Here is a 55,865-nt window from a genome sequence, read left to right as displayed (position 1 = left end):
GTGGAGTTACCGCGAACTGGTGGACCGGATCCGCCGGGCCGCGGGATCGTTCGCCGAATCCGGGATCGGCACGGGCGACCGGGTGGCCGTCTGGGCGCCCAATTCGGCGGAATGGATCGTCGCCGCCCTCGGTGTGATGACCGCGGGCGGTGTACTCGTCCCGGTCAACACCCGGTTCAAAGCCGAGGAAGCCGCCGATGTCATCCGCCGCAGCGGCGCCCGGGCGCTGCTGGTGCAGAAGGGCTTTCTCGGCGCGGACTATCCGGCACCACCGGGCGTGCCGGTCTACGACCTGAAGTCCGATTTCCTCACCGGCGGGACACCTTTCGAACGCGAGGTCGCGGGCACCGATATCGCCGACATCATCTACACCTCGGGGACCACCGGGCGCCCCAAGGGCGTGATGATGAACCACCGGCAGACGCTGCGGTTGTACTCGGAATGGTGCGATCTGGCCGATCTGCGCCGCGGCGACCGCTATCTGATGGTCAACCCGTTCTTCCACACCTTCGGGCTGAAGGCGGGCATCGTGTCCTCGCTGGTCCGGGGCGCGACCATGCTGCCGGTGCCGGTCTTCGACGTGGACCGGGTGATCGAACTCGTGGAGACCGAACGGATCACCATGCTGCCCGGGCCGCCGACGCTGTACCACTCGCTGCTGGAGTACCGGGGTAGGCGCGATATCTCCTCGCTGCGCGCAGCGGTGACCGGGGCGGCCGATATCCCGGTCGACCTGATCCGCCGGATCCGGGAGGAACTACCGTTCCGGTCGATCATGACCGGTTACGGCCTCACCGAAGCCGGTACGGCGACCGCCTCCCGGCCCGGGGACACCTTCGAGCAGATCGCGACCACCGCGGGTAGCGCCTGCGACGGAATCGAACTGCGCATCGCCGACGACGGCGAAGTACTCATCCGCGGTTACAGCGTGATGCAGGGCTACCTCGACGACCCGGAGGCCACCGCCGCGGCCGTCGATGCCGACGGCTGGCTACACACCGGTGATCTGGGGAGTTTGGACGATGGCGGCCGGCTGAAGGTGATCGGCCGGAAGAAGGATATGTACATTGTCGGCGGGTTCAACGCCTATCCCGCCGAGATCGAAGGGTTCCTGCTGGAACATCCGGCGGTCGCGCAGGCCGCGGTGATCGGTGTCCCCGACGAGCGGATGGGTCAGGTCGGCAAGGCGTTCGTGGTGGCGCGCGGACAACTCGGCGCAGCGGAGCTCATCGCCTGGGCCAAGGAACGCATGGCGGGATACAAGGTGCCGCGGTCGGTGGTCTTCCTCGACGAGCTACCACTCAACGCCACCGGAAAGGTCGTGAAGGATCAGCTGCGCTGAGATCAGCGGCGCGGCATCGGATCGACCGATAGCCCGGCCGAGGAATCGGTGCGGCGAGATGCCACTCCGACCCGCACGGTAGTGGATCGGGCCCGGTTCCCGAGGCAGTAGCTCCCGGCGGGTGCGCCGGGCTCCTCCGCGGAGTCCGGCGCGTCGGCATGCCCGACGGTGGCCGGGTTTTCGGCGGGATCCAACCGCGAACGATCTCGACCAGGACAACGCCCACGGTGTATCGTCGAACACAATCGAGAGTGAGATTCTCATCTGAAGAGATGCTCGATCTCCTGGTCCGGGCCGCGCCCGGCGTCGACCACGAACAGCGAGGAGTCCGGTGAATATCGACGACATGATTCTGGTGAGCATCGACGACCACGTGGTCGAGCCGCGCAATATGTTCGACAACCACGCGCCGAAGAAGTACGCCGAGTACGTTCCCAAGGTCGTCGTCGACGACTCGGGCATCGATCGCTGGATCTACCGGGACCGGCCCACCGGTGTCACCGGGCTCAACGCGGTCGTCTCCTGGCCGGCCGAGGAATGGGGTTACGACCCCGCCGGATACGCCGAGATGCGGCCCGCCGTCTACGACATCCACGACCGGGTACGCGATATGGACGCCAACGGCGTCCTCGGCTCCATGTGCTTTCCCACCTTCACCGGTTTCAGCGCCGGGCATCTGAGCCGCGGTGGCATGGACGAGATCACTGTCGCGATGATCTCCGCCTACAACGACTGGCATATCGAGGAGTGGGCGGGCGCCTACCCGGGCCGCTTCATCCCGATCGCCATCCTGCCGCTGTGGGAGCCGCAACTGGCCGTCGACGAGATCAACCGCGTCGCCGCCAAGGGCTGCCATTCGGTGACCATGCCGGAGTTGCCGCATATCGACGGCCTGCCCAGCTACCACGACATCGACTACTGGTCCCCGGTGTTCCAGGCACTCACCGATAACGACACCGTCATGAATCTGCACATCGGACAGGGCTTCGGCGTCCTCAAGCTGGCACCGGACGCACCGATCGACAATCTCATGGTCCTCGCGCCCAGTATCTCGCTCATCGGCACCCAGGATCTGCTGTGGGGACCGGCCTTCCGCAGTTTCCCGAAACTCAAGGTCGCCCTGTCCGAGGGCGGCGTGGGCTGGATCCCGTTCTTCCTGGACCGTTCCGACCGGCACTACACCAACCAGCGCTGGTTGCGCCGCGATTTCGGCGGCAAGATGCCCAGCGAGGTGTTCCGGGAGCACGTCCTCGCCTGCTACGTGACGGACCCGACCTCACTGAAACTGCGGCACGAGATCGGCATCGACAACATCGCGTGGGAGTGCGACTACCCACATTCCGATTCGCTGTGGCCGGGCGCCCCGGAATTCGTGCTCGACGAGCTCCAGCGGGCGGGCGCCGACGACTCCGATATCGACAAGATCACCTGGCAGAACGCCTGCCGCTTCCTGAACTGGGACCCGTTCGCACACACCCCCCGCGAGCAGGCGACGGTCGGCGCGCTGCGCGCGAAGGCCACCGACGTGGACCTGTCGACCACGACCCGCGCCGAGTACGCGGAGCGCTTCGCGGCCAAGCACGCGAGCTGAGCCCCGGTCGGGGCCGGGCGTTCCCTCATGAGCCCGCCCCGATCGCCGGTACACCGCCTCCCGGACTCCGCGGAGTCCGGGAGGCGGTCGGCGTTCACCGCGCACCTTTCCGGACCGCCGTCACGCTGAGCCGTGGCAACGGCCCGGTCCGGTCACGCCTCCCGGCCGGCGATCACGCCGGGTTCGCGGGCACCCACGGTCGCGGATCACCCTCCCCGGCCCCGCGGTAGCAGGCGCCGTCGTGGATGTGCAGGATCGCGTCGGCACCGTCGACCGAGGCGCGGTCGAGCGGGAAGTAGCCGTGCGCCTGGGTGTGGTCGTCGCGGGTGCGGGCGGTGGGGATCTCGGTGGGTGCGATCAGGCCCCGATCCGGGATGCGGGTCTGCAGGAACCCCTCGTAGGTGTCGGGTTCGGGTTCGAGCAGGTCGAAGGTCTCATCGCGACCCAGGCTGCCGAGGATCAGGGCGTAGTCCGTACCCACCAGGGAGTGCACGACGGCGCCGGCGCTGTGCCAATCGAGTTCCATGGGCCCCATGGTCATATGGCTCGGATTCCGTTGCAGATGCGCGTTCTGGGCGCATACCAGCGTCGGGCCCCGGTCGGCCTCGAAGCGGCGGATATCGAGGAGGTTCTGTGCCATCAGCGCGTCCCGGGCGGCACACATACGGGTCCAGCGGGCAGCCTGTTCGACGGGCCGGGCCGCCAGCCTGTGGTACCGCAGCAGACCGAGTCCGGCGGTGAGATACGTTTCGGCCCGGAACCATTCTGCGCGTGAGGTCTTCTCCATCAGCTCCGGCGCCCGCAGATAGAGCTCGGTGAGCATATCGTCGGCGTGCACACGGAGGGCGCCGGCCGCCTCGGTCGCACCGATCGATTCCTCCGGGTCCATGACCGCCGCCGTGCGGTGCCACCGTTCGTCCGCACCGAGCAGGCCGGCCAGATCGAGGTCGAGGCCCAGGTAGTCGCGGGCGTATTCGAGGTAGCGACGCGGACTGAACGCACTCATCGTCTCCGCGGAGATATCGAAGCCGTGGAACGACAGCCGCTCGGCGGTGGGCCGCCCCTCGTTGTATTCCCGCATCCAGGCAACCAGCTGCCGGTTCGCGGCGAGACCACCGAACCCGTGCGAGAAACCCTCGGCCATGGCCGTGTCGAGGGTGCCCACCCCTTGCTGGACATAGTCGTGCACGGTGAGGGCGGCCACCCGATCGGTCTCCAGGGCGATCGAGCGATAGCCGCGGCCGGCCAGTTCGGCGAAGAGCTCGTTGCGGGTCCAGGCGAAGGCGGGTTCGAGATGGGTCGGCTCGCCGAATGCCAGCAGCTTCGGGGAGGTGGCGAGCACGGTATCGATGTCGAAGTTCATTTCTTCGATCGTATCTTTGAAGGCTCGGTTGATACTTTCCGCACATCTAAGCCTTGATTGGGCGGTAAAGTCTCAAACCGATGATCACCCTGCGACCAGCCGACCTCGCGCGCGAGCACGGACTCTCGACCCAGGCGGTCCGCAACTACGAACGCGACGGGTACCTCCCGGCCGCCGAACGCACGGCGAGCGGCTACCGGATCTACACCGAGGTCCACGCGGCGGCCCTACGCGCTTTTCTCGCCCTGGTCGCCGCATACGGGCACGCGCTCGCCGGCCGGATCATGACCGAACTCCACACCGGCGGCCTGGACAACGCCCTGAAACTCATCGACCGCGGCCACCGGCAACTGTCGCGGGACCGCGAAACCCTGGAGACAGTCCGCCGGGCCATCGCGCACCTGCCCACCGGGTACGACCCCGACCCCGGACGTTCACGTGCGACCGCCGACCGCACTGTGGGCGAGCTGGCCCACCACCTCCGCATCACCCCGGCCACGCTGCGCGCGTGGGAAGCCGCGGGAATTCTCGTCCCTGAGCGCGACCCGGGCACCGGCTACCGGACCTACCGCGCGCCCGATATTCGCGACGCCGAACTGGCCCACCTGCTCCGACGCGGAGGCTACGGGCTGGACCATATCGCCATTGTGGTCGACCAGGTCCGGACGGCCGGCGGCACCGAGGCCTTGACCACCTCGCTCGCCGCCTGGCAGCGCCGGCTCACCACCCAGGGGCTCGCCATGCTGCAGGCGGCGGGCCGGCTCGGCGACTACCTCCACCGTCTCCCGCCCGAAAGCCGGGGGCAGCACGGGTGATCACGTCTTGTCCGCTACTGTGCGGCCGGGCGCCCGGAGGCAGGGGGGCATCCCTTGGTACTGGGAGGTGACACTCCGGCCGGAACGCAGCGAGATCGCGATGATCCGGGCTTTCGCCGGGGAGACCACGCACGAGCTTCCGGCCGGCGTCCGCCCGCTCTACCCGGCCGACTCTCGGCTGATCGGCAGATGGACGCCGACCGATTCCGAGGGAATCGAGATCGACTTCCCGTTCCCGACCCGGATTCCCTGGTCGGACCTGGAGTTCTGATCGGGTCAGAAGCCGCGCACGCGGTCGGGCACCACGCGGAAGGGCACCGAGTACTCGGCGCGGAACTGATCTCCGGTCATGGACAGCCCGGCCAGTCCCGACTCGTACTTGTCCAGATAGGCCGCGATCTCATCCGCCTCGATGGAGGGCTCGAGCTGGGCCGCACCGCCGAAGACCACCACTTCTCCCCCGCTCTCGGTGCTGTTGAAGTGCAGCGCCACCCGCGGGTTACGGGCGATATTGCGAAGCTTGGGACGGTCGGGCCGACTGAATATCAGGAAGCCGCTCCCGTCCCAGCGGAACCACACCGGGTTGGGCTGCGGGGTGCCGGTGGGTCCCACGGTGGTCAACCAGACGATCTGCTCGCGGTCCAGCCGCTCGGCCACACGGGCACCGAATTCCGTTGCGGGGTCGATTAGTTCATGCGCGCGCGGTGTCGTCATGAGCGGCCTCCGGGGGGATGGGCGGACGGGATGCGCCCGGAACAACATCCGGGCCCACGCGAGGATTCCCGCCCGAGAACGCGGTTTCCCTGCGTTCCGGTAAGTATCCGGTAACTATTTTTATAGGTCACTTTTCCATCAAATCCGGGCTCGCCCGGCCGGGGCCGTGCAAAACTTCAGCGAATCATCCTTCCCGCTGAAAGAAGCCTTGATGAAAACCCTGTCCATCCTGGGCACCGCCGCCCTCGCCGCCGCGTCGTTCGGCCTGATGGCAGCCGCGCCGGCCGGCGCCGCACCGGCCGGATGCCACGCCTCCTACGACCCCTGCGTGCCCATCACCAGTGATGTCGACTGCGCCGGCGGCAGCGGTAACGGGCCCGCCTACACCGGGCGAGTGCGGGTGATCGGCCCCGACGAGTACGACCTGGATCGCGACGGCAACGGAATCGGCTGCGAGAGTAGCTGACCGTTGGGGACCGGGAGACACGAGCCACCGGCCTCGGTCAGCCAGGTGTTCCACGCTGCCCGGTCCCACCCTGTGGGGTACGTGACGTCCCTGATCGCCGCCACCTCGACAAGCGAATATGCTCGAACCCGTGAAGCCATCCCGTCTGGTCGAACTGCGCCTAACCGCCTTCAAGTCGTTCCACGGCGAAATCTTGCCGCTGGGTGGGACAACCATATTGATCGGACGTAACAGCGTAGGCAAATCCAATGCCTTCGATGGCTTGGAAGTTTTGGCTCGGCTCGCGGAGGGCGAAGACCTTGCCGATGCCCTCGACGGTCGCCGAAGAGAAGGAGGGACTGTACGAGGCGGGTCGGCCGGTTGTCCTCCACACGGAAAGTCCAGGTTCGAACTCGGCTGCTCCGTAGAGGTGGAGGAGGACCGGTACGACTACGACCTCACTGTCGAAGTTCGTCCGGACCTACGCGTGGTTTCCGAACGGCTCTATGGTCCAGGCCAAGCCGTCAAGAGCGGCAGAGTCAGTTTTGGCCCCCTGATCGAAACACGCGAGCCAGGTGCGCCCGGGACGGGAATCGTGGCCGATATCCACAACGGCAAGCGCGGCTCCAACACACCGTATACATTCCGCGACAGCCGTTTGATCATCAGCCAGGTGCCGCTCGCCCTGGGCGGTGTCAACCGCGCCGAAACATCGGTGATAAGAGGCGCATCGGCTGTCCTTCTCGCGCTCCGGGGAATCTTCCACCTCGATCCGGTGCCGCACCTGATGCGCGGTTTCGTCCCGCACCGCGATGCCGAGCTACGTCGGACGGGTGAAAACGTCTCCGCAGCGCTGCAAAGGCTACAGAAGAACGATCTGCGCGCCTTCGACAGAGTTCAGCAACTCGTTCGATCGGTGGCGGACGACCGCGTGCGGAATATCGGGTTCGTGTCCTCCGATCTCGGTGATGTGATGCTGGCGCTGGAAGAGACGCACGGCCGGGACGAAGAAGTCGAACGGACTCCCGCGCGGGAAATGAGCGATGGCCTCCTGCGGTTCACCGCCATAGCCACAGCTCTGCTTTCCTCTCAATACGGCTTGGATGTGGACGCATCAGTAGGCGCCCGCATCGAGAGAGACGAAGAAGAGGACGTCAGAGGGGGTGTGCTCATCGTTATCGAAGAACTCGAGAACGGTTTGCATCCTTCACAAGCCCGTCAGGTATTGGACCTTGTCCGTACAAGCAGCGAGACACCGGGCACCAGTGTGCTCGTCACAACCCACAGTCCTGCCATTCTCAATGCGGCCGAAGGATCCTTGAACAGGAACGTCATTGTCTGCCACCGTAGCCAGGAGACCGGCTACAGCGTGCTGACGCCGCTGATGAAGGTCCCGGGATACAGCACCGCTCTCGCGGAAGGTTCACTCGGGGACGCGGTTATCGCGGGAAAGCTATCTGGCACGGAAAGTGAAGCACCGCCCGACTACAGCGAATTCGAACGACTGCTGGGGCTCCGTTGATGCGTGCTGTCGCCTTCATAGACACAAGCGTTCTCTGCAACCTCGTCCCTGTACCCGGCCGAGATCAGCAGCGGGACGACGTCCAAGAAGAGATGCGGCATCGTCTCTCAAAGGACGAGCAGTTCATACTGCCGATCACCGCGGTAGTCGAGACCGGCAACTTCATCGCCCAGCTGGACGACGGCGGCCTGCGTCGAACTACTGCGCAGAAGCTGCAAGCCATCCTCCGTTTCATCTGCGAGGGGCGGTCTCCCTGGGTATTACACGACGTCCCGTGGAACCGGCACTTCCTCGAGAAGCTACTCGAGGGTGCCGGAACATACGTCGATTACGTGGAGCATGCGCAGAACCGGGTGGGCACTGGCGATCTCTGCGTACTAACCGAACGCCATCTTTACCACACTCGCACAGGAATACCTGCGACGATATGGACACTCGACGCGGGCTTGATGGCGTACTCGACACCGGTATGAGAACGAAGTCAGCGGGTACGCGAAGCCGAAAAGACCGATCGCGGTTTCATCCCGGTGGTCACCACAAACAGTACGAATGATACCGGAGAGCAAATTCTCCGGCACCATCCCCCTGTTGACCTCAGGCCACCGCGCCGCTGGTCTTCAATTCGATGATCCGCTCCCAATCCCAGCCGAGTTCGAGCAGCACCTCCTCGGTCTGTGCCGCGAACTCCGGCCCGGGCCGCAACTCGGGAGCCGTGACATCGAATTGCACCGGACTGGAGACCAGCTCCAGCTCTCCGGCCGGGAGGATGTATTCGTTGGACCTGATCTGATCGTCCTGCCCTACCTGGTGCGAGTCCTGGACCGGGGCCCAGGGGCCCCTGAGTGTCGCGAATTTCTTCGTCCACTCGGCCAGCGTGCGCTGCGCGATGGCCGCGCGCAGGATCTCGACCCCGGCCGCGGTATTGGCGGCGATCTGCGCCGCGTCGGCGAAGCGCGGATCCCCGGCCAGCTCGGGGCGGTCGATGTGGTGGCAGACGTCGGCCCAGAACTTACCGGGCTGCAGCATCACGAACGAGAGATAGCGGTTGTCGGCCGTACGGTAGAGGCCCGACAGCGGGTTCGCCATCGCGCCGTGGGTCCCGGGCGGGGGCGCCAGCATGGGTTCACCCTGATACGCCGACAGCGCGACCGTATGCCCCAGCGACCAGAGTCCGCTGCCCAGCAGTGAGACATCGACGACGGACGGTTCCCCGGTGCGCTCCCGCTTCAGCAACGCCGCGGCGATCCCGCCGGCCAGGTTCGTCCCGGAGATGGTGTCGCCGAAAGCCGGGCCGGGCGGCTGGATCATCCCGTCGGTACCCTCCGGGGTGATGGTGGCGGCCACGCCGCCGCGACACCAGAAGGCGGTCATGTCGTAGCCGCCGCGATCGGACTCCTGGCCCCGCGGCCCCAGCGCGCTACCCCGGGCGTAGACGATCTTCGGGTTCACCGCGCGGATATCGTCGACATCGATCCCGAACTTCGTCCGGGCCGAGGGCAGGAAACTGGTGAGGAACACATCCGCGCGCCGCGCCAGTTCGTGGATGACCTCGCGGCCCGCCGGGTTCGACATATCGACGCCGATACTGCGTTTCCCGCGGTTGGCGTGCTCGATGTTCGGGTTCGGGTCGCCCTCCACCTTGAACTTGCCGATCTGGCGCAGCCCCCGCTGCGGATCGCCGGTGACCGCGTGCTCGACCTTGATCACGTTGGCGCCCCAGTCGGCGAGCACCGCGCCCGCCGAGGGGACGAACCCGTACATGGCGACCTCGAGGACCGTGATCCCCTCGAGCGGTTTACTCACGAGACCACCTCGGCGAGGGTCTTGCGCTCCATGAATTCCTCCATGCCCACGACGCCCATCTCCCGCCCGACACCGGACTGTTTGTAGCCACCGAAAGGCGCGTCCGGATGGAAGTAGTTGCCGCCGTTGATGCTGAAGGTCCCGGTGCGGATCCGGCGGGCCACGGCCCGCGCCCGCTCCGCGTCGGCGCCGAAGACGCCGCCGGACAGGCCGTAGATGGAGTTGTTGGCGATCCGCACGGCGTCGTCGATATCGTCGTAGGGGATCAGCGCGAGCACCGGGCCGAACACCTCCTCCTGCGCGATCTCGCTGTCGGGGTCGACATTCGCCAGCAGAGTCGGCGTGTAGAAGTACCCCGGATCGACCTTCTCGCCGCCGGCCACCAGGGTGGCGCCCGCGGCGACCGCCCGCTCCACCAGGCCGTGCACCTTGTCGCGCTGGCGTTCACTGATCAGCGGGCCCATGTAATTCTTCGGGTCGGCCGGGTCGCCGTAGGTGATGTTGGCGAGGTTGGCGGCCACCAGTTCGGCGACCTTGTCGTGGTCGGCGCGGGGTACCAGCAGTCGGGTGGTGATCGCACAGCCCTGGCCGGCATGTGAGCAGATGCTGAAGGCGGCGAACATGGCGCCCAGGTTGTAGTCGGCGTCGTCGAGCAGGATGGCCGCGGATTTTCCGCCGAGCTCGAGGAAGACCTTCTTGAGGGTGGCGCTGGCGGCGGCCATGATCTTGCGACCGACCGGGGTGGAGCCGGTGAAGGACACCACGTCGACGTCGGGGTGCGTGGTCATCCGTTCCCCGACGGCCACCTCGGAACTCGCGAGGATGTTCACCACCCCGGCGGGGATATCGGTGTGGTTCGCGATGAGCTCGCCCAGCGCCAGCGTGATGAGCGGGGTGTCGGGGGCGCCCTTGAGCACCACCGTGCAACCCGCGGCCAGCGCCGGCGCGAGTTTGGCGAACGCCAGCTGGAAGGGATAGTTGTACGCGGCGATGGCGGCGACGACGCCCGCGCCCTCCTTTTCCACCCAGCGCTGGTGCTGCGCACCGCGGATCTCGACCGGGCCGAGGTCCTCGGTCCAGGTGTAGTTCTTCAGCACGCCCGCGTAGTACTTGACGATCTCGAACGGGGTCTCGAGCTGATTGCCCTTGGTGAGGATGTAGCTCGCACCGACCTCGGCGATCATCAGGGCGCGCAGGTCCTCCACATTGTCCTGCAGCGCCTGGTAGAGCTGTTCCAGGCAGCGCGCGCGGAATTCGTGGTTCGTCGACCAGTCGGTGGTGTCGAACGCACGACGGGCAGCGGCCACCGCGGCGTCGACCTCGGCGATACCGGCCTCGGGCGCGTGGCCGACCACTTCCCCGTTCGCGGGATTGAGTGAGGCCAGGGTCGCCCCGGTCTCGACCAGCTGCCCGTCGATGAGCAACCGCTGCGTGGCAGTCACCGCCTCTTCCTGCGTTGACATCCCGCCTCCTCGAAAGTTATGAAAATTGCATTCTCGTTTCAGGAGAATAGTACATTTGGCAAGGGTGGTCCGGCTGGTGATTCGGCGAGCTGGAGCAATCCGAAACATCCGCAGGTCGACCGCCCGCACGCGGCTCCGGCCGATCTTGCGGACACGAACTGCACGAGAGTACGGTTCTCCATAATCGGAATGCATATTCTTGCGTCGGTGGGCGCGGGAGAGGAGAGGCAGGCGTGAAAACCGCAGTTGTCACCGGCGGCGCCTCGGGCATCGGACTGGCCATCGCGCAGCGGTTGCGCAGCGACGGATTCCATGTCGCCGCCCTGGACCGCAACTCCGCCGCGGCGGACGATTCCGCTTACCGGGCCGATGTGACCGATCCGGACAGCCTCGCCGAAGCACTCGGGGCCGTTCGCGAGAAGCTCGGCCCGGTCACCGTGCTGGTGAACGCGGCCGGAGTCGACGGATTCAAACGGTTCCAGAACATCGACTTCGCGGAATGGCAGCGGGTCATCGAGGTGAACCTGCACGGCGTCTTCCACACCATCCAGGCGGTACTGCCGGATATGATCGAGGCCGGCTGGGGCCGCATCGTGAACATCTCGTCGTCGAGCGCACAGTCGGGCCAGCCGTTCATGTCCCACTATGTATCGTCGAAATCCGCGGTCAACGGACTCACCAAATCCCTTGCGCTGGAACTGGGCCCCTCGGGGATCACGGTGAACGCGGTGCCCCCGGGCTTCATCGACACCCCCATGCTGCGCCGCTCCGAGGAACGCCGGCTGCTCGGCGGCACCGTCGAAGACCATATTCAGCGCACCCCCGTGCGGCGCGTCGGTAAACCCGAGGACATCGCCGCCACCTGCGCTTTCCTGATCTCCGAGGAGGCCGGTTACATCACCGGCCAGATCATCGGCGTCAACGGCGGACGCAACACCTGAGCCACCGGATTCCGCCCACCGCATCCGAAGGGAAGTGACAACCGTGAAGGTCCATGTCGATCAGGAACGCTGCCAGGGGCACACCCTGTGCTCGATGATCGCGCCGAAAGCGTTCGAACTCAGTGAAATCGACGGGCATTCCTCGCCGGTCGACGAAAATGTCGCCCACGACCAAGAGGACCAGGTGCGCGAAGCGGTGCACTCCTGCCCCGAGCGCGCCATTTCGCTCACCGAGTAGTACGAGGGGCACCCGATGTCCGCCACCGAACCCACCGACCGCCTGCATCCCCGGCTCGATTTCGACCGCTACGGGCCCGCCTACCGGGAATCGTTCCAGGCGATCACCGAGCATATGCACCGGCAGTGCCCGATCGCCTGGACCGACCGCCACGACGGTTACTGGGTGGCCGCGGGAAACCGGGAGGTCTTCGAACTCGCCCGGTGCCCCTACGTCTCCAACGACCGTGATGTCGACGGTGTGCGGCGCGGATATCAGGGCATCACCATCCCCTCCACGAACCAGGCTGCCATCCGCAACGGCATCCTGGAGATGGACGACCCCGAGCACCGTGAACTGCGGGCCGTGCTCAACCCGTATCTGTCCCCCGCCGCAGTGCAGCGGTGGATACCGTTCGTCGACGAACTGGTCCGCGCCGCGCTCGACGAGAAGATCGCCACGGGCCGCATCGATTTCGTCGACGACCTGGCCAATATCGTGCCGGCGGTCCTGACCCTCGCCATGCTGGGCGTACCGCTTCGCAACTGGGCGGTCTACAGCGAGCCCGCGCACGCGACGGTGTACACCCCGCCCGACTCGCCGGAGTTCGAGCGGGTACACCGGATGCACCAGGAGATGGGCCTGGACCTCTACACCAATCTCACCGAGATCCGGGCGAATCCCCGGCCCGGTCTCATCCACGCGCTCGCGACCGAGGCGACGCTGGGCGGGGCGCCCCTGTCCGATATCGAGATCCTCGGCATGCTCGGCCTGTTGATCGGCGGAGGTTTCGACACCACCACCGCACTCACCGCGCATTCACTGGAGTGGCTGTCCGAGCATCCGGGCGAACGGGAAACGCTCAGCCGGGAACGGGACCAGCTGCTGGACTCGGCGACCGAGGAATTCCTGCGCTACTTCACGCCGGCGCCCGGCGACGGCCGCACCGTGAACACCGATGTCGAACTGGCCGGCGCGCGGTTCGCCGAAGGCGAACGACTGTGGTTGTCCTGGGCCATGGCCAATCGTGACCCGGCCGTGTTCGACCGGCCCGATACGGTCGTGCTGGACCGTAAAGGTAACCGGCACTTCAGTTTCGGCCTGGGGATCCACCGGTGTATCGGTTCGAATGTGGCCCGCGCGGTGTACAAGCGGATGCTGGTCGCGGTGCTGGATCGGCTACCGGACTTCCGGTGTATCCCGGAGGAAGCCGTGCACTACGAGACCATCGCGGTGATCCAGGGCATGCGGCACCTGCCGGCCACATTCACCCCCGGGGAACCGCTCGGTCCCGGGCTCACCGAGACACTCACGAGACTGCAGACCGTCTGCGATGAACAGCGGCTCGCCGAGCCGGTGACCGTCCGCAAGGACGCGGCGCAGATCTGACGCCCCGGCACCGACGCCACGAGGAGGCGATATGTCATCGACGACCGGCGACGAACCGGCACCCCGATCGGGGCGACCGCTACCGCTGCTTTCCCTGGACACCGAGTTCTTCTGGACGTCGGGCGCCGACGGGAACCTCCGCATCCAGGAGTGCCGGGCGTGTGCGGCACTGATCCATCCGCCGCAGCCGATCTGCCGCTACTGCCGGGGGCGCGAGCTGGCGCCCCGGATCGTGTCGGGCACCGCGATCCTCGCGTCGTTCACCGTCAACCACCGCTTCGCGCTACCGGGCCTCCCGCCGCCGTACGTGGTGGCGACGGTGGCGCTGGAAGACGATCCGCGGGTGCGGCTGACCACCAATATCGTCGACTGCGATCCCGGCGAACTCACCCTGGGTATGCGGCTGGAGGTGGTGTTCCGGCAGGACGACGATGTGTGGCTGCCGCTGTTCCGGCCCGCCGCGCAACAGTCCGGCCCGGCGCCGCTGCCGGTGGACGAGATACCCGCGGATCAGTTCGGGCGGCACGTGCGGACGATGCGACGCCGCGACAAGTTCGAGGACAGCGTCGCGCTCACCGGGATCGGGATGTCGCGGATCGGGCGACGGCTCATGCGGCCGCCCCTGGAACTCACCGTCGACGCCTGCCAGCAGGCGATCGCCGACGCGGGCCTGGGCCTCGACGATATCGACGGACTGTCCTCGTATCCGGGCGGCGGTAATCTCGGCGGATTCGGCGAGGGCGGCGTCACCGCGCTGGAGTCCGCGCTCGGTATCCGGCCCACCTGGCACAACGGCGGAATAGAGACCTTCGGGCCCGGCGGGTCGGTGATCGCGGCCATGCTCGCGGTGCACGCGGGTCTGGCCACCCATGTGCTGTGTTTCCGCACGGTCTGGGAAGCCACGTTCAACGAGTTGATGAAGCGGGGCACGATCCCCGCGGGTGGCGGCGGCCGCACCGCGAGCTGGATGCATCCGTTCGGTTCCACCTCGGCCGCGCATACGCTGGCGCAGAAGGCGCAGCGGCATTTCCACGACTACGGCACCACCCGCGAAACCCTCGGCTGGATAGCGCTGAACCAGCGCGCGAACGCCGCGCTGAATCCGAGCGCGGTGTACCGGGAACCGCTGACGATGGACGACTATCTGAACGCGCGCCCGATCACCACACCGTTCGGCCTCTACGACTGCGATGTCCCGTGCGACGGCGCCGTCGCGGTGATCGTCTCGGCCCGGGAGACCGCCGCCGATCTGCCCGGGACCGCCATCCGGGTGGAGGCGGTGGGTACCCAGATCGTCGAACGGATCGAATGGGACCAGAGCACGCTCACCCATGAACCCCAGGTCCTCGGCCCCGCCGCCCATCTGTGGACCCGCACCGAGTTGCGGCCCGAGGATGTGGACGTCGCCGAGCTGTACGACGGGTTCACCATCAACTGCCTGTCTTGGATCGAAGCGCTCGGCTTCTGCAAGATCGGCGAGGCCAGGGATTTCCTGGACGGCGGAAGGAACATCGCCCGCGACGGCCTGCTGCCGCTGAACACCCACGGCGGCCAGCTCTCGCACGGCCGCACCCACGGGATGGGGCTGATGCACGAGGCGATCGTCCAATTGCGCGGGACCGCCGGGGCACGGCAGGTGCCCGGCGCGAAAGTGGCGGTGGTGTCCAGCGGGGGCCTCACCCCGGGCGGCGCGGTCCTGCTGCGGAGCGAATCCTGATGCCCCGGGGTGCGTGGTGACGCTGACCGGATCCGATCTGGCGCCTACCGATTCCACCGGCCCGTTGCCGGTGGTCGCCGAGGTGCCCGAAGTCGACGGGGTCCCGGTTTCCGGACTGCTGGCCGAGGTGGCCGACCCGCGGGCGGTCGTGGTCGCCCTGCACGGCGGCGCCGTGGACTCCCGGTATTTCGACTGTCCCGGACATCCCGAGTACTCGCTGCTGCGCACCGGGCAGCGGCTCGGTTACACCGTGCTCGCGCTGGACCGCCCCGGGTTCGGCAGTTCGGCTCCGCACGCCGCGCTCCTGGACCCGCCACAGCGCCGGGTGGACCTCGTCTACGGCGCCGTCGACGCGCTCCTGGACGGCCTGCCGCGCGGCGCGGGCGTCTTCCTGCTCGCGCATTCGGCGGGTTGCGAACTCGCGGTCCGGATGGCGGCCGCCGAGCGCGGCGCCGACCTGCTCGGACTCGAACTCGCCGGCACCGGGCGCCGGCACCAGCAGGCCGCCCAGGACCTGCTCTGGGGCGCCGACCGGATCGCCGGCCGGCGGCCGCGTGGGGTGGGGCGGCTGATCTGGGAACCGTCCCGGCTGTATCCCGACGACGTCCTGGGCGGTAGTACCGTGTCCGCGCAGGGCTCGCACCTGGAGTCGCGGGCGCTGCACGACTGGGCCGCGCGGGAATTCCTCGGCCTGGCCCCCGATATCGGGGTTCCGGTGCGGTACAGCCTGGGCGAATACGAGCGGGTGTGGCGCAACGATCCCGCGGAGATGGTCGCGGTGGGTGGTCTGTTCACCCGGTCGCCGCGGGTCGTGCTGAACCGGATACCCAACACCGGTCACAACGTCGGCCTCGGCCGGACCGCACGGGCCTACCACCTCACCGTGCTGGCCTTCGCCGAGGAGTGCATCATCGCCCGCGGGACCGGAGAATTCTCCGGCCCGGCCCTGCAATTCGACGGCGGCGCGGCCGCGCGGCCGGAAAGGTAGCCGAATGGACGTCACCGATATCGCACTGCTGCTGCTCCGCCTGGTCGTGGGCGGCACCATGATCGCCCACGGGATCAACCACTGGATCGGCGGCGGCAAGATCGCCGGCACCGCCGGCTGGTTCAGCGGCCTCGGGTTACGCCACGGCGTCCTGCAGGCCTGGTTCAGCGTGATCACCGAGATCGGCGCGGGGGCACTGCTGGTCGTCGGGCTGCTCACCCCGCTGGCCGCCGCGGCGGTGATCTCGGTGATGCTGGTCGCCGCGCTGCTGGCACACCGGAAGAACGGCTTCTTCGTGTTCAAGGACGGCTACGAGTACGTCCTGGTTCTCGCGGTCGTCTCGCTGGCGCTCGGAATCCTGGGACCCGGATGGCTGTCCGTGGACCACGCCGCCGGGATCGAGCTCACCGGCTGGGGTGGCGGCGCCGTCGCGCTGGGGATCGGTGTCGTCGCCACCGCCGGTCTGCTGGCGGTGTTCTGGCGGCCGGCCACCCCGGAACCGGATTCGGCGGACGCCGGATCCTGAGCTGCGCGAGAGAGGAACTTCATGCGCGTCGGATTCATCGGACTGGGCAGTCAGGGCGGGCCCATGGCCCGCCGTATCGTCGAGGCCGGATACCGGACCACCCTGTGGGCACGCCGCCCCGCCACCACCGAACCGTATACCGATACCGCGGCGAACGTCGCCGGCACGCCCGCGGATCTCGCCGCCGACAGCGATCTGGTGTGTCTGTGTGTGGTCGGCGACGCCGATGTGCGCGAAGTCCTCGACCGCGCGGACGGTGTCCTGGCGGGATTCGCCGCCTCCGCGGCCGGACGTACGGCGGCACCGGTGATCGCGATCCACAGCACGGTCCATCCCGACACCTGCCGGGAATTGGCCGAAATTGCCGCCACCCAAGGCGTTTCGCTCATCGACGCACCGGTCAGCGGTGGGGCTCCCGCCGTCGCGGCCGGGCGGCTGCTGGTGATGGCCGGGGGTGACGAGGACACCCTCGCGCGCTGCCGGCCGGTATTCGAGACCTACGCGAACCCGATTGTGCATCTGGGCGGTGTCGGTGCCGGGCAGACCACCAAACTGCTCAACAATCTCCTGTTCACCGCGCATATGGCCACCGCGGTCAGCACCTTGGAACTGGGCGCCCGGCTGGGCGTGAGCCCCGAGCGGCTCGGCGAGGTGATCGGCAACGGCAGCGGGAACAGTTTCGCGCTGGGACGGATCCTGGCCGGCGGTGGAACTCTCGACCAGATCGCCGCACATGCCGGTGAGCTACTGCGCAAGGACGTCCGGCTGATCAGCGAACTGGCCGATGCCGCACAGATCGCCCCCGGAGTGGTGCTCGATACCGCCGACGCGACGCTCGCCCTGATGGGCCGCCCCCGCTGACCCTCGGCACCACACCCTTGCCGACCCGGCCGGAACCAGGCGACCCCGGCGCCGCCCAGTTCCGCGTGACTCCCGACCCCACCGCGGAGCGGCAGGCACGGCAGGCCGGACTTTTCGAACGAAGGAGAACCGAGTGCGTATCGGATTCATCGGCGCCGGCCGCATGGGAACCCCCATGATCCGGCGCCTGACGGCCGCCGGGCACAGTGTCCGCGCGCTCGGGCGCAATCCCGGCACCCGAGCCGCGATCACCGCGACCGGCGCCACCGCGCTCGGCTCGGCGATCGAGACCGGACAGGACGCCGAGGCGGTGGTGGTCTGTGTTTTCACCGATCAGCAGGTCCACGAGGTGTGCCTGAACAGCGGACTGCTCGAGACGATGCCGCCCGGCTCGGTCCTGATCCTGCACACCACCGGCAGCCCCGACACCGCGACGACGATCGCTGCCGCCCCGACCGCCGCCGGACGCCATGTGGTCGACGCCCCGGTGAGCGGGGGTCCGCACAATATCGCCGACGGTTCGCTCACCGTCTTCCTGGGCGGCTCGGCCGACGCGACCGCGCGGGCGCGCCCCGTGCTGGCCGCGTACGCCGATCCGGTCTTGGCGGTCGGGGAACTCGGTAACGGGCAGCGCGTGAAACTCGTCAACAATTCGCTGTTCGCCGCCCAGATCGGCCTGGTCACCGAAGCCGTGCGGCTGGCCGGCGAACTGGGCCTCACCGAAGCCGAGGTCCTTTCCGCACTGCCGCATGCCAGTAGCTCGGGCCGCGCGGTGCTGAGTGTGGCGGCCAAGGGTTCGGTGGCGGCGTTCGCGGACTCGGTGGGCGATTTCCTGCGCAAGGATGTCACCGTGGTCCGCGAACTCGCCGACCGGCTGGGCAGCGATCTCGGCCTGCTCGACCCCGCCATCCGCGCGGCGGTCGGCTCCGGCTGACTCCGGCAGCCCGCTGGTGCCGGACAGTGCCCGCTGCTGCGCCGTCCTGTTGTCGCGGAGGGGTTTCCGGGTGCCGCGACTTCGGGGGCGGTCGATGGGACGAGCGATCGTGTCACCGGACCGCCGTGGCGCACACCGCTGCGACTATCTGCTCGCTATCCTTGGCGCGCCGCCCATGCGATGAGATCTCGATGACCCGTGACCAGTGGAGAGGGCACCGATGAGCTTCGACCCTTTTGATTTGCTCTGGCAGGCCGTCTGGTCGTTCCTCACCGGCCAGTCCGCTGCCGCTCCGCCATTTCCCCCGCAGACGCAGAGCGGCTGACGCCGAGGGGCCGGCCCGGAGTTCTGCTACTCGTTTTTCGGCCAGGCGGGCGAACGACCGAGCAGGCGGAGGATCCGGTCCAGCGGCGCGCCCGGGTCGCCACCCGGCAGCGCATGGGCGAAGGGGGACCCGGGCTGCTCGCGTTCCGGGCCGTCGGGGACGGATTCGGCGATACGCAGCACCGGCTCGGCCGTGGCGGCGTCCAGTTCATAGCCCACGCCGAGGGCTCGCGCGAGATCCCAGCCGTGGACGACGTAGTCGACCAGGTGGAATCCGAGGGCCTGCCGGCCCGGGACCGTGACGTCGGGCCCGAATTCGGGCAGCGCGAAGAGACGTTCCGTCGTGCCCGGCTCGGCGAAGGCCCGTAGGACCTCGGCCGCGGATTCGGTGTACTCGGCCGGGGTGTGCGGTCCCGGCGGCCGCACCTGCCAGTGGGCGAGGTCGGCGCCGTCACCACGCGCACTGGCGGCGAAGCCGCGATGCTGAGCGGCCATATGCGCCAGCAGGTCGCCCACTGTCCATCCCGCGCACGGGGTCGGCAGGCCGAGTCGGTCAGAGGTGACGAGTTCTGCGGTGGTCACCGTGGTGAGCACCGCGCGGCGGTCGAGTTCGACGAGGTCTGTGGTCATACCGCAAACAGTACGTATCCGCTTATCATACGTCAACGCTTACTGTTTCTGGGTGGGTAGGTTCTACTCATGGGAACCACGGACCGTCCGGATCTGGCCGCGATGCTCGCGCCGCTGACCCGCACTCTCATCGCCCTGGAACGCCCGATCCTCGAAGCCCACGGGCTGACCATGTGGGCCTACACGGTCCTGATCGCGCTGAGCCGGGGCTCCGCCCGCGGGCAGGGCGTACTCGCCCAGGAGATCGGCGCGGACAAGACCCGGATCATCGCGGTCCTCGACGACCTCCAGGAGCGCGGCCTAATCGAACGCACCCCCGATCCCGCCGACCGCCGGGCCCGGCTGCTCGAGCTGACGCCGGAGGGTCACCGGATCGCGGCTGCGGTACAGGCGGAGATCCAGGCACGCGAGAACGACCAGGTCTTGGAACAGCTCTCCGCCGCCGACCGCCGCGGTTTCCTGAACGCCCTACGCATTTTGACCGAACTCCCCCGGGATCCGGCACCGGACGGCAACGGCTGACAACGACCCTCCCCAGCCGGTCGCGAGTGGCCGATTGCCCTGTCGACGGGGACGCTGTCGCGGTGGGCGGCCGGGCCGGACGATATGGATCAGCGTCCCGCGGGCGATGACGTCGACGAACCGGTCCACTGGTTCGGCGCCGCGCGGTACGGCGGGCGATATGTCTTGCCGGGACGGCACGAACCACCGGACGGTAGGCGGCATCATCGCCGACGCCCCGAACATTCACGCCGGGCTCTCTGCGGGAACACCGGAACGGGCTCGACTACGACCCACCGGGCAGGCGCGCCGATCCGTTCACTGCCCGCCTTCGCTCGCCCGCAGCACCCGCAGCGGTGCGTGATTCGCCCAGCCCTCCGCCGGCCAGTTGAACCACCCCGCGGACGCCCAGGTACCTCCATCGGGGTGCAGGGTGGTGCCGGTGAGGTAGGACGACAGGCGGGAGGCCAGGAACACCGCGCAACTCGAGATATCGGTGAGGTGACCGGCCCGGCCCATGGGGATGGCCACTTTCACGCCTGCCGGATCGGTCATGGCGTTGTCGCCGGTCCCGATACGCTCCAGATTCGGCGTGGGCACGAAATCGGGGGCGATGTTGTTGACCCGGATCCCGTCCGGGGCCACTTCCACGGCCAGCGTGCGGGCGAACTGCTCCACCGCCGCCTTCGCCGCGGCGTACACCGCGAAACCCGGTGCGGCCCGGTGGGCTTCGATGGTCGTGATATTGATGATGCTGCCCCCGCGACCCCCCGCGCGCATCCGGGGTACGGCCAGATGGCAGGCGTGCAGGACATGGGTCAGGTTGGTGCGCAACAGCGCGTCCCAGCCCTTCGGGCCGGTCTCGGAGAAGGGGGCGCGGAAGGTGCCGCCGACCACGTTCACCAGGGTGTCGAGTCGGCCCCACCGGGCGTCGGCGGACTCGAACAGCGCCGCCAGTACCGCCGGGTCGCGGGCATCACCGTGGTGTACGACGGCCTCCTGCCCGGCCGGTGACTCCCGCAGCTCCGCGAGCGCCGCGGGATCGAGATCCAGTACCGCCGGACGCACTCCGTTGGCGACGAGGTCCGCGACGATCGCCCGGCCCAGACCGCCCGCCCCGCCGGTCACCACCGCCAGACTGCCGGCGAGACCGCCACGCTCCTCGAACCAGCCCATCCGTTCCGCCTCCCTAGCCGATGTAGTGCGCGCCGAAAGACATCAGGAAATCGAAGGTGGCCGCCGGGTCGAGGAGATCGTGCACACCGCCCCGGGTGGAGACGGTGATCCAGTCGACCCCGGCCCGCGCCAATTCGGCGAACGCTTCCCGGTGTGGGCCCGGATCGGCGCCTGGACCGGTGAGCCCGGTATGGCTGTAGGAGTACACCAGGTCGATATGGCCGGTGCGGCCGGCAGCCGCGGCCGACGCTCGCACGTCGGTGATCTTGCGGGCCAGGTCCGCGATGGTGCCCAGTTCCGGTGTCCGGGCGGTGGTGCTGAGTTCGGCGCCCCCGGACATCGGAATCCAGCCCTGGGCGGCCCGGGCCACCCGGCGCCGGCTCAGCGCCGAATTACCCCCGATCCAGATGGGGATGGGCTGCTGGACCGGGATCGGCCGGGCCTGTACCTCGCGGGCGCTGAAATGTTTCCCGGTATAGCTGAACGGCTCGCCTTTCCAGTGCAGCGGCAGCACGTCCAAGGCTTCGTCGAACAGAGTGTTGCGCTCCTCGAAATCCACCCCGACCGCGTGGAATTCACCCCTCAGATATCCGGTCCCGATACCCAGGACGGCCCGCCCGCCGGACAGTTTGTCCAGGGTGGCCGCCGCTTTGGCCAGCAGCATCGGGTTCCGATAGGGCGCCACCGACAGATAGGTGATCAGGCGGATCCGTTCGGTCAGCGCCGCCGCATACCCCAGTGACACGAAGGGGTCCAGGGTCTGATGGCCGCCGGCCCCCAGCCACCGGGCGCCCGGCGCCGGATGCTCGCTGAGCGAGAATCCGGCGAAACCGGCCCGTTCCGCCGCGCGCGCGACCTCTCCCAGCGGCCCCGCGTCGAGCACATCGCCTGCCGCGCCGCCGGTTTCGGGATAGTGGAAGATGAACCGCATCGTTACCTCCGTGCCCTCGCTCCGACTCCGGCGTTACCGTCCACGCTTCACCTCGTTGAACGGCACGTCCCGGTCGGCGGCGTACTCCCGGGGCATCCCGAGTACACGTTCGCTGATCACATTGCGCGCGATCTCGGTACTGCCGCCCGCCAGACTCCAGGCGGCGCGGAACAGGAAATCGGTGCCGATACGCGCGGTGTCGACCGGATCTCCGGGGGTGTGCGTCGCGGCGGCCGCGCCGGCGACCTTGACGGCCAGATCGGTTTGCAGCCAGGAATTCTCGGCACTGAACAGGCGTGTGATGGAGCCGGCGGCCGGCGGGAGCTCCCCGGCGAGCACACTGCGGGTGATGTGGTCGATGAGCTGATCGCGCACCACCTGCATGGCCCGCGCCTCGCCGACATCCTCGCGGACCCGGATATCGTCGAGCCGGCCGCCGGCGCGGGCGATTTCCAAGAGCGGGGACTCCTCGCCGCCGATATGCGGCCGGGCGCCGCTGAGATAGGGCGAGGTCCCGCCGATGGCCGAACGCTCGTGATAGAGCAGCCGGGACGCGGCCTCCCAGCCGTCGTCGACCCGGCCGATCACGGCTTCGTCGCCCAGCACCACATCGTCGAAGAACTCCTGGCAGAACTCGGTGGATCCGGTGACCTGTTTGATCCGCTGCACGGTCACTCCCGCGGCGTCGATGGGCACCAGGAACATGGTGAGACCACGATGTTTGGGGACCTCCCAGTTGGTGCGGGCCAGGCACAACCCGTAGTCCGCCGCGTAGGCGCCCGAACTCCAGATCTTGGAGCCGTTGAGGAGCCAGCGGTCGCCGTCCCGTTCGGCCCGGGTGGTGAGCCCGGCCAGATCCGACCCGCCGCGCGGCTCGGACAGCAACTGCACCAGCACCTCGTCCCCGCGCAGCACCGCGGCCAGATGCTCCCGCTTCTGCTCCTCGGTACCCAGATCGAGCAGGGTGGCCGCGCAGATGGCCAGGGTCGGCACATTCAGGATCACCGGCATCTCGTAGGCGTAGGACTCCTTGGTGAACGCCTGCTGATGCGCGAGGGTCAGGCCGAGGCCGCCGTACTCCTTCGGAAAGCAGATGCCCGCGAATCCGCCGTCGTGGAGCATCCGCTGCAGTTCCCGCGCCCGGTCCCACTCCTCTTTGCTGTCGGGCGGGCCCTGGTCCGGCGGCGCGGGGGGAAGGTTGGCGCGCAACCAGTCCCGGGCGCGGGCGCGGAACTCGGCTACGGGTTCGGGTTCGGTGGTCATAGCGGTACTGCCTTCCGGAGAGTTCTGCGGCGCTACGCGGCGGTGAGGAGGTCGGTGATCCGGCGACGATGCTCCTCGGGAGTGCCGTAGAGCGCGCGGCCCAGTCCGATCCGCCGCAGATACAGATGCAGATCGTGTTCCCAGGTGACCCCGATGCCGCCGTGCAACTGCACACAATCCTGACCGATCACCGGGGCTTTCGCGCCCACATAGGATTTCGCGACGCTCACCGCTTCCGCGGCGGACCCCGGATCGTCGTCACAGGCCACCGCGGCCGCGGTGGCGGTCGCCCGGCACGCCTCGTACCAGGTCTTGTTATCGGCCATCCGATGTTTGAGCGCCTGATACGAGGCCAGCGGGCGACCGAAGGTGAAGCGGTCGGTGAGCCAGGCCAGGGTCCCCTCCATCGCCTTGCCGGTGGCACCCACCGTCTCCGCCGCCGTCAGTACCGCGGCGGTGTGCAATTGGGCGCGGACGGCGTCGGCCGCGGCGGCTCCGGCGTGCACCACGGCATCCGCGGGCACCGCGACCTCGGCGAATTCGATCCGGGCGGTGCGGCGGACCAGGTCCAGGGTCCAGGTCGGGGTGACGGTGACGCCCGGTGCGTCGGTGGGCACCAGCAGTTGTACCGGGCCGTCCGCGCTCTGCGCGGTGACCAGCAGGATATCGGCGCGGTCCCCGGCTTCGACGCGGTCCTTCACTCCGGTCAGCCGGTAGCCGCCGCCGTCACGGACCGCGCGGGCCCATTCCCCGTCGGTGGGGGCTTCGTGATCGGCGAGCGCGTCGACGATATCGAGACCACGTCCGGGTTCGTAGACGGCCCAGGAGGCGATCAGGGTGCCCGCCGCGATTCCGGTGACCGTATCGTCGAGCGCCGCGCGCGCGGTCGCCAGCCCGGCGAGGACCGCGTTGGTGGTGACGAACGGCCCCGGCGCGCAGGCCCGGCCGAGTTCGGTTGCGATCAAGGCCAATTCGGTCATCGGGCGCCCGGATACGCTGCCGCCGCCGTGCTCCTCCGCGACCAGCATGGCGGTCCAGCCCAGTTCGGCGGCCGAGCGCCACCACCGATCGTCGAATCCGGTCCCGGCCTCGCCGAGCGCGCGTACTGTCGGCACCGGAACGGTGTCGGCCAGGAATTCCCGGGCTGTCTGCTGGAACAGCCGCTGGTCAGCGGTGAGATCAAGGGTCATGTTCGCCGGTCCTCCGGTTGACGCACGGCACACCGTGTGGAAATCTCATATTCACAGATGAGAGTTATATTCTCAAATGCGGAAGTCAACCGGCGGAGCTGCTCGTGGTGGTGGGTGCCGGCCGAGCGAAGGGAACCCGTCACGTGAAAAACTTCGAGGATCTGGACTTCTTCCTCGGGCAGGAGCTGGTCGCCGATCCCTACCCTTACTTCGACGCCCTGCGCGAGAAGTGCCCGGTGACCCGCGAGAAGCACCACAACGTCATGATGGTGACCGGCTACGACGAGGCACTGGAAGTCCTCAACGACGCCGAGCGCTTCTCCTCCTGCATCTCGGTGACCGGACCGTTCCCCGGTTTCCCCGTCCCCCTCGACGACAACTCCGATGCCGATGCCCTCATCGCCGAACACCGCGAGTCACTGCCGTTCAGCGATCAGCTCCCGGCCCTGGACCCGCCGACCCATACCGCGCACCGCGGGCTGCTCATGCGGCTGATCACTCCCAAACGCCTCAAGGAGAACGAAGAGGCGATGTGGGATCTGGCCGACAAGATGCTCGACGAGTACCTGGCGCCCGGAAAAGGGGAACTCATCCGCGATTTCGCGGGCCCCTTCACCCTCTACGTGATCGCGGACCTGCTCGGTGTGCCGCCGGAGGACCAGGAGGAGTTCCTCAACGCGTTGCAGCGCGATCCGCACCGCACCGGCACGGTCGGCAGCACCAGCTCCGATCACGCCATGGAGCACAACCCGATCGAATTCCTGTACGAGAAGTTCTCCGCCTATATCGAGGACCGGCGCCGGAATCCGCGCGGTGACGTGCTGACCAGTCTGGCGGAAGCCACCTTCCCCGACGGCAGCCGACCGGAGGTGATCGATGTGGTCCGGGTCGCCGCCAACCTCTTCTCGGCCGGCCAGGAAACCACCGTGCGGTTGCTGTCCTCGGGGCTGAAACTGATCGCCGAGGATCCGGAACTGCAGGCCTGGCTGCGCGGCGATCCGGAGCGCATCAACAACTTCATCGAAGAGATGCTGCGGATGGAGAGCCCGGTGAAAGGCGATTTCCGGCTGGCGAAGACCACCACCACGGTCGGCGGTGTGGAGGTCCCGGCGGGTACGGTCCTCATGCTCGCCAACGGCGGTGCCAACCGCGACCCGCGGCGCTTCGAGAACCCGACCGTTTTCGACGCCAAGCGGTCCAATGCCCGCTCCCATATCGCCTTCGGCCGCGGTATCCACACCTGCCCCGGCGCCCCGCTGGCCCGGACCGAGGCAAAGGTGGCGTTCAAACGCCTGCTCGAGCGCACCACCGATATCCGTATCGACGAGAGCGCCCACGGCCCGGCCGACGCGCGCAGATACCAGTATCTGCCGACCTTCATCCTGCGCGGGATCACCGCACTGCACCTGGAATTCGACCGGACGGAAGGGTAGGCCAGATGAAGGTCATCGTCGACGAGGACTCCTGCAAGGGGCACGGTATCTGCACCACACTGTGCTCGGAAGTGTTCGCGCTCAACGACTACGGCTACGCCGAGGCGGTCGCCGAGGACATCCCCGAAGATCTGCACGAGGCGGTGCTGACCGCCAAGGACGCCTGCCCCGAGTGGGCGATCAAAATCGTCGACGAGACGGAGGGCTGACCAGCGCGCGGGCCTCAGACCGTCAGCAACACCTTGGTGGCGCGACGCTCGTCCATCGCGCGGTAGCCGGCCGCGGCCTGCTCCAGCGGCAGGGTGAGATCGAAGACCTCGCCGGGGTCGATATCGCCGCGCACGATGAGGTCGATCAGTTCCGGGAGGAATCGGCGCACCGGTGCTGGACCGCCGTGCAGGTGGACGCTGGAGAAGAACAGCCGCATACCGTCGAGTTCGACACCATGGGCCACCCCGACGTAGCCGACATGGCCGCCGGGACGGGCGGCGCGAATCGCCTGCATCATCGATTCCTGGGTGCCGACCGCCTCGACCACCGAATGCGCGCCGAGCCCACCGGTGAGTTCCTTGATCCGGGCCACCCCGGCCTTACCGCGTTCTTCGACGATCGCGTCGGCGCCGAACTCGAGGGCCAGCGCCTGCCGGTCGGCGTGACGGCTCATGGCGATCACCCGGTCGGCGCCGAGTTGTTTCGCGGCCAGGACGGCGTGCAGACCCACCGCGCCGTCGCCGACGACCACCACCGTCTTCCCGGGGCCCGCCTCGGCGGCGACAGCGGCGAACCAGCCGGTTCCCAGTACATCGGAGGCCGCGAGCAGACTCGGATACAGCGCCGGATCCGGAGATCCGGGGACGGCGACCAGCGTTCCGTCGGCGAGCGGGACACGGGCCCGCTCGGCCTGGGTGCCGATCGAACCCATCGGGACGTTGTGCACGCACCGGCTCTGGTATCCGGCCCGGCAGATCTCGCAGGTGTTGTCGGAGGCGAAGAACGACCCGACCACGAAATCGCCGACCGCGATATCGGCCACCTCCGGGCCGATCTCCTCTACGACGCCGATGTACTCGTGCCCCATCGGGGCGGGGCCCTCGACCGGTTCCACGCCGCGATAGGGCCACAGGTCCGACCCGCAGATACAGGTGGCGGCGATGCGGATGACCGCGTCGGTGGGCTCGACTATCTCGGGGTCGGGCCGGTCCTCGACCCGGATGTCGCCGGGGGCGTACATGATGACTCCACGCATGTTCACCGTCTCCTGTTTTTTCGCTCAGGTTTCGACTTTTCCGGAGCACGTCGCGGGTATTCCTGCACGCGGGATCATTCGGCCGAGCGGATAATTCGCGTCAGGCGAGCACCTCGCGAACTTTTTCGGCGAGCGGCCCGGAGGAAGCCGGGTTCTGGCCGGTGAATAGATTCCGGTCGACGACGGTGTACGGCTTCCAGATTTCACCGCGTGTGAAATCGACACCGAGCTTGACCAGTTCGTCCTCGGCCGTCCAAAACGCCTTCTCCCGCAATCCGACGGCATCTTCTTCGTCATTGGTGTACGCGGTCAGGCGATACCCGGCGAAGGGCGACACACCGTTGCGTCTGGTCGCCAGGATCGCCACCGGTGCGTGGCAGACGATGGCCAGCGGCTTGCCCGAAGCGAGAGCCGCGGTCAGCAACCTGCCGGAATCAGCGTCCCGCCACAGGTCCTCCATGGGGCCGTGCCCACCGGGGTAGTAGACGGCGTCGTAGTCGGCCGGTCGGGCATGGGCCAGCTCGATCGGTCGCCGTAACTCTTCGGCCGAGCGCAGGGTCTCTTCCAGATCCTGGGCGATCTGTTCGCTACCGGCCATCGAAGGTCGCAGACTCATCACATCGACATGGGGCACGACCCCGCCGGGAGTGGCCACCACGATTCGATGACCGGCACCGGTCAGTACCCGATAGGGGGCGGCGAACTCTTCGGCCCAATACCCGGTGGGGTGCCGGGTGCCGTCGTTCAGTGTCCAATAACTCGCCCCGGTCACCACGAAAAGAATATCGGCCATAACAGCTTACTCCCCGATCGGTTGTAGAGCTGTGAGCGGGTGAAGTCGATTTCACGCAACCCGAATTCGCATCCACTATAAAGGGGCCGCGCGGGGGCGGGCAACAGTCCCGGCGTTCGAGCGCACACGACGGCAGTGGCGTGATAAATGGATCATCGGTGAACGTACATGCGATTCGCACGAGAACCGACGAATACGATGCGGCCCGCTCCGCGCCCGAGGTCATTGCCGCGAAGGAGCGGCCGGACGCCTCTCGACCCGGCCGTCACACTGCGGTAAGCGCGCGGCGGCCGGCATGTCCCCGAGCTCCCCGCCCGCGCATACTCCTGAGCGGCGACCTACCTCGGCGTCCCGGTGCCGCGCCGGCCCGGGCCGTGCTCACTCACCTGTCCACCGCGGCGCCCGTTTCTCCGCGAACGCCGCCGGCCCCTCCTGCGCGTCCGCGCTGTGATAGGCCCGCGCCGCGGCGTGCCCGGCCGCCCGCAGCGCGGCCGACCGGCCCATTTCCGTGGCCAGCATGACGGTTTCGCGAGCCGCGCGCACCGACAGCGGGGCACCGGCGAGCACGGTGGTGGCCAGATCGAGCGCCACCGGTAACAGCTCGTCCGGTTCGGCCAGCCGGTTCACCAGGCCGATCTCGTACGCGCGGTGCGCGCTGATCGGGCTACCGGTGAGCAGGATCTCCATCATGATGCGCTGCGGGATCATATGGATCAGCGGTGCGGCCCACGGCGAGCTGCGGCCCACCTTCACCTCGCTCACCGCGAAGGTGGCCGTCGTACTGGCCACGCACAGATCGCAGGCCTGGGCGATCATCCAGCCGCCGGCGAAGGCGGCGCCGTTGACCGCGGCGATGGTCGGTTTGGACAGTTCGATCGTGTCGTAGGGGACGGGGAACATCTCGCGGGGCGGTTCGGCCATCCCGGTGTCCACCATCTCCCGCAGATCCCCGCCCGCGCAGAACGCCTTCGGGCCGGCGCCGGTGAGGATCGCGATCCGCAGTGCCGGGTCGTGTTCGAAACGGTCCCAGGCCGCGAACAACCCGGCCCGGACCTCCGCGGACAGGCAGTTGCGGGTCTGCGGCCGGTTGAGGGTGATCACCGCGATGCCGTCGGCGCGGGCGTCGAAGAGTACGGCGTCCTCCATCTAGAATCCTCGTCTCTCGATGCGGCGGGCGGTCCGGGCCAGTTCGTCGCGGAAGCCGGGATGCGCGATACCGATGAGGCGCCGGGCGCGTTCGGCCAGCGATTTCCCGGCCAGTTCGGCGGCGCCGTATTCGGTGACGACGAGGTCGACTTCGGTGCGTGCGGTGGTGACCGGCCCGGACAGTGCGGCGGTGATCCGGCTGACGGTGCCGTTCCGGGCGGTGGCGGGCAGCGCGATGATCGACCGGCCACCGGGCGAGCGCAGCCCGGCCCGGACGAAATCCACCTGACCGCCGGTGCCGCCGATATAGCTCTCGCCGGACTGTTCGGCGTTCACCTGCCCGGTCAGGTCCACCTCGAGCGCGGAGTTGAGCGTGACGAGGTTGTCGAGCTGCGCGAGGACGGCGGCGTCGTGGGTGTAGGAGGTCGGGCACATGCGCAGGGCCGGATTGCGGTGGGCGAAATCGTAGAGCCGCCGGGTGCCGATGAGCGCGCCGGTGATCGACACACCCGGGTCGATCCGTTTGCGCGCGTTGGTGATCACACCGGCTTCCACGAGGTCGACGAGGCCGTCCCCCATCATGCCCGAGTGGACGCCGAGGTCGCGGCGATCGCGCAGCAGCCGCACCACCGCGTCGGGGACGGCACCGATACCGATCTGCAGTACCGCGCCGTCACCGATGTAGCCGGTGATGTGGCGGGCGACGGCCTCGTCCACCGCACCGATCGCCGCGGGGGCCACCTCCACCGGCGGGGCCGATACGGTGACCGCGCAGTCGATCTCGGTGGCGGCCAGCGATTCACCGAGGGTGTAGGGCACCTGCTCGTTGACCTCCGCGATCACCACCCGGGCCCGCGCGACCGCCGCCCGGACATAGTCGCTGACCAGTCCGAAACTGTGCCGGCCCGCGGAATCGGCGGGGCTGACCTGGATGAGCGCCACATCGCAGCCGAGCTCACCGGATTCGATCATCGGGGCCACCCTGCCCACATGGCACGGCACGATCCCGAGCTCGTGGGTCCTGGTGAGACTGCGCAGCGCGCCGATGGCGCCCATACTCGACAGCGCGAAAGAGCGGCCGACCCCGGGCGCGAACCGGCCGGAGAAGCTGGTCGCGGTGAAGGCGGATAGATCTCCGATCCCGGGTCCCTGGTCGATGAGGGCCTCGAGGAGAATGGTGGGCTCACCGCAGGCCTGCCCGATGACGATCCGGTCGCCGGGGCACAGCCACCGCCCCAGGTCGATATCGGTCTCGCTCATCCTCGGGTTCTCCTGCCGTGGCCGGCCGGCCCAGAGGGTTCCGGTTCGCGTACGGCCGCCGCCTCCAGTACTTCCCGGGTGTGGGCGCCGAGCCGGGGCGCCGGCCCGGATACGCGTCCGGGGGTGCGGGAGAACCAGGTCGGCGGGCCGGGGAAGCGCAGCGGGCCGTCGGGGCTGTCGACGGTTTCGAAGAAACCGGCCTCGTTCAGGTGCGGGTTGTCGAAGAGATCGTCCAGGCTGCGCACCGGCGCGGCCGGAATATCGAGGGAATTGAGCAGTTCGAGCCAGGCGTCGGTGGTGCGGGTCGCGAAGGTCTCCCGCAGGTGGGCGTAGACGGTGTCGATCCGGCGCGCACGCTGCGCGAGGGTCGCGAATTCCGGGCGGTTCCAAGGCGGGCGGACCGCGGTCACGAAGGCCGTCCACTGTTTGTCGTTGTAGACGAGTGCGGAGAGATAGCCGTCGGCGGTGCGGTACGGCGTGCGCTCGGGTGTCACCGCGCGCGGGTAGGCGGCGGACCCCAGCGGCGGATCGAACAGCGCGCCGTTGGCGTGCTCGACCAGCATGAAGGCGGCCATGGTTTCGAACATGGCGACTTCCACCTCCTGCCCTTCCCCGGTCCGCTCGCGATGGAACAGGGCCATCGTGGTGGCGTAGACGGCGGTCATCCCGGCGATCTTGTCGGCCATGATCGTGCCTACGTAACCCGGTGTGCCGGTGAGGAGTTCCTGCACGTGCGGAAGTCCGCATTCGGCCTGGATCGTGTCGTCGTAGGCGGTGCGGTCGGCATCGGGGCCGCGGCGGCCGTAGCCGTAGCAGTTGGTGTAGACGATCCCCGGATTGATCGCGGCGACCTGCTCGTAGCCGAACCCGAGCGCGGCGACGGCCTTACCGCGCATGGAGTGGATGAACACATCGGCGCCGGTGATCAGTTCGCGCAGTGCGGTTTTGCCCGCCGGCTCGCGCAGATCGAGGACCACACTGCGTTTCCCGCGGTTGACGTTGACGAACACCCCGGCCATGCCCGGTTCCGGGCCCACCGAGATATGGCGGGTGTTGTCCCCGGCCGGCGGCTCCACCTTGATCACATCCGCGCCCATATCGGCCATGATCTGGGTGCAGTAGGGACCCATCACCATCGCGGTCAGATCGATCACCCGCACCCCGGCCAGCGGCCCTGTGTGCTGCATACGCCCTACCTTCACCGGGCCGGCCGAACAAATCGGCGGCTATCTGATGAATCTTTGCAAGGATAGTGATATCAAGTATGAGTGCCCAGTTTCAATGGCGAGAACGCCGGACCCGGCAGCGGCGCCGGCGTGCCCGTAATTCCGGCGTCCGTCGCCGAGGTACTCCGACCCGCGCTCGCGGCGAACCCCGAAGCGGTCGCCATCGAGGCGGCATCGGGTTCCTGGACCTACCGGGAACTCGACGAACGAGCCCACGCGGCCGCCGGGGCGCTGTGGTCGCTCGGCGTCCGCCCCGGCGACCGGGTCGCCGCCTGCCTGCCCAACGATCTACCGATCGTGGCCGCCTTCCACGGCGCGCAGCGCATCGGGGCGGTCTGGGCGGGTATCGGCGAAGCGCTCGCCCCGGCCGAACAGCGGTATCTGCACGATCTGATCGAGCCGCGCGTGGTCCTCGCGGGCCCCCGCTGCACGCTCGATACCCCCACGCGGGTCGAGCCGGCACGCTGGGCCGCCGCGCTGCGAGCCCCGGCGGCACCCGAGATCGAGCACGATCCGGACGCACCGGCCGCGATCGCCTTCACCAGCGGCACCTCGGGGCGACCGAAAGCGGTCGTACACAGTCAGCGCAATCTGCTACTGCCCGGGGCCGTACTGGTCGCCACCCGCGGGTGGGGACCAGAATTGCGCAAAGGGGACAGCTTTCCGCTGACCATCCTCAACCTCATGGTGCTGTCCACCCTGCTCACCGCCCAGGCCCGCGGGTGCGCGGTGATCATGGACCGCCGCGATGTCGCGGGGGTCGCGGAATGGATCGCCACCCGGAAGGTGACGGTCTGGAACGGCGCCCCGGCCCAGCTCTACGATCTGGCCGCCCGTACCGAACTCGACCTGGGTTCGCTCCAGGAGGTGTGGAGCGGCGGCAGCGACACCCCGGACACCCTCCGGGCGACATTCGCGGAGGCGCACGGCCCGGTCCCGCGGGTGACCTACGGTCTCACCGAAGCGCCCACCGTGGTCGCCATCGATCCACCCGGTACCCAGTGGCGGCCGCGGGCCGGCGGCCGGGTGCTGCCTCACTACGATGTCGCGGCCTACGATGACGAGGGACACCGGCTTCCGCCCGGCGAACTCGGCGAGTTGCGCTTGGCGGGCCGCACGGACGGGCCGTGGGCCGGACTGTGGCGGCCGATGCTCGGGTACTGGTCGGGCGGGGAAGTACGGCCCGCTCCGGACGGGCCGATCGCCACCGGGGATATCGGCACCGTCGACGCGGACGGTTGGCTCACGGTGCTCGACCGCAAGAAGATGGTCATCCTCCGCGGGAGCGCGAATATCTACCCGCTCGAGGTGGAGCGGGTGCTGGCGGCCCATCCGGCCGTCGGCAGGGTGGCGGTGTGCGGCGTGCCGCACGAACGGCTCGGCCAGCAGGTGGCCGCCGTGATCGAAACGAACGGGCGGCCGGTGGATTTCGCGGAACTGGCCGAACACTGCCGCGCGGAACTCGCCGGGTACAAGGTTCCCGAGGTGTGGGCCGCGGTCGAGGCGCTACCCCTGAACGCCATGGGCAAGGTGGTGCGCACCGAACTCGCCGGTCTGCTCGCGCGGCGGGATCCGGCGTGAGCGGCGACCGCGCGGCGGCCGTACGCCCCTTCGAACTCGACGGCAGGGTGGCCGTCGTGACCGGCGCGTCGTCCGGTTTGGGCGCGGCGGTGAGCCGGGCTCTGGCCGGACTCGGCGCACGGGTCGCGGTGGTGGCGCGGCGCCGGGGCCGGCTGGAATCCTTGGCCGATGAGATCGACGGCCTGGCCGTGGGGTGCGATCTGGGCGATCCCGAGCGGATCGCCGAGATCGTCCCGGTGGTCACCGACGCGCTGGGCCCGCCGGAGATCCTGGTCAACGCGGCCGGTAACCGCTTCGGCACCGCGAGCGCGGAAGCGGAGTCGCTGACCGATATCCGGCGCACCCTGGAGCTGAATCTGCTGGCACCGCTGCTGCTCGCCCAACAGGTCTTCCCCGCCATGCGCGCACTCGGCCGAGGATCGATCGTGAACGTTTCCTCGATCAGCGGACGGGTGGGTATCCCCGGCATACCGCAGGCCTCCTATGCCGCGAGCAAGGCCGGATTGTCCGGGCTCACCACCGAACTCGCCGTGCAATGGGCCCGGCATTCGATCCGCGTGAACACCGTCGCGCCGGGCTTCTTCCGCAGCGAGATCACCGACAGCCTCTACGACAGCGAACGCGGCGCCGGCTATCTGCGCCGCAATATCCCGCTGCCCACCGAGGGCACCGCCGCCGACATCGTGGGCGCGATCATCTGGCTGGCCGGGGATTCCGGCCGGTATGTGACCGGGCAGACCGTCGTCGTCGACGGCGGGTGGACCGCACGCTGACCGGGGGTGTTGACACCGATCCGCACTGCTGGAAATATAATTCTTGTTCTAGAGAATTGAATTCTCAGGATATGCCCGGCTCGGCGCCCTGTCCCTCGGCACCTCGTTCGACAAGCTGAACGACAGCCGAACGAATCGAGAAAGGAACACATCACCGATGTTCTCCGCAATTCTCATCGACAAGGGTGAATCCGGCACGACAGCCGAACTCACCAGCGTGGACGAGTCCCGGTTGCCCGAAGGCGACGTCGAGATCGAGGTGGCCTGGTCCACGCTCAACTACAAGGACGCACTCGCGATCACCGGCGCTTCCCCCGTGGTGCGCAGCTTTCCGATGATTCCGGGCATCGATCTGGCGGGCACCGTCACCGCCAGCGACCACTCGCGGTGGTCTCCCGGCGACAAGGTGGTGCTCAACGGCTGGGGAGTCGGCGAAAGCCACTGGGGTGGCCTCGCCCAGCGGGCCCGGCTCGCCGGGGACTGGCTGATCCCGCTGCCCGCCGAGTTCACCGAACGGCAGGCGATGGCCATCGGTACGGCCGGCTACACCGCCGCCCTCTGCGTCGATGCCCTGCTGGCCCACGGGCTCACCCCCGACCGCGGCGAGGTGCTGGTGACCGGCGCGACCGGCGGCGTGGGCAGTGTGGCCATCGCGCTGCTCACCAAGGCCGGTTTCGCGGTGGCCGCCGCGACCGGTAAGTCCGGCGAACACGCCTACCTGAAACAACTCGGGGCCACTACGGTCGTGGATCGCGCCGAATTCGCCGACAAGGGCAAACCGCTGCAGAAGGAACGCTGGGCCGGTGTCGTGGACACCGCCGGCAGCCATACCCTGGCCAATGCCTGCGCGCAGACCCGCTACGGCGGCGCGGTGGCGGCCTGCGGTCTGGCCCAGGGCATGGATTTCCCGGCGTCGGTGGCCCCCTTCATCCTGCGCGGCGTCTCGCTGCTGGGTGTGGACAGTGTGATGGCGCCGCAGCCGAAACGGCTCGACGCCTGGGCCCGGCTCGCCCGGGACCTGGATCCGGCCGTGCTCGATTCGATCGCCCGCGAGATCACCCTGGGTGAGACCGTCGCGGCGGCGAACGATTTCATCGCGGGCACCGTCCGCGGCCGGATAGTCGTCGATGTGAACCGCTGAGCAGGAGTTCTCGTGAGCAAGAAACCGGACGCGACCACCGTCGAACTGGACCTGCGCGATGTCGATCACCGGGTCGGCAAACCGGTCGGCGGCGGCCAGCTGTGGGATCCGTGCAGTACCTCCGATATCCGCCGCTGGGTGATGGCGATGGACTACCCGAACCCGCTGCACTGGGATCAGGAGTTCGCCCGGGCGTCCCGGTACGGCGGTCTGGTCGCGCCGCAGTCGATCGCGGTGGCGCTGGACTACGGGCACGGCGCCGCACCGGCCTGCGTGGGCCGCATCCCCGACAGCCACCTCATCTTCGGCGGCGAGGAATGGTGGTTCTACGGCTGTCCGGTGCGGCCCGGTGACCAGCTGTTCCAGGACCGCCGTTTCCACGACTACAAGGTGGTCCAGACGAAATTCGCCGGGCCCACAATGTTCTCGCGTGGCGACACCGTCCATCGCAACCAGCACGGTGCTCTCGTCGCCAAGGAGCGTTCGACCGCGATCCGGTATCTCGCCGAGGAGGCGAACAAGCGCGGGATGTACGAGAACCAGCTCGGCGCGATCAAGAAGTGGACGGCCACCGAACTGGCCGAGGTGGACGCGCTGCGTACCGAATGGCTGATGTCCAACCGGCTCGGCGTGTCCCCGAATTTCGCCGAGGTGAAGGTCGGCGACGCGCTGCCGCGGCGGGTGATCGGCCCGCACAGTATCGCGAGCTTCACCACCGAGTACCGCGCCTTCCTGTTCAATATCTGGGGCACCTTCCGCTGGACCGCGCCCGCGGGTGTCGAGGACCCCTGGGTTCACCAGGACCCGGGCTGGACCGAGGGGTTCGGCTTCGACGAAGAAGGCGCCAAGATCGACCCGCGCCTGCGCGACGGCCTCTACGTCGGACCCTCGCGCGGTCATATCGACGCCGAGAAAGCCGGTGACGTGGGTATGGCCCGGGCCTACGGCTACGGGGCGACCATGGGCGCGTGGTGCACCGACTACCTGGCCTACTGGGCGGGCAACGACGGGCTGGTCCGGCATACCAAAGCCGATTTCCGCCTGCCCGCCTTCGAGGGCGATGTCACCTACTTCGAGGGCGAGATCGTCGACAAGGACCCGGAATCGAGCTGGGGCGTACCGCTGGTCCAGGTGCAGCTGAAACTCACCAACCAGGACGGCGGTGTCCTGGTCGACTGCACCGCCGAAGTCGAACTCCCGCGGTGAGCGCGGTTCCCACGCCGCGCGCGGAAGCACTGCCAGAGAGGACCACCGGCGATGAGCACCGGACCCCAGCACACCCCTGACCGCGCGACGGCGATCGTCGCGGGACCGCCGCTGACCGAGGAACCGGGACTCGGGACGCTCACGCTCCCCGGATTCCTGCGCGAGGTCACCGAACAGTACGCGGCTCGAACCGCGCTGATCTCCCCTGCCGACGGTATCGCGTGGACCTATGCCGACCTGTGGGAACGGGCCCGCGAGGTGGCCCGGGCGCTGCGCGCGTGCGGGGTCGGTAAGGACAGCCGGGTCGGCATACTCATGACCAACCGTGCCGAATGGCTGTCCGCCGTCTTCGGCACCTCGCTGGCGGGTGGGGTGGCGGTCGCGCTCAGCACCTTCTCCACAGCGCCCGAACTCGATCATCTGCTCCGGGTCTCCGGGGTTTCGGTGCTCCTGTTCGAACGCAGTGTGGCCAAAACGGATTTCGGTGAGGTCCTCACCGAGCTCGAACCGGGGCTCGCCACGGCCGCCCCCGGCGCGGTCGCCTCCACGGCGTACCCCTTCCTGCGCTACCTCGCGGTGGTCGGCGACCCGGTGCCGGGTACGGCGGTGGAGAGCTGGGACGCCTTCCTGGCCCGCGGCACCGAGACCGATCCGGCCCTGGTCGAGGCCACCGCGGCGACAGTGCAACCCAGCGATACCGCGGTTCTCTTCTTCTCCTCCGGCACCACCAGCAAACCGAAGGGCATCCGGAGCGCACATCGCGGTGTCACCCTGCAGATGTGGCGCTTCCGGCGGATGTTCGGTTTCGGTCCCGGCGACGAGGTGCGCTGCTGGACCGCGAACGGTTTCTTCTGGTCCGGCAATTTCGCCCAGGCGCTGGGCGCGACGCTCGCCGCCGGCGGCACCCTGATCCTGCAATCGCTGTTCGACGCCGCCGCGACCCTCGAACTCATCCGGACGCAGCGGGTGAACTTTCCGGTGGCCTGGCCGCACCAGCACGCCCAGCTCCAAGGCGCGCCCAACTGGGAGACAGCGGATCTGAGCAGTCTGAAGTTCGTGGACCGCGACCTTCCGCTGGCCACCCACCCCACCGTGGATACCGACTGGACCGAACCCGGCCACGCCTACGGCAATACCGAAACCTTTACCATCACCACCTGTTTCCCGGCCTGCACGCCGGAGGGGACCATCGCCGGGAGCAGCGGGGTACCGTTGCCGGGGGTCACCGTGAAGATCGCCGACCCGCTCACCGGCGCGGCGCTGCGCCGGGGCGAGCACGGTGAGATCTGCGTCAAGGGCCCGACCCTGATGCTGGGATACCTCGGGACCCCGCTGGACGAAACCCTGGACGGCACCGGCTACTTCCACACCGGCGACGGTGGTTTCCTCGACGACCAGGGCCGCCTGTACTGGGAGGGGCGGCTCACCGACATCATCAAAACCGGCGGCGCGAATGTCTCCCCGCTGGAGGTCGACGAGGAGCTCGACCGATATCCGGGCGTCAAGATCGGCCGGACGGTCGGTGTCCCGCACGAAACGCTCGGGGAGATGGTGGTCGCCTGCGTGGTGCCTCATACCGGCCGGACCCTGGACGCGGACGCGATCCGGGACCAGCTGCGCACCCGGCTGGCCAGCTACAAGGTGCCGCGCGAGATCCTGTTCTTCACCGAGGAGGATCTCGCGCTGACCGGAAGTGCCAAGATCAAAACGAGCGATCTCCGCCGGTTGGCGGCCCGGCGGCTCGCCCCCGCGGAGTCACGGTAGCCGAAGAAACCGGAACGTCTCGTCGCCCGCAAGCCGGCATCGGCAGCCGTTCCGGCACCGCGGCATACCCGCACACTCGGCCCTGTCGGCGGCGAGAACGATACACACCGTGATCGGAGAGCGGGTACGGCCGGGTACGGCCGACCGCGGGGACATCGGGACGGCGGCACAAGCGATGCCGTAGCCCGTCCGTCGCGGCAGTAGGCAGCAGCCGCACCGACATACCGCGACTTGGCCCACGCACCGAAGTACCGCAACCCGGCCACCGCACCGAGTCCCTCCGCGCGGGGCCGGCCGACATCACACCGATGCCCGCCTCGTCGGCGTAGTGCTCCTCCTCGGGAGCCGCATGGACCGGACCGTTGCGTTCGACGGCCGGTATATCACCGGACAGGTCGTCGAGCCTTGCCTCCTTTCGTGGTCGTCGCCAGTGCGTTCCGCTCACCCTTGTTTTTACATACGGTCGTATGTATGTTTTGAGTACCGGGACTTCCCGGCGCGTACCCCGACCGAAGGATGCACGATGGACGGTCACCGCATGTTCGAACTGGCCCGGTCGCTGGCCGCCGCCAAGAGCGCCCGGGATCTGCCCGCCGCACTGCGTCTCCTCCACCCGGAGATGAGGTTGGAGACCCCGGCGTTCGGGACCACCGCGCACGGAGTCGCGGACAACGAGCGGGTGCTGCGGCGATTCTTCGCGACCTTTCCCGACTATCAGGTCGAGCTGGACGGGCACGCGGACGACGGTGAAACCTTGATCTGCTGGGGCACCGCGCGACTGACCATGACCGGCGACCGATTCGGTGCCGAACCGAACGGCCGCCGTGCCGCGGTACCGGTGTTCATCGGCTTCACCTTCGCCGACGACCTGATCGCGAGCGAACGTTTCGTCTTCGATCTGGCCGAGTTGTGCGCGCAGTCGGGCGTATCCACCGATGCGGTGCGGGCCCGGCTGTTCGGGCAGCCGAGCGCGCCGGCCGGGCGGTGACGACGATGGACACACGTGTGCGGCCCGTCGCGCCGATCGGTAGCACGCCGCTGTTCGATATGGTCGTGGACCTGCATCCGCGACTGGATTTCGGGACCGGTGGGCCGCTCGGCCGCCGAGTTCTGTACGGGGCGGCGGGCGGGTCGTTCGAAGGGCCCCGGGTGCGCGGCGAGGTGGTGGCCGGCGGCGGCGACTGGGCGCTGTACCGTCCCGACGGCACCATGCTGCTCGATGTCCGGCTGACCCTGCGCGTCGACGAGGAACTGGTGTACATGACCTACCGGGGTCGCTGGGTGATCCCGGCCGACGTCCACACCGAGATGGCCGATCCGGAAACCCGGTTCCGGGTCGACCCGGCCCGCTACTACTTCCGCACCACCCCGCTGTTCGAGACCGGATCGGCGCGGCTGTCCTGGCTCAACGACATCGTCGCGGTCGCGTCCGGCTACCCGGTCGACGGCGGGGTCGCCTACCACGTCGAGCAGGTGCTGTGATGCCCGCGGCACCTGCGGTGGCGGGGTGCTGGCGATGACCAGCGGCAGCGAGGATCCGCGACCCGGCGGTGAGCGCGACGGCGACCGCCGCCGGGAACGCGGGACACGGTCGCGGCGGATCGTCACCCGGCACGCCGTCGATATCGCCTCCCTCGACGGCCTGGACGGGGTCAGCTTCGGGCGGCTCGCCGACGACCTCGAGCTCAGCAAAGCGGGTATCCAAACCCTGTTCCGCACCAAGGAGGCGCTGCAACTGGCCACCGTGGCGACCGCGGGCGAGGTGTTCGCCGAAGCGGTCGTCGCCCCGGCCGGTGCCGCGCCGGCGGGTGCGCCCCGGTTGCGCGCGCTCATCGATCGGTGGATCGACTACGCCGCCCGACCGCTATTTCCCGGCGGATGTTTCTGGGGCGCGAATCTCCCGGTGTTCGACAGCCGTCCCGGTCCGATCCGCGACGCGCTGCGGCGACAGCACCGTGGTTGGCTGCACACGCTCGCGCGGGATTTCGAGCTCGCCGCTGCCGGGCGGGGACTCGGTGCCGGTGACACGGAGCTGGTGGTCTTCCAGATCGACGCCGTACTCAACGCGGCCAATATCGCCCTGCGCTTCGGTGAGCCGAGCAGCGTCGAGAAGGTGCGCCGGGTGGTCGACGGCCTCCTCGACCCCGGTCACTCCCCCACGGGCCGCGCCGGCTCAGACCGCTCCCCGCGATAGCGGTCGGCGAGTTCGCGGCGGTGGTCGGCCGGGGAACCGAACAGCGCACGGTCGAGCGTGGCACGTTTGAGATAGCGGTGAATTCCGCTCTCCCAGGTGTAGCCGATACCGCCGTGTAACTGCACCGCCTTTCCGGCGATCCGGACCCCGGCGTCACCGGCACCGGCCTTCGCCGCCGAAACGGCCCGGCGGGCGGGCACCGTACCGTCCATCGGGACGGCCAGGGCGTCCGAGACCAGCCGGCGTGCGACGGTGAGGTCCACGAGCATATCGGCGCAGGCGTGTTTGACCGCCTGGAAGGAGCCGACCGGCCGGCCGAACTGCTCCCGGACGCGGACGTATTCGACCGTCGCGTCCAGCATGGCCGCGCCGACCCCCAGACTGTCGCAGGCCACCGCCAGCGCGGCACGGTCGTAGAGTGCGCGCGGTCCGCAGCCGATACCGGCGCGGAAGGGCCGCACCGCTTCCGGCGCGAGGACGACACCCTGGGCCGTCACTCGTCCCAGCGACCGCGTTTCGTCCACCACCGGCCGCTCCTCGACGCGCACACCGGGCGTACCGGGCTCGACGACGGCCACTCGCACGGTCCCGTCGGAAGCTCGGGCGGGAATCAGCAGGGTGGTCGCCGCCGCGGCGTCGGGGACGAAATCCGCGTTTCCGGAGATTTCGAATCCCTCGATGGTTTGGACGATGCGGAAGGTGGGTACTATGCCTCCGGTGCCGGCACAAGCCGTTTCGCCGCCGGCCGCCGGCACCATATTTCCTCCCAGCACCGCGATGGGTATCGCGGTACCCGCGACGGTCTCGCGCAGCACCGCGTCCCGGTGAGCGTTCGGCTCGAGCAGAGCCAGGGCGCCGATACCCGCCGAGGCCACACTCGGATACGCGGTGCGCGCGACCGCCCGGCCCGCTTCCTCCAGCAGAATGCCGACCTCCACGAGGCCGGCCCCGGCTCCCCCGTACTCCTCCGCCGCCTCCAGACCCGGCCAACCGGCCCGCGCGAGCACCGGCCAGTCGATCCGGCCCGCGGCGCCGCTCTTGCCGAGCAGTTCCCGGGCCACGGTACGCAGTTCGTCGTGGAATTCGGTGAATTCGCTCATCACGCTCCCGCCGGTTCTCTGGGCAGGCCAAGACCCCGTTCCCCGATGATGGTGCGCTGGATCTCGCTGCTGCCGCCCGGCACCGTCCACTCCCATGAGCCGACGAAATCCAGCACCCAGGCGCCGGATTCCCAGCCCCCCGACATGGGCTTGCGCAACACGGTCTGCCCGGGCAGACCACAGACCTCCGCGCCGAAATCGGTCATCCGCTGGAGGAGTTCGCTGTAGTACAGCTTGACCACGGACGCGTCGGCCGGGCCGACGGTGCCCGCGTCGTGGCGTTCGACGAGGTCCCGGCACAGGGCACGCAACCCGGTCAGCTCGATCTCGAGCCGGGCCAGCCGGTCGGCGATATATCCGTCGTCGACCGGGCGCCGCCCGAAGACGTCGGGTATGCGGCATTCCCGCACCAGCCACCCGAAACCGGCATTACCGAGCCGCTCCGCGAGTTCCAGCATGGTCAGGCCGCGTTCGGCGCCCAGCGTCTGCTGGGCCAGCTGCCAGCCCCGGTTCTCGGCGCCGATCAGATTCGCGGCCGGTATCCGCACCTCGTCCAGGAAGATCTCACAGAAATGCGATTCGCCGGTGGCCTGGCGGATCGGCCGCACCACTATCCCGGGCGTACGCATATCCATCAGGAGGTACGAGATCCCCCGGCGTTTGGGCGCGGCGGGGTCGGTACGCGCCAGCAGCAGGCACCAGTCGGCGTACTGGGCGCCGCTGGCCCATACTTTCTGCCCGGTCACCACATAGTCGTCGCCGTCGCGCCGGGCGGCGGTGCGCAGCGCGGCCAGATCCGAGCCCGCGCCCGGTTCCGAGAATCCCTGCACCCACAGTTCCCCGTCGAGGATCGCGGACAGATGACGCTGCCGTTGTTCGGCGGTACCGCCGGCGAGCAGGGTGGCCGCGGCATGGTGGATCGCCACGAACGCCAGCACCAGCCGCGGCGCGTCGTGCGCCGCGAGTTCCTGGTAGAGCACGATCTGCTGTGGAATCGGCATACCGCCGCCGTACTCGCGGGGCCAGTGCGGCACCGCGTACCCGGCGGCCCGCAACCGCTGGAACCAGTCCTGCTGGAAGGCCACGAACTCCGCGTCGGTGGCACCGGTCTGGGCGGCCCGCCACTCCGTGGGGATATTCGCCCGGCACCACTGCCGCACGGTGTCCCGGAAGTTCGTGAGATCGCTGTCGGTCACGGTCACCTCCGCGTCATCGCCGCGCCCGCCCGCGCAGGGCCGCGAGCCGCGCCCGGTGGTCGGCCGATTGCATGGTCACCACTTCGGCGGCGAAACCGGCCTGCAGCGGACCCGCCAGCGCCTGCGAAAGGTACATGTTCACCACCCGTTTGGTGCTGCTGAGCGCCTGCTGCGGCAGTCCGGCCAGCCGCTGCGCCAGCGCCCGGGCCGCGGCCGGCAACTCTTCCGCCGGTACGGTCCGGCTGGCCAGCCCGAGGTCCACCGCGGTGGCCGCATCGATCCGGTCGCCGGTGTACAGGTACTCCCGGGAACGCAGAATCGGGGTGAGCAGCGGCCAGAGCGCCGCGCCCCCGTCACCGGCCACCAGTCCCACGGCGATATGCGGGTCGGCCAGATGGGCGCGTTCGGAGATCAGGACGATATCGCACAGAATCGCGATACTCGCGCCCAGACCGACGGCCGGGCCGTTCACCGCGGCGATCACCGGCAACGGGAAGCGCAGCAACTCCTCGATGATCTCGGCGCCCTCCCGGATGCTCTCGTCCCGGGCCACCGGATCGTCCACGAACGAGGTGATCCAGTCCAGATCACCCCCCGCGCTGAACGCTCGACCGGCACCGGTGAGTATCACCACCCGGGCCTCGGTATCGGCGGCCAGTTGCCGCCAGACCCGCGCCAGCGCCCGGTGCAGGTCGGCGTTCACGGCATTGAGTTCCGCCGGCCGATCGATGGTGACGATGCGTACCGGACCCTCAGCGGTGACGGTCAGTACGCCGGGGAGGTCGTATCGCACAGTGCCTCACACTCCCGCCGGATCGGAAAACAAACCCGCCAGTCCGCGCCGGCCGATCCGGCCGGTCAGCAGTTGCTCGGTGGTCACCGCGCCGAACGGCAATCGGCGCAGCGGCAGGCTGTACCGGGACAGCCATGACAGGGTGGTCTCGTCGCAGAATCCGACCGCGCCGTGCAACTGGTGCGCGGTCCGGAACACGATATCGGCGGCTTCCAGCGCCGCCAGCCGCAACGCCAGCGCGTCGTCGACCGCTTCCGGTCGACCGGTCTGGATACTCCACAGCGCGTACCTGGCCAGCAGGTCGACTCCCCGCCGCTCGACCTCGGCGTCGGTGAGCTGGAACTGAACCCCTTGGAACTGGGCCAGCGGCCGCCCGAACTGTGCACGGATCGACACATGGGCGCGGGCGAGTTCCAGGGCGCGGTCCAGCATCCCCAGCAGCGTCCAGCACGGGAGGGTCAGCGCGAGCGCGAGATCCGCGCTGCCGTCGCCGTCGAGTGGCCGGATCTCGAGCGGGGCGACGAATGCCGAATCCCGGACCGGACCGGCGGGCACCGGTCGCGCGGTTCCCCGGGCACCCGCGGGCGTCACGGTCGCCCACCGCAGATCCAGCCCCGCCACCGGCCCCGCGGGCTCCGCACCCGCGACCACGATCAGACCGTCGTGGTCCGCGCCCGCCGGCCGCGCCAGCCGTTCGGCCACCGGGTAGGGAGTCGCCCAGTATCCGGCGCCACGGCACAGCGCGGCCGCCGCTTCCAGTTCGACGGGATCCCGTCGCGGGGCCAGTTCCCAGGCACCGAGGCCGGTGAGCACGGGCTCGATCACCCGCTGCCGGCCGCGCGGGTCCTGTTCGGCCCGCCGCACCAACTCGTCCCCGCCCGCCGCGCCCAGCGCGCGCACCACTTCGCGACCGAACTCGGCCGCCTCGGCGGCGAGTTCGATCCGCACCTCGTGGGCGGCGCCGGCCGACCCATTCGATGTACTCACACCGCCCTCCTCCGCCGACCCCGACAACCCCTGCGGTTGTGCGCCGCCACCACGGATTCCTCCGCACGCACCGGGTGGCTCTCCGGCGCCGCGAATTTCCCCTCGGTCACGACCCGACCCGTCCGGCCTGCCGCCGCTTGCTCCGCACCGCTCCGGCCGCGGATTCCGTCGCCGGGCGCGCCCACCCCGACCCGGGAGCCGCCAGCAGTTCGCGGGCGAGCAGAATTCGCTGCACCTCGATACTTCCGGACGCGACGGTCGCGGCATTCGCATAGCGCCAGTGGTCGTGGACGGCCCGCCGGAACCGGCGGCGCGTCTCCGAATCGCCGGGCACCGCCGCCGCGAGTTCCACCAGGACCTCCGCGCTCTCCTGGTCGAGACGGGTCACCGCGATCCGGTAGGCGGCAGCGTCGCCCGGTGCCACCGTGCCCGAACTCTGTAGCGACAGCACCTGGTACGCGAGCAGTCGCGCGCGGCGGCACCGGGTGAGCATGCGCGCCCAGCGCCCCCGCAGGGCTTCCGGGATCTCGTCCCAGCTCTCGCCGAGCACCTCGGGCGCGGCGTGCAGCAGCCGATCGCAGCGGGCGTAGCGGGCGATACCGACGCGTTCGAATGCCAGCACCTCCTGTACCACCGACCAGCCGTGATCCACCGCGCCGAGCACGTCGGCTTCGGTGGCCCGGACATCGTCGAAGAAGACTTCGTTGAGATGGTGCGGGCCCAGCATGGAGGCGATCGGCCGGACCGTGATGCCCGGATCGGTCATGGGCAGCAGGAAAACGGTGAGCCCCTGCTGTTTGCGCCCGGCGTTCGAGGTGCGCGCGAGCAGGAAGCACCAGTGGGCCATGGAGGCGTAGGAGGTCCAGATCTTCTGGCCGGAAATGGCCCACCCGTCGCCGTCGCGGCGGGCGGTGGTGCGCAGCGAGGCCAGGTCCGAACCCGCCTCGGGTTCGCTGAAGCCCTGACACCAGACGACCTCGCCGCGCGCGATCGGGGGCAGGTGTGCGCGCTGCTGTTCCGGAGTGCCGTGCCGCATGATGGTCGGACCCACCCAGTTGACGCCCATGTACTGCGCACCGCGCGGTTCGTGCTGCGCCCACATCTCCTCGCGGACCACGGTCTGCTCCCAGATCGAGGCGCCGCGGCCGCCGAATTCCTCGGGCCAGGCCAGACAGAGCAGACCGCGGTCGGCCAGGGTCGCGCAGAAACGCTGCGCGACGGCAAGGTCCGCGGGGTCGTCGGTGAAGGCGCCCAGATAGTCGGCGGGGACCTCGTCGGTGATCAACCGGCGTAGCTCGCCACGGAGCTTCGCGGCGGTCGCACCCATCGTGAAGTCCATGGGCGTACCCTACGACAATCCTCATAAGGATTGCAATGTTTACTGGTTTGGCCGAGATTTGTTCCGTCCGGGGCCGACCCGGCCTCATGGAGGCGAGCCGGATGGACAGGTGGCCGCCGTGGCGGCAGCCAGGCAGAAGTCCCCCAGCCGCACGACCTCCGCGGCGGTGGGCTCGGTGTCCGACCACAGGTACTCCGACAACTTCCCGACGGTCGCGTAGGCGACCAGTCCGGCCGCGAATTCCGGTTCGGCCACGCCGAGTTCGGCGAACGGCGCATGGAGCAGTACCGCGAGCCGACGCGGCGCCGAGCCGGCCCGCCCGGTCACCAGATCCGTCCCCAGCGCGCCGGTATGACACAGCACGGCCCGCGTATCGGCGGCGAGCGCCGGCTCGGCCTGCGCCAGGATGGCCGCCACCCAGCAGCGCACCCGGGCCCGCGGCTCCCCCTCCTTGGCCATCCGGTGCGCGACATATTCCGCCAGCCGTTCCGCACCGTCGGCGAGTACCGCCGCCATCAGCGCGTCCTTGGACGAGAAGTGCCGGTAGAACGCATCGTTGGACAACCCCGCGGTGGCGACGATATCGGCCACCCGGGGACGCGCACCGGCTCCACACCGCCGCACCTGGTCCAATGCGGCATCCAGCAACCGGCGGATCTCGCCGGCGTATTCGGCCTCCCGTTCGGCCACCGCCTTCCGGGCGATCCGGGCCACCAGATCCGACTCCGAAAGAATTGCATTCTTCTTCACAAGAAGTATATTCTCACTCCAGGAGAGGAGGCGCAAATGGCATGGGATTTCGAGACCGAACCCGACTTCCAGGCGAAGCTCGACTGGGCCGATGCGTTCGTACGCGACGAGGTCGAACCACTGGATCTCCTCTGGCCGCACGAGCAGTTCGTGCCCCTGGAGGGCGCCCGGCGGGCGGCAGTCGACCCGCTCAAACAGCGGGTCCGCGACCAGGGACTGTGGGCGACCCACCTCGGCCCGGACCTGGGCGGACAGGGGTACGGTCAGCTGAAACTGGCCCTGCTCAACGAGATCCTGGGCCGCAGTTCCTGGGCTCCCATCGTCTTCGGCTGCCAGGCGCCCGATACCGGCAATGCCGAAATCATCGCGCACTACGGCACCGCGGCCCAGAAGGAGCGGTACCTGCGGCCGCTACTCGACGGTCAACTCTTCTCCTGCTATTCGATGACCGAACCGCAGGCCGGTGCCGACCCCACCCTGTTCCGCACCCGCGCCGTCCGCGACGGAGACGACTGGGTGATCAGCGGCTGGAAGTTCTTCTCCTCCAACGCCCGCACCGCCGCGTTCCTCATCGTAATGGCGGTAACGGACCCGGAGGTGAGCCCCTACCAGGGCATGTCGATGTTCCTGGTGCCCGCCGACACCCCCGGAATCCGCATCGAACGCAATATCGGCCTGGCCGGGGAACCACTGAACGACGGCTCGCACGCATTGATCCACTACGACGATGTCCGCGTACCCGCCGAGGCCCTGCTCGGCGAGGCCGGGCAGGCGTTCGTGATCGCGCAGACCCGGCTCGGCGGGGGCCGTATCCATCACGCCATGCGCACCATCGGGCTCGCGCAGAAGGCCTTGGACATGATGTGCGAACGCGCGCTGAGCCGGGAGACCGCCGGCAGCCGGCTCGCCGACAAACAGTTCGTCCAGGGCTATATCGCCGATTCCTACGCCCAGCTGAAACAGTTCCGGCTGCTGGTGCTGTACACGGCCTGGGAAATCGACAAATACAACGATTACAAGAAGGTCCGCAAGGATATCGCCACGGTGAAGGTCGTGATGCCGACCGTGCTCCACGATATCGCCTGGCGGGCCATGCAGGTGCATGGTGCGCTGGGCACCACCAACGAGTTGCCCTTCTTCACGATGATCCACGGCGCCGGCGTGATGGGTCTGGCCGACGGCCCGACCGAGGTGCACAAGATGACCGTCGCCAAACAGGTCCTGCGTGACCACCGGCCCAGCGCCGATCAGTGGCCCACGGAATGGATACCGCGCAGGCTCGCGGCGGCGCGGGCCAAATACGCCGATTACCTGGAGAACGAAGTAGGCAACCATTAACCCTTCCCCACGGCTGAAGCCGGGGGATTTCCAGCTCGGACCGCACCACTGACCGCCCCGGAGGGAGACCCGCAATGTCTTATGTCGTCAGCACTGGCACGGTCGAGTTCTACCGTGGCCGCCAGAATGACAGCGGCGGCGTTCCGGTCGCGGTCTGCGGTGTGCCCACAGTCTTGGCAACTGAAGATTCTCACCTGCAAGGCAAGCCGCTGCTTGGCTCTCGCTCCGCAGCCTGCGCAGGTCATGGTCGTGTACGCGGGCGGAACCTTCACCACTCGCCCCTCTTTGATCGAGAAACCCTCGGTGGTGTATTCCAGCGACGGCAACGCCTTCTTCCGGGTCTTGACCACCGGCCTACCACGGCCTTTCACCCGGAACGAGTGAGCGAGTGCCTGCGCATAGGTGCGCAACATTTGCTGCTGAACCACCTGCGAACCCGACCGCAACCAGGCATTACGGCCGCGTGCTTCCGTGAGCATTTGCGACAACCGAGAGAAGGTCGGTTTACTCCCGGCGCGCTGTTGGTGCACCGCTTCGTTCAAGGGCCGCTCTTCCCGCACCCTGCGAGCCGAGTCCCCCACCCTCGAGTTTCGCTTACCCACCCGGTGGACCAACTCGTACTTCGTCGCCACTGTCGGCGGCGCGACCCAGGAGGTAGTGAAACGCTATGTCGAGAACCAGAAGAACGCTCAGCTCCGATTCCTCCCCACGGCTGAAGCCGGGGGTTTCCTCGGAGCTCTTTCGATGATCGACTTCGCGCCGCTGGCGCAGTGGATGGACGAAGCCGGGCTACCGGGCAAGGGCGAACCGCTGGAGACCCGATTCCTGTCGGGCGGTACGCAGAACGAGATCTACGAGATCACCCGCGGCGAGCACCGCAGTGTGCTGCGGATACCCCCGGCCGGGGCGCCGGCCGACCGAGACAACGGAATAGTGCGGGAGTGGCGGATCATCGAGGCGCTGGACGGCACCGACGTTCCGCACACCGGCGCCGTGGCGGTCTGCACCGACTCCTCGGTCCTGGGCCGCACGTTCTACCTGATGGGATTCGTGGACGGCTGGTCGCCGATGGATCATCGCCGGGTCTGGCCGGCCCCCTTCGACACCGACCTCACCGCGCGCGCCGGCCTGGCCTATCAGCTCGCCGAGGGCATCGCGCTGCTGTCCAGGGTGGATTGGCGGGACCGGGGCCTGCACGATCTGGGGCGGCCGGACGGCTTCCACGAACGTCAGGTCGCCCGGTGGACCGGCTTCTTCGAACGGATCAAGGGCCGCGACCTCGAGGGGATGGACACCGCCACCCGGTGGCTGCACGAGCACCGGCCCCTGGACTACATCCCCGGTCTGATGCACGGCGATTACCAGTTCGCCAATGTCATGTATCGCGCGGGCGGGCCGGCCCGCCTGGCCGCCATCGTCGACTGGGAGATGGGTACCGTCGGCGACCCGAAGCTGGATCTGGCGTGGATGGTGCAGAGCTGGCCGGCGGACACCTCGGCTCCCGAGGCCGCCGAATCGGGCTACGTGGATATGCGCGGCATGCCCTCCCGCGACCAGGTGGTGGCGCATTACGCGCAGGTGTCGGGCCGGCAGGTCGACGATCTCGACTACTACCTGGTCCTGGCCAGATGGAAGCTCGCGATCGTACTGGAACAGGGCTTCCAGCGAGCGGGCGACGATGTGAAACTCCAATCCTTCGGCCCGATCGTGCCCGAACTCATGCGCTCGGCCGCCGAACTCACCGAGACAACGGAGTACAAGTCATGAACGAGGCGGGTCCGGAGGCGGCAGCGGAGCGTGACCACGGAGGGCCCTCGGCCGGGGCCGATCGACACAACATGAGCGACGCAGAATTCCTGGTGGAGCACCGCGGTCCGGTCACCGTACTCACCCTGAACCGCCCGCAGGCACGCAACGCGCTCAACGGCAACCTGATCGCCGGTATCGGCGCCACCGTCCTGGCGGCCGAACAGGATTCCGGCACCCGGGCACTGGTCCTCACCGCCGCCGGCGACCGCGCTTTCTGCTCGGGGATGGACCTGCGCGCGTTCGCCGGCGGTGCGGACGTCGGGTTCAGCGATACTCCGGAGAACCGGGCCTTCCAGCGCCTCACCCGCGGGGCCGTCGCGGTTCCCGTGGTCGGGGCGGCCAACGGCACCGCGGTCGGCGGCGGGTTGGAACTGCTGCTGGGTTGTGATCTCATCGTCGCCGCCGACACCGCGAAATTCGGACTGCCCGAAGTGCAGCGCGGACTCTTCCCGGGCGGCGGTGGCACCTATATCGCCGAGCGCATTCCGCTCGGAATCGCACTGCAATTGACGCTCACCGGCGAATTCCTCAGCGCCGCACGTGGGTACGAGATCGGCCTGATCAATGCCGTGGTCCCGGCCGGTGACGTGCTCGACACCGCCCTCGGTTTCGCGGACCGGATCGCCGCGAACGGACCGCTGGGGGTCGCCGCCTGCAAGGAACTGGTGCGCCTGTCGGTCACCGACCCCGAGAAGGCGGCGCACCGGCTGCGGCACTGGCAGGGTGTGGTCTTCGCCAGCGAGGACGCCAAAGAGGGCGCGACAGCGTTCATGGAGAAACGCGCCCCGGTGTGGCAGGGCAGATGACCACGGTGCGGGCAGTGATCTGCCCCGAGTACGGGTCGCCGGAGGTACTGCGGATCGAACGGCGACCCCTCCCCCGGCCCGGCCCCGGGCAGGCGCGGATACGGGTGCGCGCGGCCGCGGTGAACTTTCCCGACGTTCTACTGATCGCCGGGCGATACCAGGTCAGCGTGCCGCCGCCCTTCGTCCCGGGCAGCGAATTCGCCGGCCACGTCACCGAACTCGGCCCGAACTGCCCGGGATTCGCGATCGGGGACCGTGTGTCCGGTACCGGCCTGTACGGCGCGTTCGCCGAGGAAATCGTCGTTCCGGCCACGAATCTGGCGCCGATCCCGCCGGGCGTGGACGATCGGACCGCCGCCGCGTTCGGCGTCGCCCATCGCACCGCGTACCACGCCCTGCGGTCGGTGGCCCGGGTGCGCGCGGGTGACACCGTGGTCGTCCTCGGCGCCGGGGGCGGGGTGGGATTGGCGGCGGTACAGCTGGCCGGCGCGCTCGGCGCCGAGGTGGTGGCGATCGCGTCCTCGCCCGAGAAGCTCTCCGCCGCGGAATCCTACGGCGCGAAATACCTGATCGACCATCGTGAATCCGATGTGCGGGCGGCCCTGCGCGCGGCGGCCCCCGAGGGCGCCACGGCAGTCCTGGATCCTGTCGGCGGTGACCTGTCCGAACCGGCACTGCGCGCGCTGGGCCGCGGCGGCCGCTTCGTCACCATCGGCTACGCCTCCGGAACGGTTCCGCGAATCCCATTGAACCTGGTACTGGTCAAGGGATTGCAGATCCTCGGCTTCCAGTTCCGCGATATCGACCCGGACGAGTTCGACCGCAACGAGCGGGAACTGGCAGGCCTGCTCGCCGACGGCCGGGTCGCACCGCATATCGGCGCCACTTTCCCGCTCGCGGATACCGCCCGGGCCTTCGAACGGGTCGCCGCGGGCCGGGCCGTCGGCAAGGTGGTCATCGATGTGACAGCCTGACCGGCCGCCGGCGCCCGAACCGAGGCCGCGATCCGCTCACTTCCGGTTCTCGACTCCATCCCGGCGCGGGGCTGTGGGCGCTGGGCCGTCCGGTCTCCGGTGGCGGCCGGTCGCCGTCCGCAGCGCGGCCGCGAGTGCCAGGGTGGCAGCGAATCCGAGTTCGGCGACCAATCGCTGTGCGGTCGCGTCGCAGGTGGCGTTCATGCGCTGATGGTGGCACCACATGCTGATGCCGTGGGGCACTATCGGCCGCCCTTCTCCGTGTGGCGGCAGCGCAGCCCGCCGGAATTTCACCTCCGCCACCGGTCCGTTGCGGTCTTCAGGTGGCAGGCGTGAGCAGGGCGGCCGGATCCGCGGGCACCGGCATGGGCCGGCGCAGCCCGACGCGGGTGCGGCCGGTGTTGCCTTCGGGGTAGCGGTCGGCCAGCAATCCCGGGGCGGTGAGGACGATCCGGGTATCGGCGAGTTCGTAGCGGGTTCGGCAGCACCGACCTCGTAACGCGGTGGGATACGCGTCAGTGCCGAATCGATCCGATCACCGGCACGGGAGCCACGTGGCCGGTCGCCGGACGGGTCCGGAACAGCGCAAGGCCTATATCCACCAGCGATGATCGGTGCAGGGTTGCGACGTCGTGCATCGGGGTCCACGTCGGATCGACGGTTCGACCGTTCGGCTCGGGCCGGAGCCGCCCGCCGACGATGCGTACCTGATAGAAAATGCCGACGTTCTGGTGGTCGGGTCCACCGGGGACTGTCCGTTCGGCAGCGGGGATCACCCTGGAATCCACACCCAGCAGACGTTCGACCTCGACCGCGCAGCCGGTTTCCTCGGCGAACTCCCGGATCACCGTGTCGAACGGGTCCTCCGCATGCTCGACACCACCACCCGGCAGGGTCCAATTCGTGTCACCCTCCGGCGATACGTGGCGGACGAGCAGCACCCGCCCCCCTTCGACGCATACGGCGTACACAGCCAACCGGAAACTCACCACACACCTCCCACCGGAACCCCTCGCCGCTCACGGACCATCACGCATTGCCCGGTTGTCCGGTCTGACACGGCACCGGCCGTTATCCGCCGCTCGTCGACCTCGGGCGCGGCCGGACGGGGGTGACCTGACGGAACGGCGGGTACGCCCTCCGGAAGCTTATCGACCATGGAATTTTCAGGTGAGGGGGTTGGTGGAAAAGTCGATCTGGCGCCGGGCGTTGGACAGCGTGGTCACCACGCAGGAGTGATCGACGTCTGCGGCCACTGCGGCATGGCGTCCGGGCACGAGATCGCTCAATCGGCCGGTGGACGCCGAGCCCGATCGAGTCGATCGGCTTTGTCGCGGAGGTACCGCTGTTCGGCTTGATTGCCGGTCAGGTCGGCGGCGCGGTGGAAGAGTTCGGCCGCGATGGTGCCGTCGCCGGTCTGCTGTAGGAGGTGCGCGCGTACGGCGTGTTCGCGTTGCCGGGTGAGCGGGTTGCGGTCCAGGTGGTGGTGTCGATCGAGGTCGTCGAGCAGGGCGAGACCGCGGGCGGCCCCGTAGGCGTGGGCGACGGCCACGACGCGGGCGAGTCGGACGGGCGGGGTGGGAGTGAGGCGTTCGAGCCACAGGTAGAGCATCGCGATCTGCGGCCAGTCGGTCCGGCCCGGTTCGGCGGCGGCATGGACCGCGGCGATGGCGGCCTGGAGTTGGTACGGGCCGGCCGGGCCGCGGTTCCAGACACGATCGATGAGTGCGGTTCCCTCATCGATCAGTTCGCGGTCCCACCGCGTGGAGTCCTGTTCCGCGAGGGGTATCAGTTCGCCGGCGTCGGTGCGTGCCGCGCGGCGGGATTCGGTGAGCAGCATGAGTGCGAGCAGGCCGGTCACTTCCGCGTCGCCGGGGTCGGTGGCGTGCAGCATTCTGGTCAGGCGGATGGCCTCCCGGGTGAGATCGACCCGGGTGAGATCGGCTCCGGCGGTAGCGGTGTAGCCCTCGTTGAAGACGAGGTAGAGCACGCGCAGGACCGCGGTCATCCGGCTGTCGCGGTCGCTGTAGGTGGGTGGGGTGAAGCGGGCGCCGGCCTTGGCGAGCGTTTGTTTGGCGCGACTGATCCGCGTGCCCATGGTGGCCTCGGCCGTGCCGTAGGCGTGCGCGATCTCGGCGGTGGTCAGGCCGCCGACCGCGCGGAGGGTCAGCGCCACCTGTGAGGTGTGGCCGAGCGCGGGATGGCAGCACAGCAGGAGCAGGGTGAGGCTGTCGTCGAGGCCTGTGGTCTGCGCGCGCCGCGCGGGTTCGGCCATGGCCAGTTCGGCGGTGCCGGCTTCCAGTTCACGGCGGCGGCGAGCCCGGTCGGAGCGCAGTAGGTCGACCATGCGCCAGTAGGCGATTCGAACGAGCCAGCTCCGCGGACGGTCCGGGACACCGTCGAGCGGCCACGCGCGCGCGGCGATCAGCAACGCTTCCTGCACAGCGTCCTCGGCGATATCGAATCGTCCGAATCGGCGGACCAGCGCACCGAGGACCTGCGGCGCTTCGGCGCGCAGCAGGGCCTCGATCTCGGGAGTCATGTGGTGAAGTCTTCGCCCATGACCGGGCGGATTTCGATCGGCTCGCCGAGTGCTTCGACAATGCGGGCGGTGATCTCCACGGCTCGTTCGTGGCCGGCGACATTGATCACGGCGAAGCTGGCCAGGACCTCCTTGAGTTCGGCGAACGGGCCGTCGGTGGCCACCACACCGTCCGCGGTTTTGCGGACGGTGGTGCTGACGGCCGGGTGGCCCAGGCCCTCGCTGGTGACCAGTTCACCGGCGGCGATCAGTTCCTGTTCCAGTTGCCGGTAGGTGGCGAACGCCGCCAGCGCCTCCGCCGAGGGAGTGTCGGCGGTCGCGGCGTCCCACGCGGTGGCCGGGGTGTAACCGAGCAGCAGGTATTTCACGGTCCGTCCTTCCGAAGCGGTCGGGTTGTCATCACGGTAGCCGGGGGCAGAGCCATGGCCCGCTCAGGCGGCGCGGCGCTGGGACAGCGCCAGCACGGTGGTCCAGGTGAAGGCGATCAGACCGTTGATCGCGATCTGGATGCTCATATTGCCGGGCGATATCGGCACCAGCAGAACGAGTCCGGCAGCGGCGCTCGCCACGGCGGGCAGCACCATCCGGCGGCGCGCGCACCGTGCGCTCAGCACCAGAGCCGCGATCGCGAGCGCGGTGAACGCCACCGCGGCGGCGGCCGAATGCGCAATGCTGTGCCAGGACATCTGCGCGACCGGCCCATCCGGTGTGCCGGCCGGGAATCCGTTCTCCGGATCCATGGTGAACATCCCGGCAGCGATGAGTCCGATGCCGAATACTCCCACCAGGATCGGTAGCGCCCGCCGCCCGAGTCCTTCCGTGAGAGTGCGGCAGAGGCCGGCGGCCAGGGTCAACGCACCCATCCCGGCCGTGATGAACGTGATGATCTGGATCCAGCCGAGATTTCCGGTGGCGAGCTGGCTGATCGGGTGCCGGGTGATGTCGAAGCCCGTACGGGTGAGCATCTGCGTGATGGCCGAAGCGAAGAACGCCGGACCGGCAGCGGCACCTGCGAGCAGTAGATACCCGGTTGCCGGAGCAGGTGCGTGTTCGGAGGTGGCGGCGGTCGGGGCGTGGGACGCGAGAGTCATCGGGTTCCTTCCTCGGTGATGGGTTGGTCGCTGCTACCTCGGAGCCACCGGTCGGATCTCGACACCCCGATGTAGTGACTCGCATCACATCCCCTGAGCGTCGAAGCCGGCGGAACCGCTCCGAGGTAGCAGCGACCAACCCACACAGGAGGACGAAAATGATCGACACCCAGCAGCAGCCCACCCCCGAGCTGCGGGCCCTGGACCGCCTGGCCGGCACCTGGAAGGTCAGCGGCGGCGCGGAGGGAACTGTGCGCTACGAATGGATGCCCGGCCGGTTCTTCCTGCTCCAGCACATCGACCTCACCCAGCACGGCGAACCTGTCACCGGTATGGAGGTGATCGGCAACCTGCGCCCGTTCGGCGAACCCACCGGCCCCGATGTGGCATCGCGGTACTACGACTCGGTCGGCAACACCTTCGACTACGTCTACGAATTGATCGGCGACACACTCACCATCTGGGCCGGCGCGCAGGGCAGTCCCGCCTACTACGAGGGCACCTTCGACGCCCACGGCACCACCGTCACCGGTGCATGGGTCTACCCGGGCGGCGGTGGATACACCTCGACCATGACCCGCATCTGACCCGGCGGCCCAACGCCGCCCGGCCCGGACCCGGGCCGGGCGGCGGCGTGGGACTGTCAGCGATCTTGTGGGCGGGGCGGTGATCCGACAAGCTGAGGCGGCCTGCTTCAGCGGAAAGGATTGTCGTGTCGGAGGAGTCGAAGT

At 68.7% G+C, this 55,865-nt stretch carries 57 protein-coding genes and 2 pseudogenes (1 of these 59 running past the window's edge); 32 read left to right on the top strand and 27 right to left on the bottom strand.

Annotation, left to right across the window (positions count from 1 at the left end; all coding sequences use genetic code 11):
* Together AB0H42_RS28265 and AB0H42_RS28260 are read left to right on the top strand one after the other, a co-directional pair.
* Positions 1-1,342 carry the 3' portion of a FadD3 family acyl-CoA ligase gene (locus AB0H42_RS28265; protein WP_357061438.1) on the top strand. The gene continues 86 nt to the left of window position 1, outside the view, so only the last 1,342 of its 1,428 coding nucleotides appear in the window; its start codon lies off the left edge, out of view; its stop codon occupies positions 1,340-1,342.
* A 331-nt stretch (positions 1,343-1,673) separates the two neighbouring features.
* On the top strand, positions 1,674-2,933 hold the full coding sequence (locus tag AB0H42_RS28260; protein ID WP_357061435.1) for an amidohydrolase family protein: 1,260 nt from the start codon (positions 1,674-1,676) through the stop codon (positions 2,931-2,933).
* A gap of 172 nt (positions 2,934-3,105) precedes the next feature.
* Here AB0H42_RS28260 and AB0H42_RS28255 read toward each other — a convergent pair whose 3' ends face one another.
* Positions 3,106-4,296 (bottom strand): erythromycin esterase family protein, encoded by a 1,191-nt coding sequence (locus tag AB0H42_RS28255; protein ID WP_357061433.1) that lies wholly within the window; start codon positions 4,294-4,296, stop codon positions 3,106-3,108.
* Between the two features lie 80 nt (positions 4,297-4,376).
* Here AB0H42_RS28255 and AB0H42_RS28250 point away from each other — a divergent pair, with 80 nt between their 5' ends.
* Positions 4,377-5,111 (top strand): TioE family transcriptional regulator, encoded by a 735-nt coding sequence (locus tag AB0H42_RS28250; RefSeq protein WP_357061431.1) that lies wholly within the window; start codon positions 4,377-4,379, stop codon positions 5,109-5,111.
* 67 nt (positions 5,112-5,178) lie between these two features.
* Positions 5,179-5,382, top strand: coding sequence for a hypothetical protein (locus tag AB0H42_RS28245; protein ID WP_357061428.1), 204 nt, complete (start codon positions 5,179-5,181; stop codon positions 5,380-5,382).
* Positions 5,383-5,387: 5 nt separating this feature from the next.
* Here AB0H42_RS28245 and AB0H42_RS28240 read toward each other — a convergent pair whose 3' ends face one another.
* Complete coding sequence (locus tag AB0H42_RS28240) at positions 5,388-5,825, bottom strand: TIGR03667 family PPOX class F420-dependent oxidoreductase (protein WP_357061426.1); 438 nt, start codon at positions 5,823-5,825, stop codon at positions 5,388-5,390.
* Positions 5,826-6,036: 211 nt separating this feature from the next.
* Here AB0H42_RS28240 and AB0H42_RS28235 point away from each other — a divergent pair, with 211 nt between their 5' ends.
* The 3 genes from AB0H42_RS28235 (at position 6,037) to AB0H42_RS28225 (ending at position 8,265) form a co-directional block, all read left to right on the top strand.
* Positions 6,037-6,291 (top strand): hypothetical protein, encoded by a 255-nt coding sequence (locus AB0H42_RS28235; RefSeq protein ID WP_030521005.1) that lies wholly within the window; start codon positions 6,037-6,039, stop codon positions 6,289-6,291.
* A 130-nt stretch (positions 6,292-6,421) separates the two neighbouring features.
* Complete coding sequence (locus AB0H42_RS28230) at positions 6,422-7,792, top strand: ATP-binding protein (protein ID WP_357061424.1); 1,371 nt, start codon at positions 6,422-6,424, stop codon at positions 7,790-7,792.
* Complete coding sequence (locus AB0H42_RS28225) at positions 7,792-8,265, top strand: hypothetical protein (RefSeq protein WP_357061422.1); 474 nt, start codon at positions 7,792-7,794, stop codon at positions 8,263-8,265. Before AB0H42_RS28230 ends, AB0H42_RS28225 begins: the two co-directional genes overlap by 1 nt.
* Positions 8,266-8,386: 121 nt before the next feature.
* Here the strand turns inward: AB0H42_RS28225 and AB0H42_RS28220 are convergent, their stop codons facing one another.
* Together AB0H42_RS28220 and AB0H42_RS28215 are read right to left on the bottom strand one after the other, a co-directional pair.
* Positions 8,387-9,595 carry a CoA transferase gene (locus AB0H42_RS28220; protein WP_357061419.1) on the bottom strand — a complete coding sequence of 403 codons (1,209 nt, stop codon included), beginning with the start codon at positions 9,593-9,595 and terminating at the stop codon, positions 8,387-8,389.
* Complete coding sequence (locus tag AB0H42_RS28215; RefSeq protein ID WP_357061417.1) at positions 9,592-11,058, bottom strand: aldehyde dehydrogenase family protein; 1,467 nt, start codon at positions 11,056-11,058, stop codon at positions 9,592-9,594. Before AB0H42_RS28215 ends, AB0H42_RS28220 begins: the two co-directional genes overlap by 4 nt.
* A gap of 233 nt (positions 11,059-11,291) precedes the next feature.
* On the opposite strand from AB0H42_RS28215, the gene AB0H42_RS28210 reads away from it, so the two are divergent.
* From AB0H42_RS28210 to AB0H42_RS28175, 8 genes are all read left to right on the top strand, one after another.
* The gene (locus AB0H42_RS28210; RefSeq protein ID WP_357061414.1) at positions 11,292-11,999 is read left to right on the top strand and encodes an SDR family NAD(P)-dependent oxidoreductase; all 708 of its coding nucleotides are present in this window, start codon (positions 11,292-11,294) and stop codon (positions 11,997-11,999) included.
* 43 nt (positions 12,000-12,042) lie between these two features.
* Complete coding sequence (locus AB0H42_RS28205) at positions 12,043-12,237, top strand: ferredoxin (RefSeq protein ID WP_030521009.1); 195 nt, start codon at positions 12,043-12,045, stop codon at positions 12,235-12,237.
* A gap of 15 nt (positions 12,238-12,252) precedes the next feature.
* Complete coding sequence (locus AB0H42_RS28200) at positions 12,253-13,605, top strand: cytochrome P450 (protein ID WP_357061411.1); 1,353 nt, start codon at positions 12,253-12,255, stop codon at positions 13,603-13,605.
* A gap of 31 nt (positions 13,606-13,636) precedes the next feature.
* Entirely contained in the window at positions 13,637-15,322 is a 1,686-nt protein-coding gene (locus tag AB0H42_RS28195; RefSeq protein WP_357061408.1) for an OB-fold domain-containing protein, read from the top strand.
* A 16-nt stretch (positions 15,323-15,338) separates the two neighbouring features.
* The gene (locus AB0H42_RS28190) at positions 15,339-16,310 is read left to right on the top strand and encodes an alpha/beta hydrolase (protein ID WP_357061405.1); all 972 of its coding nucleotides are present in this window, start codon (positions 15,339-15,341) and stop codon (positions 16,308-16,310) included.
* A gap of 4 nt (positions 16,311-16,314) precedes the next feature.
* Positions 16,315-16,836 (top strand): DoxX family protein, encoded by a 522-nt coding sequence (locus tag AB0H42_RS28185; protein WP_357061403.1) that lies wholly within the window; start codon positions 16,315-16,317, stop codon positions 16,834-16,836.
* A 21-nt stretch (positions 16,837-16,857) separates the two neighbouring features.
* Positions 16,858-17,697 (top strand): NAD(P)-dependent oxidoreductase, encoded by an 840-nt coding sequence (locus AB0H42_RS28180; protein WP_357061400.1) that lies wholly within the window; start codon positions 16,858-16,860, stop codon positions 17,695-17,697.
* A gap of 133 nt (positions 17,698-17,830) precedes the next feature.
* The gene (locus AB0H42_RS28175; RefSeq protein WP_357061397.1) at positions 17,831-18,631 is read left to right on the top strand and encodes an NAD(P)-dependent oxidoreductase; all 801 of its coding nucleotides are present in this window, start codon (positions 17,831-17,833) and stop codon (positions 18,629-18,631) included.
* 351 nt (positions 18,632-18,982) lie between these two features.
* On the opposite strand, the gene AB0H42_RS28170 is transcribed toward AB0H42_RS28175, so the two are convergent.
* Positions 18,983-19,585, bottom strand: coding sequence for a TIGR03086 family metal-binding protein (locus AB0H42_RS28170; protein ID WP_357061394.1), 603 nt, complete (start codon positions 19,583-19,585; stop codon positions 18,983-18,985).
* 69 nt (positions 19,586-19,654) lie between these two features.
* On the opposite strand from AB0H42_RS28170, the gene AB0H42_RS28165 reads away from it, so the two are divergent.
* Entirely contained in the window at positions 19,655-20,107 is a 453-nt protein-coding gene (locus AB0H42_RS28165) for a MarR family winged helix-turn-helix transcriptional regulator (protein WP_357061391.1), read from the top strand.
* 297 nt (positions 20,108-20,404) lie between these two features.
* Here AB0H42_RS28165 and AB0H42_RS28160 read toward each other — a convergent pair whose 3' ends face one another.
* The 4 genes from AB0H42_RS28160 to AB0H42_RS28145 are packed head-to-tail and all read right to left on the bottom strand — an operon-like array spanning position 20,405 to position 24,646.
* Complete coding sequence (locus tag AB0H42_RS28160; RefSeq protein ID WP_357061388.1) at positions 20,405-21,262, bottom strand: SDR family oxidoreductase; 858 nt, start codon at positions 21,260-21,262, stop codon at positions 20,405-20,407.
* A gap of 13 nt (positions 21,263-21,275) precedes the next feature.
* Positions 21,276-22,193 (bottom strand): LLM class F420-dependent oxidoreductase, encoded by a 918-nt coding sequence (locus AB0H42_RS28155; RefSeq protein ID WP_357061385.1) that lies wholly within the window; start codon positions 22,191-22,193, stop codon positions 21,276-21,278.
* Positions 22,194-22,226: 33 nt separating this feature from the next.
* Positions 22,227-23,456, bottom strand: a complete 1,230-nt coding sequence (locus AB0H42_RS28150; RefSeq protein ID WP_357061383.1) for an acyl-CoA dehydrogenase family protein — start codon at positions 23,454-23,456, stop codon at positions 22,227-22,229.
* A 32-nt stretch (positions 23,457-23,488) separates the two neighbouring features.
* Positions 23,489-24,646, bottom strand: coding sequence for an acyl-CoA dehydrogenase family protein (locus AB0H42_RS28145; RefSeq protein ID WP_357061381.1), 1,158 nt, complete (start codon positions 24,644-24,646; stop codon positions 23,489-23,491).
* A 143-nt stretch (positions 24,647-24,789) separates the two neighbouring features.
* Between AB0H42_RS28145 and AB0H42_RS28140 the strand changes: the two genes are divergently transcribed.
* Together AB0H42_RS28140 and AB0H42_RS28135 are read left to right on the top strand one after the other, a co-directional pair.
* A complete protein-coding gene (locus AB0H42_RS28140; RefSeq protein WP_357061378.1) occupies positions 24,790-26,079 on the top strand; it encodes a cytochrome P450 in 1,290 nt (429 codons plus the stop codon).
* Between the two features lie 5 nt (positions 26,080-26,084).
* Positions 26,085-26,288, top strand: coding sequence for a ferredoxin (locus AB0H42_RS28135; protein ID WP_030521023.1), 204 nt, complete (start codon positions 26,085-26,087; stop codon positions 26,286-26,288).
* 14 nt (positions 26,289-26,302) lie between these two features.
* Here the strand turns inward: AB0H42_RS28135 and AB0H42_RS28130 are convergent, their stop codons facing one another.
* The 5 genes from AB0H42_RS28130 to AB0H42_RS28110 all read right to left on the bottom strand — a co-directional run bounded on the left by AB0H42_RS28130 (position 26,303) and on the right by AB0H42_RS28110 (position 31,711).
* On the bottom strand, positions 26,303-27,325 hold the full coding sequence (locus tag AB0H42_RS28130) for a zinc-dependent alcohol dehydrogenase family protein (RefSeq protein ID WP_357061503.1): 1,023 nt from the start codon (positions 27,323-27,325) through the stop codon (positions 26,303-26,305).
* 100 nt (positions 27,326-27,425) lie between these two features.
* Positions 27,426-28,118 carry a type 1 glutamine amidotransferase domain-containing protein gene (locus AB0H42_RS28125; protein ID WP_357061376.1) on the bottom strand — a complete coding sequence of 231 codons (693 nt, stop codon included), beginning with the start codon at positions 28,116-28,118 and terminating at the stop codon, positions 27,426-27,428.
* A 378-nt stretch (positions 28,119-28,496) separates the two neighbouring features.
* Entirely contained in the window at positions 28,497-29,264 is a 768-nt protein-coding gene (locus AB0H42_RS28120) for an enoyl-CoA hydratase-related protein (RefSeq protein ID WP_357061374.1), read from the bottom strand.
* Positions 29,265-30,524 carry an acetyl-CoA hydrolase/transferase C-terminal domain-containing protein gene (locus AB0H42_RS28115; RefSeq protein WP_357061372.1) on the bottom strand — a complete coding sequence of 420 codons (1,260 nt, stop codon included), beginning with the start codon at positions 30,522-30,524 and terminating at the stop codon, positions 29,265-29,267. It abuts the gene before it with no gap.
* Positions 30,521-31,711, bottom strand: a complete 1,191-nt coding sequence (locus AB0H42_RS28110; protein ID WP_357061370.1) for a CoA transferase — start codon at positions 31,709-31,711, stop codon at positions 30,521-30,523. Before AB0H42_RS28110 ends, AB0H42_RS28115 begins: the two co-directional genes overlap by 4 nt.
* A gap of 81 nt (positions 31,712-31,792) precedes the next feature.
* Here AB0H42_RS28110 and AB0H42_RS28105 point away from each other — a divergent pair, with 81 nt between their 5' ends.
* The 8 genes from AB0H42_RS28105 to AB0H42_RS28070 all read left to right on the top strand — a co-directional run bounded on the left by AB0H42_RS28105 (position 31,793) and on the right by AB0H42_RS28070 (position 40,409).
* The gene (locus tag AB0H42_RS28105; protein WP_357061367.1) at positions 31,793-33,331 is read left to right on the top strand and encodes a class I adenylate-forming enzyme family protein; all 1,539 of its coding nucleotides are present in this window, start codon (positions 31,793-31,795) and stop codon (positions 33,329-33,331) included.
* Positions 33,328-34,104, top strand: coding sequence for an SDR family oxidoreductase (locus AB0H42_RS28100; RefSeq protein WP_357061365.1), 777 nt, complete (start codon positions 33,328-33,330; stop codon positions 34,102-34,104). The genes AB0H42_RS28105 and AB0H42_RS28100 overlap by 4 nt, the downstream gene beginning before the upstream one ends.
* A 157-nt stretch (positions 34,105-34,261) precedes the next feature.
* On the top strand, positions 34,262-35,245 hold the full coding sequence (locus tag AB0H42_RS28095) for an MDR family oxidoreductase (protein WP_357061362.1): 984 nt from the start codon (positions 34,262-34,264) through the stop codon (positions 35,243-35,245).
* Positions 35,246-35,257: 12 nt separating this feature from the next.
* Entirely contained in the window at positions 35,258-36,451 is a 1,194-nt protein-coding gene (locus AB0H42_RS28090) for a MaoC family dehydratase N-terminal domain-containing protein (RefSeq protein ID WP_357061359.1), read from the top strand.
* Between the two features lie 51 nt (positions 36,452-36,502).
* Complete coding sequence (locus tag AB0H42_RS28085) at positions 36,503-38,215, top strand: class I adenylate-forming enzyme family protein (RefSeq protein ID WP_357061356.1); 1,713 nt, start codon at positions 36,503-36,505, stop codon at positions 38,213-38,215.
* Positions 38,216-38,738: 523 nt separating this feature from the next.
* The gene (locus tag AB0H42_RS28080; protein WP_357061353.1) at positions 38,739-39,203 is read left to right on the top strand and encodes a nuclear transport factor 2 family protein; all 465 of its coding nucleotides are present in this window, start codon (positions 38,739-38,741) and stop codon (positions 39,201-39,203) included.
* A gap of 5 nt (positions 39,204-39,208) precedes the next feature.
* Complete coding sequence (locus AB0H42_RS28075; protein ID WP_357061351.1) at positions 39,209-39,697, top strand: DUF3237 domain-containing protein; 489 nt, start codon at positions 39,209-39,211, stop codon at positions 39,695-39,697.
* A 34-nt stretch (positions 39,698-39,731) separates the two neighbouring features.
* Positions 39,732-40,409 carry a TetR/AcrR family transcriptional regulator gene (locus tag AB0H42_RS28070; RefSeq protein WP_357061349.1) on the top strand — a complete coding sequence of 226 codons (678 nt, stop codon included), beginning with the start codon at positions 39,732-39,734 and terminating at the stop codon, positions 40,407-40,409.
* On the opposite strand, the gene AB0H42_RS28065 is transcribed toward AB0H42_RS28070, so the two are convergent.
* From AB0H42_RS28065 to AB0H42_RS28040, 6 genes are all read right to left on the bottom strand, one after another.
* Positions 40,364-41,509 (bottom strand): acyl-CoA dehydrogenase family protein, encoded by a 1,146-nt coding sequence (locus tag AB0H42_RS28065; protein WP_357061346.1) that lies wholly within the window; start codon positions 41,507-41,509, stop codon positions 40,364-40,366. The genes AB0H42_RS28070 and AB0H42_RS28065 overlap by 46 nt on opposite strands.
* Complete coding sequence (locus tag AB0H42_RS28060; protein WP_357061343.1) at positions 41,509-42,705, bottom strand: acyl-CoA dehydrogenase family protein; 1,197 nt, start codon at positions 42,703-42,705, stop codon at positions 41,509-41,511. The genes AB0H42_RS28065 and AB0H42_RS28060 overlap by 1 nt, the downstream gene beginning before the upstream one ends.
* 13 nt (positions 42,706-42,718) lie before the next feature.
* Complete coding sequence (locus tag AB0H42_RS28055) at positions 42,719-43,498, bottom strand: enoyl-CoA hydratase/isomerase family protein (RefSeq protein ID WP_357061340.1); 780 nt, start codon at positions 43,496-43,498, stop codon at positions 42,719-42,721.
* Between the two features lie 6 nt (positions 43,499-43,504).
* Positions 43,505-44,446 (bottom strand): acyl-CoA dehydrogenase, encoded by a 942-nt coding sequence (locus AB0H42_RS28050; RefSeq protein WP_357061501.1) that lies wholly within the window; start codon positions 44,444-44,446, stop codon positions 43,505-43,507.
* Between the two features lie 145 nt (positions 44,447-44,591).
* Entirely contained in the window at positions 44,592-45,824 is a 1,233-nt protein-coding gene (locus AB0H42_RS28045) for an acyl-CoA dehydrogenase family protein (RefSeq protein WP_357061338.1), read from the bottom strand.
* An 84-nt stretch (positions 45,825-45,908) separates the two neighbouring features.
* On the bottom strand, positions 45,909-46,574 hold the full coding sequence (locus AB0H42_RS28040; RefSeq protein ID WP_357061335.1) for a TetR/AcrR family transcriptional regulator: 666 nt from the start codon (positions 46,572-46,574) through the stop codon (positions 45,909-45,911).
* Positions 46,575-46,610: 36 nt separating this feature from the next.
* Here AB0H42_RS28040 and AB0H42_RS28035 point away from each other — a divergent pair, with 36 nt between their 5' ends.
* The gene (locus AB0H42_RS28035; protein WP_357061333.1) at positions 46,611-47,912 is read left to right on the top strand and encodes an acyl-CoA dehydrogenase family protein; all 1,302 of its coding nucleotides are present in this window, start codon (positions 46,611-46,613) and stop codon (positions 47,910-47,912) included.
* Here AB0H42_RS28035 and AB0H42_RS28030 read toward each other — a convergent pair.
* On the bottom strand, positions 47,909-48,325 hold the full coding sequence (locus tag AB0H42_RS28030; RefSeq protein ID WP_357061499.1) for a transposase: 417 nt from the start codon (positions 48,323-48,325) through the stop codon (positions 47,909-47,911). The two genes, AB0H42_RS28035 and AB0H42_RS28030, sit on opposite strands and share 4 nt — an antisense overlap.
* 121 nt (positions 48,326-48,446) lie before the next feature.
* Between AB0H42_RS28030 and AB0H42_RS28025 the strand changes: the two are divergent.
* The 4 genes and pseudogenes from AB0H42_RS28025 to AB0H42_RS28010 all read left to right on the top strand — a co-directional run.
* Positions 48,447-48,596, top strand: a pseudogene (locus AB0H42_RS28025) (transposase); the annotation flags it as partial.
* Between the two features lie 60 nt (positions 48,597-48,656).
* Positions 48,657-49,679: a phosphotransferase family protein gene (locus AB0H42_RS28020; RefSeq protein WP_357061497.1), complete on the top strand. Its 1,023-nt coding sequence runs from the start codon at positions 48,657-48,659 to the stop codon at positions 49,677-49,679.
* A gap of 71 nt (positions 49,680-49,750) precedes the next feature.
* Positions 49,751-50,527 (top strand): enoyl-CoA hydratase-related protein, encoded by a 777-nt coding sequence (locus AB0H42_RS28015; protein ID WP_357061330.1) that lies wholly within the window; start codon positions 49,751-49,753, stop codon positions 50,525-50,527.
* Between the two features lie 5 nt (positions 50,528-50,532).
* On the top strand, positions 50,533-51,501 hold the full coding sequence (locus tag AB0H42_RS28010) for an NADPH:quinone oxidoreductase family protein (RefSeq protein WP_357061495.1): 969 nt from the start codon (positions 50,533-50,535) through the stop codon (positions 51,499-51,501).
* A 36-nt stretch (positions 51,502-51,537) separates the two neighbouring features.
* Here AB0H42_RS28010 and AB0H42_RS28005 read toward each other — a convergent pair whose 3' ends face one another.
* The 6 genes and pseudogenes from AB0H42_RS28005 to AB0H42_RS27980 all read right to left on the bottom strand — a co-directional run bounded on the left by AB0H42_RS28005 (position 51,538) and on the right by AB0H42_RS27980 (position 55,134).
* On the bottom strand, positions 51,538-51,705 hold the full coding sequence (locus AB0H42_RS28005; protein ID WP_357061328.1) for a hypothetical protein: 168 nt from the start codon (positions 51,703-51,705) through the stop codon (positions 51,538-51,540).
* A gap of 115 nt (positions 51,706-51,820) precedes the next feature.
* Positions 51,821-51,955, bottom strand: a pseudogene (locus AB0H42_RS28000) (DUF3703 domain-containing protein); the annotation flags it as partial.
* Between the two features lie 61 nt (positions 51,956-52,016).
* Positions 52,017-52,490, bottom strand: coding sequence for an NUDIX domain-containing protein (locus AB0H42_RS27995; protein ID WP_357061325.1), 474 nt, complete (start codon positions 52,488-52,490; stop codon positions 52,017-52,019).
* 296 nt (positions 52,491-52,786) lie between these two features.
* Positions 52,787-54,043 (bottom strand): DUF6596 domain-containing protein, encoded by a 1,257-nt coding sequence (locus AB0H42_RS27990; RefSeq protein WP_357061323.1) that lies wholly within the window; start codon positions 54,041-54,043, stop codon positions 52,787-52,789.
* A complete protein-coding gene (locus tag AB0H42_RS27985) occupies positions 54,040-54,411 on the bottom strand; it encodes a YciI family protein (protein ID WP_357061321.1) in 372 nt (123 codons plus the stop codon). The genes AB0H42_RS27990 and AB0H42_RS27985 overlap by 4 nt, the downstream gene beginning before the upstream one ends.
* A 63-nt stretch (positions 54,412-54,474) precedes the next feature.
* The gene (locus AB0H42_RS27980; RefSeq protein ID WP_357061319.1) at positions 54,475-55,134 is read right to left on the bottom strand and encodes a DUF998 domain-containing protein; all 660 of its coding nucleotides are present in this window, start codon (positions 55,132-55,134) and stop codon (positions 54,475-54,477) included.
* A 158-nt stretch (positions 55,135-55,292) separates the two neighbouring features.
* Here AB0H42_RS27980 and AB0H42_RS27975 point away from each other — a divergent pair, with 158 nt between their 5' ends.
* Positions 55,293-55,721 carry a hypothetical protein gene (locus AB0H42_RS27975; RefSeq protein WP_357061317.1) on the top strand — a complete coding sequence of 143 codons (429 nt, stop codon included), beginning with the start codon at positions 55,293-55,295 and terminating at the stop codon, positions 55,719-55,721.
* The last annotated feature ends 144 nt before the right edge of the window (positions 55,722-55,865 follow it).

The organism is Nocardia sp. NPDC050799, from assembly GCF_040654015.1.
In the GTDB taxonomy this organism is placed as follows: Bacteria; Actinomycetota; Actinomycetes; order Mycobacteriales; family Mycobacteriaceae; genus Nocardia.
Note: the sequence above shows the minus strand (reverse complement) of the source record. Positions and strands in the feature narration are given on the sequence as shown.

Bases quoted from the DNA above. Each gene is read 5' to 3' on its own strand.
- AB0H42_RS28200 (WP_357061411.1), top strand. From the start codon at position 12,253: ATGTCCGCCACCGAACCCACCGACCGCCTGCATCCCCGGCTCGATTTC.
- AB0H42_RS28240 (WP_357061426.1), bottom strand. From the start codon at position 5,825: ATGACGACACCGCGCGCGCATGAACTAATCGACCCCGCAACGGAATTC.
- AB0H42_RS28125 (WP_357061376.1), bottom strand. From the start codon at position 28,118: ATGGCCGATATTCTTTTCGTGGTGACCGGGGCGAGTTATTGGACACTG.
- AB0H42_RS28045 (WP_357061338.1), bottom strand. From the start codon at position 45,824: ATGGACTTCACGATGGGTGCGACCGCCGCGAAGCTCCGTGGCGAGCTA.
- AB0H42_RS28095 (WP_357061362.1), top strand. From the start codon at position 34,262: ATGTTCTCCGCAATTCTCATCGACAAGGGTGAATCCGGCACGACAGCC.
- AB0H42_RS28180 (WP_357061400.1), top strand. From the start codon at position 16,858: ATGCGCGTCGGATTCATCGGACTGGGCAGTCAGGGCGGGCCCATGGCC.
- AB0H42_RS28250 (WP_357061431.1), top strand. From the start codon at position 4,377: ATGATCACCCTGCGACCAGCCGACCTCGCGCGCGAGCACGGACTCTCG.
- AB0H42_RS28065 (WP_357061346.1), bottom strand. From the start codon at position 41,509: ATGAGCGAATTCACCGAATTCCACGACGAACTGCGTACCGTGGCCCGG.
- AB0H42_RS28110 (WP_357061370.1), bottom strand. From the start codon at position 31,711: ATGCAGCACACAGGGCCGCTGGCCGGGGTGCGGGTGATCGATCTGACC.
- AB0H42_RS28225 (WP_357061422.1), top strand. From the start codon at position 7,792: ATGCGTGCTGTCGCCTTCATAGACACAAGCGTTCTCTGCAACCTCGTC.
- AB0H42_RS27990 (WP_357061323.1), bottom strand. From the start codon at position 54,043: ATGACTCCCGAGATCGAGGCCCTGCTGCGCGCCGAAGCGCCGCAGGTC.
- AB0H42_RS28155 (WP_357061385.1), bottom strand. From the start codon at position 22,193: ATGCGGTTCATCTTCCACTATCCCGAAACCGGCGGCGCGGCAGGCGAT.
- AB0H42_RS28070 (WP_357061349.1), top strand. From the start codon at position 39,732: ATGACCAGCGGCAGCGAGGATCCGCGACCCGGCGGTGAGCGCGACGGC.
- AB0H42_RS28015 (WP_357061330.1), top strand. From the start codon at position 49,751: ATGAGCGACGCAGAATTCCTGGTGGAGCACCGCGGTCCGGTCACCGTA.
- AB0H42_RS28255 (WP_357061433.1), bottom strand. From the start codon at position 4,296: ATGAACTTCGACATCGATACCGTGCTCGCCACCTCCCCGAAGCTGCTG.
- AB0H42_RS27975 (WP_357061317.1), top strand. From the start codon at position 55,293: ATGATCGACACCCAGCAGCAGCCCACCCCCGAGCTGCGGGCCCTGGAC.
- AB0H42_RS28195 (WP_357061408.1), top strand. From the start codon at position 13,637: ATGTCATCGACGACCGGCGACGAACCGGCACCCCGATCGGGGCGACCG.
- AB0H42_RS28185 (WP_357061403.1), top strand. From the start codon at position 16,315: ATGGACGTCACCGATATCGCACTGCTGCTGCTCCGCCTGGTCGTGGGC.
- AB0H42_RS28120 (WP_357061374.1), bottom strand. From the start codon at position 29,264: ATGGAGGACGCCGTACTCTTCGACGCCCGCGCCGACGGCATCGCGGTG.
- AB0H42_RS28030 (WP_357061499.1), bottom strand. From the start codon at position 48,325: ATGTTGCGCACCTATGCGCAGGCACTCGCTCACTCGTTCCGGGTGAAA.
- AB0H42_RS28170 (WP_357061394.1), bottom strand. From the start codon at position 19,585: ATGACCACAGACCTCGTCGAACTCGACCGCCGCGCGGTGCTCACCACG.
- AB0H42_RS28145 (WP_357061381.1), bottom strand. From the start codon at position 24,646: ATGACCCTTGATCTCACCGCTGACCAGCGGCTGTTCCAGCAGACAGCC.
- AB0H42_RS28115 (WP_357061372.1), bottom strand. From the start codon at position 30,524: ATGAGCGAGACCGATATCGACCTGGGGCGGTGGCTGTGCCCCGGCGAC.
- AB0H42_RS28235 (WP_030521005.1), top strand. From the start codon at position 6,037: ATGAAAACCCTGTCCATCCTGGGCACCGCCGCCCTCGCCGCCGCGTCG.
- AB0H42_RS27980 (WP_357061319.1), bottom strand. From the start codon at position 55,134: ATGACTCTCGCGTCCCACGCCCCGACCGCCGCCACCTCCGAACACGCA.
- AB0H42_RS28080 (WP_357061353.1), top strand. From the start codon at position 38,739: ATGGACGGTCACCGCATGTTCGAACTGGCCCGGTCGCTGGCCGCCGCC.
- AB0H42_RS28130 (WP_357061503.1), bottom strand. From the start codon at position 27,325: ATGCGTGGAGTCATCATGTACGCCCCCGGCGACATCCGGGTCGAGGAC.
- AB0H42_RS28075 (WP_357061351.1), top strand. From the start codon at position 39,209: ATGGACACACGTGTGCGGCCCGTCGCGCCGATCGGTAGCACGCCGCTG.
- AB0H42_RS28035 (WP_357061333.1), top strand. From the start codon at position 46,611: ATGGCATGGGATTTCGAGACCGAACCCGACTTCCAGGCGAAGCTCGAC.
- AB0H42_RS28160 (WP_357061388.1), bottom strand. From the start codon at position 21,262: ATGGGCTGGTTCGAGGAGCGTGGCGGTCTCGCCGGCAGTCTGGCGGTG.
- AB0H42_RS28150 (WP_357061383.1), bottom strand. From the start codon at position 23,456: ATGACCACCGAACCCGAACCCGTAGCCGAGTTCCGCGCCCGCGCCCGG.
- AB0H42_RS28005 (WP_357061328.1), bottom strand. From the start codon at position 51,705: ATGAACGCCACCTGCGACGCGACCGCACAGCGATTGGTCGCCGAACTC.
- AB0H42_RS28135 (WP_030521023.1), top strand. From the start codon at position 26,085: ATGAAGGTCATCGTCGACGAGGACTCCTGCAAGGGGCACGGTATCTGC.
- AB0H42_RS28020 (WP_357061497.1), top strand. From the start codon at position 48,657: ATGATCGACTTCGCGCCGCTGGCGCAGTGGATGGACGAAGCCGGGCTA.
- AB0H42_RS28215 (WP_357061417.1), bottom strand. From the start codon at position 11,058: ATGTCAACGCAGGAAGAGGCGGTGACTGCCACGCAGCGGTTGCTCATC.
- AB0H42_RS28165 (WP_357061391.1), top strand. From the start codon at position 19,655: ATGGGAACCACGGACCGTCCGGATCTGGCCGCGATGCTCGCGCCGCTG.
- AB0H42_RS28085 (WP_357061356.1), top strand. From the start codon at position 36,503: ATGAGCACCGGACCCCAGCACACCCCTGACCGCGCGACGGCGATCGTC.